This window comes from Streptomyces sp. CNX435 (assembly GCF_059570575.1).
Window position 1 is genome coordinate 1 of sequence record NZ_JCANTA010000009.1, and the last position, 57443, is coordinate 57443.

General features: G+C 71.8%; 53 protein-coding genes and 1 pseudogene (1 of these 54 running past the window's edge). 25 read left to right on the forward strand and 29 right to left on the reverse strand.

What is annotated here, in order from left to right:
* The first annotated feature begins 42 nt into the window (after nucleotides 1–42).
* The gene (locus tag T328_RS16810; RefSeq protein ID WP_496496366.1) at nucleotides 43–1275 is read left to right on the forward strand and encodes an IS4 family transposase; all 1233 of its coding nucleotides are present in this window, start codon (nucleotides 43–45) and stop codon (nucleotides 1273–1275) included.
* Between the two features lie 342 nt (nucleotides 1276–1617).
* Here T328_RS16810 and T328_RS16815 read toward each other — a convergent pair whose 3' ends face one another.
* Entirely contained in the window at nucleotides 1618–1866 is a 249-nt protein-coding gene (locus T328_RS16815) for an ArsR/SmtB family transcription factor (RefSeq protein ID WP_078559792.1), read from the reverse strand.
* 288 nt (nucleotides 1867–2154) lie between these two features.
* Between T328_RS16815 and T328_RS16820 the strand changes: the two genes are divergently transcribed.
* From T328_RS16820 to T328_RS16835, 4 genes are all read left to right on the forward strand, one after another.
* On the forward strand, nucleotides 2155–3105 hold the full coding sequence (locus T328_RS16820) for an NmrA/HSCARG family protein (RefSeq protein WP_496496875.1): 951 nt from the start codon (nucleotides 2155–2157) through the stop codon (nucleotides 3103–3105).
* A 106-nt stretch (nucleotides 3106–3211) separates the two neighbouring features.
* Nucleotides 3212–4510 (forward strand): ISL3 family transposase, encoded by a 1299-nt coding sequence (locus T328_RS16825; protein ID WP_496496876.1) that lies wholly within the window; start codon nucleotides 3212–3214, stop codon nucleotides 4508–4510.
* A 216-nt stretch (nucleotides 4511–4726) separates the two neighbouring features.
* Nucleotides 4727–5122, forward strand: coding sequence for a hypothetical protein (locus tag T328_RS16830; RefSeq protein WP_496496877.1), 396 nt, complete (start codon nucleotides 4727–4729; stop codon nucleotides 5120–5122).
* Nucleotides 5119–7284, forward strand: coding sequence for a tetratricopeptide repeat protein (locus T328_RS16835; RefSeq protein ID WP_496496878.1), 2166 nt, complete (start codon nucleotides 5119–5121; stop codon nucleotides 7282–7284). Before T328_RS16830 ends, T328_RS16835 begins: the two co-directional genes overlap by 4 nt.
* Nucleotides 7285–7430: 146 nt before the next feature.
* On the opposite strand, the gene T328_RS16840 is transcribed toward T328_RS16835, so the two are convergent.
* The 3 genes from T328_RS16840 to T328_RS16850 all read right to left on the reverse strand — a co-directional run bounded on the left by T328_RS16840 (nucleotide 7431) and on the right by T328_RS16850 (nucleotide 9012).
* A complete protein-coding gene (locus T328_RS16840; RefSeq protein WP_496496879.1) occupies nucleotides 7431–7934 on the reverse strand; it encodes a hypothetical protein in 504 nt (167 codons plus the stop codon).
* Between the two features lie 194 nt (nucleotides 7935–8128).
* Entirely contained in the window at nucleotides 8129–8386 is a 258-nt protein-coding gene (locus T328_RS16845; protein WP_496496880.1) for a hypothetical protein, read from the reverse strand.
* Nucleotides 8387–8412: 26 nt separating this feature from the next.
* Nucleotides 8413–9012, reverse strand: coding sequence for an ATP-binding protein (locus T328_RS16850; RefSeq protein WP_496496881.1), 600 nt, complete (start codon nucleotides 9010–9012; stop codon nucleotides 8413–8415).
* 374 nt (nucleotides 9013–9386) lie between these two features.
* On the opposite strand from T328_RS16850, the gene T328_RS16855 reads away from it, so the two are divergent.
* From T328_RS16855 to T328_RS16875, 5 genes are all read left to right on the forward strand, one after another.
* Nucleotides 9387–10238, forward strand: a complete 852-nt coding sequence (locus T328_RS16855) for a helix-turn-helix domain-containing protein (RefSeq protein WP_496496882.1) — start codon at nucleotides 9387–9389, stop codon at nucleotides 10236–10238.
* Nucleotides 10235–10483, forward strand: a complete 249-nt coding sequence (locus tag T328_RS16860) for a DUF397 domain-containing protein (protein ID WP_496496883.1) — start codon at nucleotides 10235–10237, stop codon at nucleotides 10481–10483. The genes T328_RS16855 and T328_RS16860 overlap by 4 nt, the downstream gene beginning before the upstream one ends.
* A 244-nt stretch (nucleotides 10484–10727) precedes the next feature.
* Complete coding sequence (locus T328_RS16865) at nucleotides 10728–12389, forward strand: IS1182 family transposase (protein ID WP_496496884.1); 1662 nt, start codon at nucleotides 10728–10730, stop codon at nucleotides 12387–12389.
* Between the two features lie 150 nt (nucleotides 12390–12539).
* Nucleotides 12540–14300: a hypothetical protein gene (locus tag T328_RS16870; protein WP_496497067.1), complete on the forward strand. Its 1761-nt coding sequence runs from the start codon at nucleotides 12540–12542 to the stop codon at nucleotides 14298–14300.
* Between the two features lie 536 nt (nucleotides 14301–14836).
* A complete protein-coding gene (locus tag T328_RS16875; RefSeq protein WP_496496885.1) occupies nucleotides 14837–15631 on the forward strand; it encodes an IS5 family transposase in 795 nt (264 codons plus the stop codon).
* Here the strand turns inward: T328_RS16875 and T328_RS16880 are convergent.
* The 5 genes and pseudogenes from T328_RS16880 to T328_RS16900 all read right to left on the reverse strand — a co-directional run bounded on the left by T328_RS16880 (nucleotide 15579) and on the right by T328_RS16900 (nucleotide 19264).
* Complete coding sequence (locus T328_RS16880; protein ID WP_496496886.1) at nucleotides 15579–16130, reverse strand: hypothetical protein; 552 nt, start codon at nucleotides 16128–16130, stop codon at nucleotides 15579–15581. The genes T328_RS16875 and T328_RS16880 overlap by 53 nt on opposite strands.
* 109 nt (nucleotides 16131–16239) lie before the next feature.
* A pseudogene (locus T328_RS16885) lies at nucleotides 16240–16790 on the reverse strand (HAD domain-containing protein).
* A gap of 36 nt (nucleotides 16791–16826) precedes the next feature.
* Nucleotides 16827–17519 carry a class I SAM-dependent methyltransferase gene (locus tag T328_RS16890; RefSeq protein WP_496496887.1) on the reverse strand — a complete coding sequence of 231 codons (693 nt, stop codon included), beginning with the start codon at nucleotides 17517–17519 and terminating at the stop codon, nucleotides 16827–16829.
* Between the two features lies 1 nt (nucleotide 17520).
* On the reverse strand, nucleotides 17521–18432 hold the full coding sequence (locus T328_RS16895; RefSeq protein ID WP_496496888.1) for an aminoglycoside phosphotransferase family protein: 912 nt from the start codon (nucleotides 18430–18432) through the stop codon (nucleotides 17521–17523).
* 82 nt (nucleotides 18433–18514) lie between these two features.
* Nucleotides 18515–19264 (reverse strand): hypothetical protein, encoded by a 750-nt coding sequence (locus tag T328_RS16900; RefSeq protein WP_496496889.1) that lies wholly within the window; start codon nucleotides 19262–19264, stop codon nucleotides 18515–18517.
* Between the two features lie 233 nt (nucleotides 19265–19497).
* On the opposite strand from T328_RS16900, the gene T328_RS16905 reads away from it, so the two are divergent.
* From T328_RS16905 to T328_RS16930, 6 genes are all read left to right on the forward strand, one after another.
* On the forward strand, nucleotides 19498–20856 hold the full coding sequence (locus tag T328_RS16905; RefSeq protein WP_496496890.1) for an NsdA family TPR-like regulatory protein: 1359 nt from the start codon (nucleotides 19498–19500) through the stop codon (nucleotides 20854–20856).
* 1 nt (nucleotide 20857) lies between these two features.
* Nucleotides 20858–21391 carry an NUDIX domain-containing protein gene (locus tag T328_RS16910; RefSeq protein WP_496496891.1) on the forward strand — a complete coding sequence of 178 codons (534 nt, stop codon included), beginning with the start codon at nucleotides 20858–20860 and terminating at the stop codon, nucleotides 21389–21391.
* Between the two features lie 157 nt (nucleotides 21392–21548).
* Nucleotides 21549–23402 carry an asparagine synthase-related protein gene (locus tag T328_RS16915; RefSeq protein WP_496496892.1) on the forward strand — a complete coding sequence of 618 codons (1854 nt, stop codon included), beginning with the start codon at nucleotides 21549–21551 and terminating at the stop codon, nucleotides 23400–23402.
* Nucleotides 23396–23659 (forward strand): PqqD family peptide modification chaperone, encoded by a 264-nt coding sequence (locus tag T328_RS16920; protein ID WP_496496893.1) that lies wholly within the window; start codon nucleotides 23396–23398, stop codon nucleotides 23657–23659. The genes T328_RS16915 and T328_RS16920 overlap by 7 nt, the downstream gene beginning before the upstream one ends.
* On the forward strand, nucleotides 23656–24090 hold the full coding sequence (locus tag T328_RS16925) for a lasso peptide biosynthesis B2 protein (RefSeq protein ID WP_496496894.1): 435 nt from the start codon (nucleotides 23656–23658) through the stop codon (nucleotides 24088–24090). Before T328_RS16920 ends, T328_RS16925 begins: the two co-directional genes overlap by 4 nt.
* Nucleotides 24087–25226, forward strand: a complete 1140-nt coding sequence (locus tag T328_RS16930; protein WP_496496895.1) for a protein-L-isoaspartate O-methyltransferase family protein — start codon at nucleotides 24087–24089, stop codon at nucleotides 25224–25226. Before T328_RS16925 ends, T328_RS16930 begins: the two co-directional genes overlap by 4 nt.
* A gap of 67 nt (nucleotides 25227–25293) precedes the next feature.
* Here the strand turns inward: T328_RS16930 and T328_RS16935 are convergent, their stop codons facing one another.
* The gene (locus T328_RS16935) at nucleotides 25294–25500 is read right to left on the reverse strand and encodes a hypothetical protein (protein ID WP_496496896.1); all 207 of its coding nucleotides are present in this window, start codon (nucleotides 25498–25500) and stop codon (nucleotides 25294–25296) included.
* A gap of 508 nt (nucleotides 25501–26008) precedes the next feature.
* On the opposite strand from T328_RS16935, the gene T328_RS16940 reads away from it, so the two are divergent.
* Nucleotides 26009–26833, forward strand: a complete 825-nt coding sequence (locus tag T328_RS16940) for a methionyl-tRNA formyltransferase (protein ID WP_496497068.1) — start codon at nucleotides 26009–26011, stop codon at nucleotides 26831–26833.
* Between the two features lie 2 nt (nucleotides 26834–26835).
* Here T328_RS16940 and T328_RS16945 read toward each other — a convergent pair whose 3' ends face one another.
* From T328_RS16945 to T328_RS16995, 11 genes are all read right to left on the reverse strand, one after another.
* On the reverse strand, nucleotides 26836–27264 hold the full coding sequence (locus T328_RS16945; RefSeq protein WP_496496897.1) for a tetratricopeptide repeat protein: 429 nt from the start codon (nucleotides 27262–27264) through the stop codon (nucleotides 26836–26838).
* Nucleotides 27162–28910 carry an ATP-binding protein gene (locus tag T328_RS16950; RefSeq protein WP_496496898.1) on the reverse strand — a complete coding sequence of 583 codons (1749 nt, stop codon included), beginning with the start codon at nucleotides 28908–28910 and terminating at the stop codon, nucleotides 27162–27164. Before T328_RS16950 ends, T328_RS16945 begins: the two co-directional genes overlap by 103 nt.
* Nucleotides 28903–29514, reverse strand: coding sequence for a DUF6879 family protein (locus T328_RS16955; protein WP_496496899.1), 612 nt, complete (start codon nucleotides 29512–29514; stop codon nucleotides 28903–28905). Before T328_RS16955 ends, T328_RS16950 begins: the two co-directional genes overlap by 8 nt.
* Nucleotides 29507–29776, reverse strand: a complete 270-nt coding sequence (locus tag T328_RS16960) for a hypothetical protein (RefSeq protein WP_496496900.1) — start codon at nucleotides 29774–29776, stop codon at nucleotides 29507–29509. The genes T328_RS16955 and T328_RS16960 overlap by 8 nt, the downstream gene beginning before the upstream one ends.
* A gap of 138 nt (nucleotides 29777–29914) precedes the next feature.
* Nucleotides 29915–30982, reverse strand: a complete 1068-nt coding sequence (locus T328_RS16965; protein ID WP_496496901.1) for an ABC transporter permease — start codon at nucleotides 30980–30982, stop codon at nucleotides 29915–29917.
* A complete protein-coding gene (locus tag T328_RS16970; RefSeq protein ID WP_496496902.1) occupies nucleotides 30979–31704 on the reverse strand; it encodes an ABC transporter ATP-binding protein in 726 nt (241 codons plus the stop codon). The genes T328_RS16965 and T328_RS16970 overlap by 4 nt, the downstream gene beginning before the upstream one ends.
* Before the next feature lie 105 nt (nucleotides 31705–31809).
* A complete protein-coding gene (locus tag T328_RS16975) occupies nucleotides 31810–33078 on the reverse strand; it encodes an extracellular solute-binding protein (protein WP_496496903.1) in 1269 nt (422 codons plus the stop codon).
* Between the two features lie 2 nt (nucleotides 33079–33080).
* Nucleotides 33081–34067, reverse strand: coding sequence for a GlnX family signal transduction membrane protein (locus T328_RS16980; RefSeq protein WP_496496904.1), 987 nt, complete (start codon nucleotides 34065–34067; stop codon nucleotides 33081–33083).
* Nucleotides 34064–35554, reverse strand: coding sequence for a vWA domain-containing protein (locus T328_RS16985; RefSeq protein ID WP_496496905.1), 1491 nt, complete (start codon nucleotides 35552–35554; stop codon nucleotides 34064–34066). The genes T328_RS16980 and T328_RS16985 overlap by 4 nt, the downstream gene beginning before the upstream one ends.
* Nucleotides 35555–35627: 73 nt before the next feature.
* Nucleotides 35628–38165, reverse strand: a complete 2538-nt coding sequence (locus T328_RS16990) for a tetratricopeptide repeat protein (RefSeq protein WP_496496906.1) — start codon at nucleotides 38163–38165, stop codon at nucleotides 35628–35630.
* On the reverse strand, nucleotides 38162–39514 hold the full coding sequence (locus T328_RS16995) for a S1 family peptidase (RefSeq protein ID WP_496496907.1): 1353 nt from the start codon (nucleotides 39512–39514) through the stop codon (nucleotides 38162–38164). The genes T328_RS16990 and T328_RS16995 overlap by 4 nt, the downstream gene beginning before the upstream one ends.
* A gap of 88 nt (nucleotides 39515–39602) precedes the next feature.
* On the opposite strand from T328_RS16995, the gene T328_RS17000 reads away from it, so the two are divergent.
* Entirely contained in the window at nucleotides 39603–39911 is a 309-nt protein-coding gene (locus tag T328_RS17000) for a trypco2 family protein (RefSeq protein ID WP_496496908.1), read from the forward strand.
* A gap of 233 nt (nucleotides 39912–40144) precedes the next feature.
* Here the strand turns inward: T328_RS17000 and T328_RS17005 are convergent, their stop codons facing one another.
* From T328_RS17005 to T328_RS17020, 4 genes are all read right to left on the reverse strand, one after another.
* Nucleotides 40145–41158, reverse strand: coding sequence for an FHA domain-containing protein (locus tag T328_RS17005; RefSeq protein ID WP_496496909.1), 1014 nt, complete (start codon nucleotides 41156–41158; stop codon nucleotides 40145–40147).
* Nucleotides 41159–41186: 28 nt separating this feature from the next.
* Nucleotides 41187–42542, reverse strand: a complete 1356-nt coding sequence (locus T328_RS17010; RefSeq protein WP_496496910.1) for a vWA domain-containing protein — start codon at nucleotides 42540–42542, stop codon at nucleotides 41187–41189.
* A gap of 122 nt (nucleotides 42543–42664) precedes the next feature.
* Nucleotides 42665–44068 (reverse strand): protein phosphatase 2C domain-containing protein, encoded by a 1404-nt coding sequence (locus T328_RS17015; protein ID WP_496496911.1) that lies wholly within the window; start codon nucleotides 44066–44068, stop codon nucleotides 42665–42667.
* A gap of 11 nt (nucleotides 44069–44079) precedes the next feature.
* On the reverse strand, nucleotides 44080–46278 hold the full coding sequence (locus T328_RS17020; RefSeq protein WP_496496912.1) for a serine/threonine-protein kinase: 2199 nt from the start codon (nucleotides 46276–46278) through the stop codon (nucleotides 44080–44082).
* A gap of 67 nt (nucleotides 46279–46345) precedes the next feature.
* Between T328_RS17020 and T328_RS17025 the strand changes: the two genes are divergently transcribed.
* On the forward strand, nucleotides 46346–46636 hold the full coding sequence (locus T328_RS17025) for a hypothetical protein (protein ID WP_496496913.1): 291 nt from the start codon (nucleotides 46346–46348) through the stop codon (nucleotides 46634–46636).
* Between the two features lie 48 nt (nucleotides 46637–46684).
* On the opposite strand, the gene T328_RS17030 is transcribed toward T328_RS17025, so the two are convergent.
* The 4 genes from T328_RS17030 to T328_RS17045 form a co-directional block, all read right to left on the reverse strand.
* The gene (locus T328_RS17030; RefSeq protein WP_496497069.1) at nucleotides 46685–47986 is read right to left on the reverse strand and encodes a hypothetical protein; all 1302 of its coding nucleotides are present in this window, start codon (nucleotides 47984–47986) and stop codon (nucleotides 46685–46687) included.
* A gap of 84 nt (nucleotides 47987–48070) precedes the next feature.
* Nucleotides 48071–49027 carry a glutamate ABC transporter substrate-binding protein gene (locus T328_RS17035; RefSeq protein ID WP_496497070.1) on the reverse strand — a complete coding sequence of 319 codons (957 nt, stop codon included), beginning with the start codon at nucleotides 49025–49027 and terminating at the stop codon, nucleotides 48071–48073.
* 65 nt (nucleotides 49028–49092) lie between these two features.
* Complete coding sequence (locus T328_RS17040) at nucleotides 49093–50598, reverse strand: GlnX family signal transduction membrane protein (RefSeq protein WP_496496914.1); 1506 nt, start codon at nucleotides 50596–50598, stop codon at nucleotides 49093–49095.
* A gap of 377 nt (nucleotides 50599–50975) precedes the next feature.
* Nucleotides 50976–51512 carry an HNH endonuclease gene (locus T328_RS17045; protein ID WP_027770178.1) on the reverse strand — a complete coding sequence of 179 codons (537 nt, stop codon included), beginning with the start codon at nucleotides 51510–51512 and terminating at the stop codon, nucleotides 50976–50978.
* A 322-nt stretch (nucleotides 51513–51834) separates the two neighbouring features.
* Between T328_RS17045 and T328_RS17050 the strand changes: the two genes are divergently transcribed.
* The 6 genes from T328_RS17050 to T328_RS17075 all read left to right on the forward strand — a co-directional run.
* Complete coding sequence (locus T328_RS17050) at nucleotides 51835–52839, forward strand: mechanosensitive ion channel family protein (protein ID WP_496496915.1); 1005 nt, start codon at nucleotides 51835–51837, stop codon at nucleotides 52837–52839.
* Between the two features lie 128 nt (nucleotides 52840–52967).
* Nucleotides 52968–54188, forward strand: a complete 1221-nt coding sequence (locus tag T328_RS17055; RefSeq protein WP_496496916.1) for an ROK family transcriptional regulator — start codon at nucleotides 52968–52970, stop codon at nucleotides 54186–54188.
* A gap of 263 nt (nucleotides 54189–54451) precedes the next feature.
* Complete coding sequence (locus tag T328_RS17060) at nucleotides 54452–55108, forward strand: DUF6232 family protein (protein WP_496496917.1); 657 nt, start codon at nucleotides 54452–54454, stop codon at nucleotides 55106–55108.
* Nucleotides 55105–55461: a hypothetical protein gene (locus tag T328_RS17065; RefSeq protein ID WP_496496918.1), complete on the forward strand. Its 357-nt coding sequence runs from the start codon at nucleotides 55105–55107 to the stop codon at nucleotides 55459–55461. The genes T328_RS17060 and T328_RS17065 overlap by 4 nt, the downstream gene beginning before the upstream one ends.
* Before the next feature lie 115 nt (nucleotides 55462–55576).
* Nucleotides 55577–55945 (forward strand): RidA family protein, encoded by a 369-nt coding sequence (locus tag T328_RS17070; RefSeq protein WP_496497071.1) that lies wholly within the window; start codon nucleotides 55577–55579, stop codon nucleotides 55943–55945.
* A gap of 299 nt (nucleotides 55946–56244) precedes the next feature.
* Nucleotides 56245–57443, forward strand: partial view of a helix-turn-helix domain-containing protein gene (locus T328_RS17075; RefSeq protein WP_496496919.1) — the 5' portion only. The gene runs 19 nt beyond the window's last position; only the first 1199 of its 1218 coding nucleotides appear in the window; its start codon is at nucleotides 56245–56247; its stop codon lies beyond the right edge, outside the window.

A 57443-nucleotide genomic window follows, 5' to 3' on the forward strand; every position in this document is an offset into this window, starting at 1 on the left:
CAATACCGGTAACTTTGGGGGGGTTCAGTCGTTGTTGGTGGTGTGCCGAGAGCTGGTCAACTGAAGTCATCTGGTGAGCGGTTGTCCGACCGAGTCGCGGTCGGGGTGCTGACCCAGGCGTTTCCTCAGTCTCTTGTGGACGAGGTGTTGGCGGAGACGGGTCGGGTGCAGCAGCGGAACCGGCTGTTGCCGGCCCGGTTGGTGGTCTACTTCGTGTTGGCGATGTGCCTGTTTTCCGGGCAGAGCTATGAGGAGGTCGCCCGGCTGCTGACCGCGGGTTTGCAGGGTGCGCGGCGTTGGCGTACATCGTGGGTGGTGCCGAGTACGGCGGCGATCTGGAAGGCCAGGTCCCGGCTGGGGGTAGCGCCGTTGCGGCAGTTGTTCGCGCGGGTGTGTCGTCCGGTTGCCACACCGGACACTCAGGGCGCCTTCTACCGCGACTGGCGGCTGACCGCGATCGACGGCACCACTTTCGACCTGCCCGACACGAAAGCGAACGTGGAGGCGTTCGGCCGTCCGCCCCGCTCCGGGCGCGGTGAAAAGGACGTCGGTTACCCGCAGTTGCGCATGGTCGGTCTGGTGGAGTGCGGCACTCACGCCGTCTTCGACGCCGCGCTCGCAGCTCTTCGCACCGGAGAGCAGACTCTGGCCCGGGCGGTCCTGGGGTCCCTGCGGCCGGGGATGCTGCTGCTGGCCGACCGCGGCTTCTACAGCGTGGACCTGTGGCGCAAGGCCGCGGCCAGGGGGGCGGACCTGCTGTGGCGAGTCCGCAAAGACCTCGTACTGCCGGTGGTCGAGCAACTGCCGGACGGCTCGTATCTCACTGAGATCTTCGACCGCACCGACATCCACCACACCCGTCGCGGGGTACCGGTACGCGCGGTGGAATACACCATCGCCGGCCGTGAGGGCACCTACCGGCTCATCACCACGATCCTCGACCCGGACAAAGCCCCTGCCGCGGAACTGGCCGCCCTCTACGCCCAGCGGTGGGAGTTCGAATCCACCCTCGACGAGATCAAAACCCACCTGGGCGGATCGCACCTGGTACTGCGTTCGCAGCACCCTGACGGGGCCGAGCAGGAACTCTACGGCTTCCTGCTCGTCCACCACGCCATCCGGCACCTGATGCACCAGGCCGCACGACAAGCCGACCGGGACCCCGACCGGATCTCCTTCACCCGCTCACTGCGCGTCGTGCGCCGCCAGGTCACAGACCAGGCGGCGTTTTCCCCCCGGCCGCCTCGCCCACGCGGTCAAAGCCACCCACGCTGAACTCCTCGAACGCCTCCTGCCACCACGACGCCGCCGGAGCAACCCCCGCGTCATCAAACGCAAAGTCGCCAACTGGCCCCTCAAACGCGCTGCCCACCGCGTCGCAGACCGCCCACGTGTGCCGGCCGTCACCATCATCGACGCCACCAAACCCAAACGGGTCAGACGCACACCAAAGCCGTAAGTTACCGGTATTGCGGCTAGCGTGGAAAGCGAGGCTTCGAGGATCGCGGAGGCAGGGATTGGTTCCTGCCTCAGTCACGCCCGCGATGTCGCGAGGAGTCTGGTGTGCCGTGTGCCGTGCGCCGTTGGTCGCCTCGTGGCGCCCTTTCGTGATCGTCGCTATGTGCCGCGGAGCATCTCCGCGAGTCGCGACAGCGTGCCCTCGTTGCGTTTGTAGTGGATCCACTTGCCGACCCGTGTGGCCTGTACCAGGCCTGCCCGCTCGAGGGTTGCCATGTACGAGGAGACTGTCGATTGCGCCAGCCCCGACTTGGCCTGCAGATGGCTGACGCAGACTCCGACCTCGTCCCGGTCGGCTATTGGCTCCCACTGAGCGAACTCGCAGTGAGGGTCCCGCAGCCAGTCCATGATTTGCAGCCGTGCAGGGTTCGCCAGCGCCTTCAAGGCCTCGACCGCAGCCAGAGGGGGCTCGTTCTCCGCGTCGCCTCCTGAGTTCGTTGCCTGTGACGTCGCCACGGTCGCCTCCTCGCCTCTCACACACCATCGTATCTCGATGTGACGAACCGAGTTCGCCCCCAGCCACACATTGACACATCGCGATATCATGATATGATCGTTGCGTTCACGCCCCTCCGGTATCTGCCGCGCAACTGCCGTCCGCCGCGAACACCGGGGATACACAAGAGGAAGTACACGATGTCTGAGAGCAGCAAGCCGTTGATCGTCGTCGCGGGTGCCACTAGCAAGCAGGGAAGGAGCGTCGCCACCTCCTTGCTTGAGAGCGGCAGGTTCCGAGTGCGAGCCCTGACCCGAGACGCCGGCTCTGCCCAGGCCCGGAGCCTGGCAGGACTGGGAGCGGAGATCGCCGAGGTTCCTCTCGCGCCGGGTCACCAGCGCGAGCTCGTCGACGCGTTCAGATCGGCCGAGGGGGCCTTCCTGATGACCCCGCCCCTCGCGCCGCCCTCCGAGGAGTTCCCTCTCGGGCGCCAACTTGCCGATGCAGCGGTCGAGGCCGGAGTGACACACGTCGTCTTCAGTGCTCTCGAGAACGTCGACGAGCGGTCCTCGGGCACCAAGTACGCCCCGCACTTCACCGACAAGGCGCTCATCGCGGAGTACATCCGGACTCTGCCGATCGCGCACACCTTCATCATGCTCTCGTTCTTCTACACCAACGTGCTGGAGTACTACCCCCCGCGCATCGATGGTGACACGGTGCTCATGCCTTTCTACCTCCCCGAAGACTTCCGTGCCCCGTTCGTGGACCCACTCACCGCGACCGGGCCGGCCGCCCTCGAGGTGTTCTCCAACCCCGACACCTACCACGGCGCCTGTCTGCCGGTCGTGGGGGACGTCATCTCCCCAGCCGAGATGGTCGAGGAGTTCTCCCGCGTCACCGGACTCAAAGCCGAATACCGCAGCGCCTACTCTCGCGAAGACCTGCTGACCTACTTCCCCGCGCTGGGAGAGAACCCTCTGCTGGTCGACGAGACCCTCGGCATGGTCCAGTACGCGGTCGAGCTCGGATACTTCCGAGACGACCGCGACACGACGTGGAGCCGGCGCATCGATCCCAACACGCTGAGCTGGGAACAGTTCCTCCGCAAGACCGACTGGCACGGCCAGCCGGTCACCTTTGGTCACTAGACCCATCGCCGACGAGATCAGACACGCGCCATTCGGGAAGGCCTCGACGTTGTCTGAGCCCGTGGCGCGTGCCGCTGCGCGCTGCCATCACACCAACACCTACTGCGTGAACTGCGACCTGCTCGTCGGTCTCGACGATCTCCACGTGATTGACGTCGACCGGGGTGATGGCGACCGATTGACTGTTCGGGTCGAGTCGGCGCGGATGGTGATGGGCTGCCGGACCTGCGGCGCGATCGCTCACTCCCACAGTCGACGCGAGGTGGTCCTCATCGACGCACCTTGCTTCGACCGGCCCGTGAAGATCGTGTGGCGCAAGCGGACCTGGCGCTATGTCGAACCGGCCTGCCCGGTCGGCACGTTCACCGAGCAGAACCATACGGTGGCCGAGCCGCGGGCGCTGCTCACCGTGCGGGCGTGCTGGTGGGCGATCCGACAATTGCGGCGTGAGCACGCCTCCGTGCGCGGGATCGCCCGCCAGCTCGGCACGACATGGAACACGGTGTGGACCTCGATCCGTCCCCTGCTCAAGGCGATGGCCGATGACGACACGCGGTTCGACGGGGTCACCCGGCTCGGGGTCGATGAGCATGTCTGGCACCATGTCAGCGAACGACCCATCGACCAAGGGGGTCGCGGGCCGAAGATGCTGACCGGGATGGTCAACCTGACCACCGACGCGAAGGGAAGGACACGAGCCCGGCTGCTCGACCTCGTCCCGGGCCGGTCCGGGCAGGCCTACGCCGACTGGCTCGAAGAACGCGGACCGGGCTTCCGTGACGGGATCAAGGAAGCGACCTTGGACCCGTTCCGCGGCTACAAGAACGCCATCGATGACAAGCTCGAGGATGCGACTGCGGTCCTGGATGCGTTCCACGTCGTCAAGCTCGGTTCCGCGGCCGTCGACGAGGTCCGTCGTCGCGTCCAGCAACAGATCCATGGCCACCGGGGCAGGAAGGGCGACCTGCTCTACGGCATCCGCACCATCTTGCGCTGCGGGGTCGAGAAACTCACCGACCGACAACGAGCGCGACTCGACCTCGCGATCGCCGCTGACGAACGCCACGACGAGGTTCTCGTCGCCTGGCTCTGCGCCCAGCAACTGCGAGCCGCCTACCAGGCCGACAGTCCCGCCGAGGGACACAAGATCGCCGAGAAGGTCCTCGCTACCTTCCCGACGTGCCCGATCAAGGAGATCAAGCGACTCGGCAAGACGCTGCAGCAATGGCGCGAAGCCTTCCTCGCCTACTTCGACACCGGCCGCGCCAACAACGGCGGCACAGAGGCCATCAACGGACTCATCGAACTCCAACGCCGCATCGCACGAGGCTTCCGCAACCGCGATCACTACCGACTACGCATGCTGCTCATCGGAGGCGGACTCACCAGCCCCCACCTGAAGTAGGAAGAGCCCGTTATCTACGATGAGGAGTGCAAGGGTGCAGGCGCGCGCCGTTTTATCGATCCTGAGCAGATCGCGACAACCCTCAGTGAATTCGATTCCCTGTACCGCAAAGGCGAGGATTTCTCGGCGTTCTTCCAGCGGGAGATCGCCCCGCTCGGACCGCCCACCGTTAGCTGATACACCAACCAGTGCGCGGCAGAGTGAGGAGCGTGCGCCGTGGATCCGGAGCTGACCACGCTCGCGCAGAACGCGAGCCTGACCCTCGTCGCTCTGATGGCGACCGACGCCTGGGAGCGCACCAGGGACGGAGTCGTGGCCCTCTGGCGGCGGGCCTGGCCCGAGCGGGCCGACGCGGTGGCCGCCGAGTTGGACGGCGCTCAGGATGATCTGGCAGCGGACCTCGTCACCGAGGACGAACTGGCAGCCGAGTGGCAGGGTCGGCTCAGGCGGCTGCTGATCGGCCGGCCCGAGGCAGCGGTGCAGCTACGGAGCCTGCTGAACGAACTCGCACCCGACGCGGCACACGTCCCGTCCGTCGCACAGCGCGCCACCGCCTCTGGCGACTCCAGGATCTATCAGGCGGGACGCGACCTGCGCATCAGCGAGCGATGACTGGGCCGACCGAGGGCCACGCGGAGGACAATGGGCGGGTCTTCCAGTCAGGTGGGGACCAGCACATCACCGAGCACCACCACCACGGCGATGGCTGGACCGCCGGTGCAGGGACGGCACCGGACTCCGTACGGCGACCGGCCGTTGGGCGCCCTCCGGTGGTCTTGCGTGACCGGGTGGAATTGCTCGGGCGGCTCCAGGCCGCCCTCCAAGACGGCGGGGTCAACCAGGTCTACGTGCTGTACGGCCTGGGCGGCTGCGGCAAGACCGCCGTTGCCTCCGAGGTCTTCCGTTTCGCAACCACCGAAGGCGACCGGATCGGACTGTGGGTCAACGCCTCCGACCTGATCTCACTACGCGCTGGAATGCTCGCCGTCGCCGCGGACCGAGGCGCGAGCGAAGGCGAGCTCACCGCGGCGCGCAGCGGGCTGCGGGCCGCCGCGGATCTGGTGTGGGAGCGGCTGGATCGGTCCGGCCAGCCGTGGCTACTGGTAATCGACAACGCTGACGACCCGGCCATCCTGCGCGACGGCGGCTGGCTACGCACCAGCCCGCGTGGCACCACGGTGGTGACCACCCGTCACGTGGCCGCGCACTGGTGGCCCGGTGCTGAGCTGCATCACGTGGGCGTACTGCCGCGGGAGGACGCGGCACGAGTGCTGTGCGATCTGGCCCCGGAGAGCGGGCCGGTGGAGGAGGCGGCCGCGGTCGCGGACAGACTCGGCCGGCTGCCGCTGGCGCTCACCCTCGCGGGCGGCTACCTGGCGCACCAGGTGATCGCCCCGTGGAGTATGGCGGAGTACGGGCGGGCCCTCGACCGGGGTACCGCGGTGGATGCCATCGAGCTGCTGGACCAAGGGGCCGAGTACGGCAGCGGCCATGATTCGCGTCATCTTGCCAGCAGCACGTGGGAGCTGTCCCTGGACGCACTGCGCACCCACGGGCTGTCCGAGGCCACGAACCTGATCCGGCTGCTCGCCTGCTGGTCCCACGACCCGCTGCCACTCAACCTGCTGGCCGGTGAAGCCATCGATGCGGTACTGCCCCGCGCCCGGGTGGAGATGGCGCTGCGCGGACTGCTCGACCATTCACTCACCCGACTCGTACCCGGCCCGCCCCGCTGTGTGCGCACCCACGGCGTACTGCTCGACAGCATCGCCAGGAGCACCCCGGCAGACCAACGTGACCCGCTTGTCCGCGCCGCCGCCGAGCTGATCGGCACGGTGCTGCCCGACGTGACGCAGGCGTGGGCACGCGAGGACCCGCCGCTCGCCCAGTTCGCACCGCACACCCGGGCGTTGCTGCGCCGGGCGGGTCAGTGGACCGAGGCCGGGCCGACGACCGTGGCACGCGTCATGGGCTGCGCGTTACGGCTCGTGGTGGCCCTGCACCGGGCCGGCGACTACACGTCCGCGCTGTCGGTGGCGCAGGATGCGATCGAGTGCGGGACGCGGTTGCTGGGAGCGAACCACCCTGCGGTGATCGTGGTCCGACAACGGGTGGGGCGGGCCCTCTACCGGCTCGGACGGTATGAGGAAGCAGAGGCGGCCCACCGCCTCGTCCTCGCTGACTGCGCCGCCGCGTTCGGCGCAGATGACGTCGAAACACTGGAGAGCTGCATGGGGTTGTCCGCTGTGCTGTTCTGGGCGCTCGACCAGAAGGAGGAGGCAGTAACGCTGGTGCAGCGGGCAGTCGAGGGCCGGACCGCCACCCTGGGCGGGGCCCACCCGTCGACACTCCTTGCGCGGGCCAACCTGCTGGAGTACACGGTCGCCCAAGAGCTGGACCCGACTGCCGGCCCCGAACTGCTGGCTGACTGCCGCAGCGCGGTCGGCCCCGGACACCCGATCACCTTGGCCGTCGAACTCAACTACGCCTTCGCCCTCATCGTCAGCGGTCATCAGCGCCAGGCCCTGCCCCTCCTCCGCGACGCGGTCCCGGCCTTCGAGCGCGCCTACGGACCAGACCACCCCAAGACCCTCGCGGCCCACTCCTTGCTGAGCCGAGCCCTCGGCGAGCTTGGTCTGCACGAAGAAGCGGTGGCGCAGGCCGAGTTGGTGGCTGACGCGCGTGCGCGTGTTCTTGGACCTGAACACCCATGGACAGCCTGGTCCCTGAAGCGGCTCGCGGAGCGGCGGCGAGAGGGCCGGACAGAGCCTTGACCGCTCCACAACTGCGGCCACGCCCTGCACCGGCACGCCCTGCACCGGACCGCCTGGCGCCGCCGTCACCAAGCAGCCGTGGCAGCCTGGCACCAGCAGCGACACCGCCGGCGGGACCTGCTGTGACCGGAACTGTGGCTGCCGCATCATCCCCCCGGCTCGGTGCGGACGGGCTTGGGCGGCGTGGGCTTGAGGTGTTCCAGCGTCATACGGGCCCGGCGGCGGTCCATCCGCCGATGCATCGCGGTCGCGACGGTCGCGGCGAGATGGCCGTCCGCGTCTCCCACGGCCACGGTGACGAGTCCGTCGCCCGGCCCGCTACGGAACGCACGTACCACGGGGACGATGCCCTCGATCAACTCCGGGAGACCATCCGCTCCCGGCGGCAGGGGGGAGCACGTGTCACAGAGGGGGATGCTGGTGAGGTCATCAGGTTCCAGCTCCAAGGAGTCGCCGAACTGACGCAGGTCGAGCGTGATGTCCGCGGCGGGGATCGGACCGTGCTCGTAGGTGAAGCTTGTGAAGTGGACCGCCGCGAGCAGTTCCTCGGCCAGGTCGCCCGCTGCCGGGTGGCGGTCCGGATGCTCGGGGTTCACCGCTAACGTCACCTGCCGCTGCCGGGCGGTGCTCTTGACGTTGTGATTGGTCATCGCTCTTCCCTCGTCTCTTCGTGTGGAGCGGGGTGGTCTCCGGGACGCGTACGCGGCGTGCCCGGTGTGTGCCGGCCGCGGGCCCGGAGCGGGCAGGCCGTTGCGGGGTCCCGCGGTTCGCGGCCCGCTGCCGGGAGGGCGGGCCGTCCGCCCTCGGGGAGAGGGCGGAGTCCGTGAGGCGGTCGGCGCCGGTGTCAGAAGCCCGGCTCGTCGCCGGGACGCCGGCCCGCGATCCGGCGCAGGGCCCGGTACAGGGCCTCGCGGAATTCGCGGTCCGCCCGCTCAGGAGGAAAGAGCAGGTGGGCCTCCAGTCGGTGAGCGACCCGGTTGGCGATGCGCTCCTCTTCCTCGGGGGTCAGCTCGCGCGGCGGCGACAGGTGCACGGCGTGGGGATGCAGGTACAGCGCGGGGCACTCGCGGCAGGCCCGCGCCGCTTTCAGAACCCACCGCACCCTCGCGAGTACGTCACGGAAGCGATTCATCGCCCACCGCCCGATGCCGTGTCGGCGGAATGCCCGTACGACGACGATGCTTTGGCAGCGGGGATAGCCAGCTGCGCCCACACGCTGGTGCCCGCGAGCCTTCGGACCGCGCCCCACCGATCCGCCAGTTCTCCGACCAGGAACAACCCGCGGCCGGAGAGGGCGAGCGCGTCGCCTCCGGCGGCCCCGTGGGTCTGGCGGTCGATCCAGCCCTGCCGGGACGGTCCCTGGTCGATCACTCTGATCGTCAGCCGCCGCGACTCGCGGCCGGTGATCTGGACGGCCACGATGATCTGCGAACTGTCTGTGTGCACGCAGGCGTTCGTCGTCAGCTCGCTGGCGATCAACACAGTGTCGTGGCCCGGGTCAGGCGGGATCCGCCAGGCGGCCAGCCAGGATCGGACGATGTTCCGAGCACACGCGGGCGTCGCAGTGGAGCCGCCGGGCAGGACAACGCACGCTCGTTGACGGCCGAGTCGACCGGCCGCCCGAACCACGAGGAGATAGTGGGTGACGTCGGCGACGCTCACGGCCCGTTGCCGGATCACGAGCACACCCGCCCTTCGGGTGCTGACGCCTCCGGAACGCGGGCCCACCCCGGGCGAGCCGGCACGTCACGTCGTAAGGCCCTGGTCGTGCGTCGAACGGCAATGCAAGGCGCATCACGGTAGGTCCTTCGGGGGCTGCTCTGACTCGGCATCAGCGGCCTCGGCTTCGGTCGGAGGGGCGGAGGCCAGTCCCCACAGGGGGGCGGGAGTGCGGGCCTCCGCCGGGCCAGCGATCCGGCCCGTACAGCGGCGGGCGTAACTGTGCGTCACAAACGATCATTGCCTGATGGGCAGTCACGTCCGCCGCGACCCATCATGCTCCTTTTTCGCTTGGACGTGCAACACTTTCAGAGAAGAGCCAAAAAGGGCGGGAACGTGTGTGTGCATGGCCAACAGTGACGCGGGCGTGTCAGACTGCGACTATGACGCAGAAGAGAGCGACCCCGTCAATCAAGAGGCGGCGTGTCGGTGCCCAACTCCGCCAGTGGCGCGAGGCAGTTGACATGCCGTCCGGCGACGTTGCTCGGGCGATGGGGTGGAGCCAGGCACGCTTCTCGCGCGTCGAGCGCGGCTATTACCGCATCTCGCGCAACGAGGTGTTCGACGTGTGCGCGAAGATCGGTGTTGATGACCTGGAAGGCGTGGAAGAGGTCGCCCGCGTCGCCGAGGAGCCGACCGGCAAGGGCTGGTGGGCCTCGTACGCCAACAAGGCGGGTGTCAGCGAGCAGTACCTCGATTTCGTCGAGCTGGAGGCTGAGTCTGAAACCATTCGCATCGCTCACCCGAACGTCATCCCGGGACTCGTCCAGTCCCCCGGCTACGTCAGGGAGATGCATTCGAGTGCTCGGTCGAAAGATCCGGAGTCACTGATCGCTATTCGCTTGGCCCGACAGGAAGTCCTCAGTCGCGCCAAGTTCCATGGGCTCGTCCCTGAATCCGCCTTCCATGCCCGGTTCGAGTCCAGCCCTGGACTTATGAAGGACCAGCTCCGCAAGCTGATCGACGCCTCCAACATGGAGAACGTCACCCTCCAGATCCTGCCACTGGCCGCGCATCCGTCCTATGGGTCAAACGGGGCGATGACGATCCTCTCGTTCCGTCACCCGTGGACGCCCGTCGCCTCCGTCGACAACCCGATGGGCGGGTTGCACACAGTCGACGCGGATCAGGTCGCCTATCTGGAAGCCGAGTTCGAGGACATCGCTTCCGCAGCACTCACCGTGGACGAATCACGGGATCTCCTCAACGAGCACCTGGAAGGACTGCACCAGTGACCACCAGCAACGGACGCTCCATCACTGCGCCACAGCTTGAAGGGGCCGTCTGGAAGAAGTCGTCCTACAGCGGAAACTCCAACGGGCAGTGCGTCGAGGTCGCTGCCCTGACCGCTACGCCGTTCGTCGGCAAGCGGGGCGTTCGTGACTCGAAGGACCCTGAAGGTCCTGCCTTGCTGTTCACGCCCGAGGCGTTCAACGGATTCATCGCGGCCGTGAAGAGGAACGAGTTCGACGCGCCCTGACCTGACTCATCCGATGAGGAGTGGCCCGCCTCCCCGCCCGTGGCAGGGGAGACGGGCCACTTGGGCGATGCGTCCGATGCGGTTGGGGCCGAGGCTCAGCTTGACTCTGTCGGGGATCTTGGAGTTTCGCGACGCGGCAGCATGATCAACGGGCATGCTCGGTTGGTTCCGATGACCGATGCAGCCGTCGAGGTGCCCGTTGTCCCTGCGTCCCCGTTCCGGTGAGCAAGTCCCGCCTCTGACCGTGCAGATCGCGCGGGCGAGCAACCCGAACGGCACGACGGCGATATGGGTGCGCGACCGGCTGGACGGGCTGTGGCGCGATGAGGACTTTGCCGACTGGTACCCGCGCGACGGGCGCCCCGGCCTCTCGCCCGCCCAACTGGCCACCGTCTGCGTGCTGCAGTTTCTGCTCGGTTTGTCGGACCGGCAGGCCGCCGAGGCGGTCCGCTGCCGGATCGAGTTCAAGTACGCGATGGCCATGGAGCTGGACGACCCCGGCTTCCATCACAGCGTGCTGGCCGACTTCCGTGAACGCCTCGCCGAGGGTGATCGCGCTGACCGCCTCCTCGACCTCACACTGGCCCGCCTCAAGGAGGCCGGCCTGGTACGCGAGCGCACCACACAGCGCACCGACTCCACTCACGTCCTGGCCGCGGTCCGCAATCTAACCCGTCTGGAGCTGATCACCGAGGCGGTCCGCGCCGCGCTGGAAGAAGTCGCCGACACCGCCGGTCATCTGCTGGACGAGCTGGTCGACGAGGACTGGGGACGTCGCTACGGCCGTCCGGTCCGCCTGGGCAAGAACCCCACGAAGCCCAAGACCAGGATCATGGCCACCGGGAACGACGCCGTCCGGCTCCTGGAACACCTCTACCGGCACGGAGTGGACCGAGCGTCCGGCCCCCGTGTCCAGGCTCTGCGCCAGATCATGGTGCAGAACTATCACCGCGACGCCGCAGGCCGCCTGCGCTGGCGCACCGCCGAGACCGAGGACGGACCCGGGCTGCCGCCCTCGTCCCGGGTGATCGTCTCTCCCTCCGACACCTCGGCCCGCTATGCCCGTCACGGGCACATCATCAGCTGGAAGGGGTTCTCCGCCCATCTGACGGAGACCTGTGCTCCTGACGGACCCAACGTGATCACGGACGTGGCCACCACCGCGTCCACCACCCACGACAGCAAGGTCCTGCCCGGCATCCACGCCCGCCTGCACCGCCGCGGCCTGCTGCCCGCCGAGCACCTGGTCGACAGCGGCTACACCTCCCTGCCACACCTGGAACAAGCCGCACGCGACCACCAGGTCACCGTCTCCGGGCCGCTGCGGGGCAACCCCACCCGGCAACACCGCCGAGGCGAGGGCTTCGCCCGCGACGACTTCCACATCGACTACGACCGCCGGCAGGTCACCTGCCCCCAGGGGCAGGTCAGCCAGGGCTGGCACGGCCCCTACCCGACCTCCTCGCCCACCGCGGCCCCACTGATCGTGGCACGATTCACCAAGAGCCAGTGCCACCCATGCCCGGCCCGCGCCCAGTGCACCACCTCCCGCGAGAGCACCCGCACCGTCGGCTTTCCCCCGCGAGAACTCCGCGACCTGCAACTCCGTGTCCGTGCCGAGCAACAGACTCCCGAGTGGAAGACCCGCTACGCGGTCCGCTCCGGAGTGGAGGGAACGGTCAACGAGTTCGCTCACGGTCACGGCATGCGCCGCTGCCGCTACCGAGGACAGAGCAAGGCCCACGTCCAGCACGTCCTGACCGCGATCGCCATCAACATCGAGCGCCTCAGCGGTCTCCCACCGACTGACGAAGCACCCCCTCCCCGCCGACCGACCGCCTTCCAGAACTACCTCGATCAGCACCAAATCCCCCGGCCGAAGTCCTGGCGCACCCTGGGCACCTGACCTCGGCAACTCCAAGATCCCCGACAGAGTCAAGCTAAGGGTGACGTGCCGACGTGCGCGTCGGGTCATGGGCATCGCTCCCGGGCATCGTGCCTTCCGGCGGACGACTCGGGCGCCCTCACGGCGGCGGAGGTGGGCGGGCGCCTGCACGTGAGTCCGGCGGCAGTCTCGCGTGCGGTGCGCTACCTCGCGGCGGTCGGCCTCATCACCGTTGAACGCGAACCGGGCTCGCGGCGCGAGCGGTACCGGATGGGGAGCGGCCGCTGGAGAGCGCTGGTGGGACTACGTCAAACGCCGCGACGAGGCACAAGCGGCGGGGGAGTGACGGGCCCGGCCGATCTTGCGCGGTACGGCGCCCGGCGGCCGGGTGGGGGAGTCCACGGGGCGGGGGCGTCGGGCATGGCGGCTGAGGTGATCCTTTCTGCTGGCCGGAGAGATGATCTCGGCCGGCCTGTCGTGCCAGGGTTGCAGGTCGGTCGGCGGCCGGGGTCCGTCAGGAGCCCATCTCGCCGGGAAGGCCCTGCGGGAGGTGTGGGGTGCCGGGGTGGTGAACCATCGGGCGGGTGGATCCGTGTTGATGGTGCGCCCTCCGCGCCGATGCGGGAGGCGGTGGTGATGGTTGGGTATGGAGAGGAGACTGCTGTGCCGGCTGAGGAAACAGTGGCGCGGACCGACGATGAATTTGTGGCTGCGTTGCAGGCACACGACAATGAGCAGGCCGAGAGGGGCGTGCCGGCCGAGAACCGCACATTGCCACCTCAGAAAACCCCCGTGGGAAGGCTTCTGAACCGTGCGGCGCCCCGGAAGGGCGCCTCTCTGCCACCGCGTACGGCGCAGTGGCTGAGGGAGCACGGACATGAAGCCCGGGTGGTGCCAGCGGACGACGACTCCGAGAGGATCCATTTCCTCCCTTCCAGGAGCAGGCTGCCGCCGCTGACTGATGCTGAGTGCGTGGCTGCGTTGCAGGCACACGACGATGAGCAGGCTGCGATGGGCGTGGCGGCCGAGGACCGCACATTGCCACCTCAGAGCAACCGCGTGGGAAAGCGTCTGCACGACGCGAGGCCTCAAGGGACTTCCACTCTGCAGCCGGATACGGCGCAGTGGCTGAGGGAGCACGGACATAAAGATCGGCTGGTGGACGCGCCTAGCAGGCACGAGAGGAGGTTCAAATTTCGTCCCAACAAGAGCAATCAGCCGCCGCTGACTGATGCTGAGTGCGTGGCTGCGTTGCAGGCACACGACAATGAGCAGGCCGAGAGGGGCGTGCCGGCCGAGAACCGCACATTGCCACCTCAGAAAACCCCCGTGGGAAAGCGTCTGAACAACGCGGCGCCCGGGAAGAGCTCCTCTCTGCCGTCGGGTACGGCGGAGTGGCTGAGGGAGCACGGACATGGAGACCGGCTGGAGGTCGTGCGCGCCAGGCCCTGGATGTTCAAGTTCCGGGGCAAACCCGAGGCTGAGGCGCAGAGCGATCCCGGGCATGCGTCGCATCGGGGGCCGGCGGAGTCTTCCCGTGGCGTGGCGTCAGGCGCGGCAGAGTACGGCGGTGACTACGGGGCCGGTGCCCCGCAGCGCCACCCGTTGCCGGAGGCTGTGGCTCCGGGTCTCCAGTGGCCCGGGTACGGTCTGCAGCACGGTGCGCCTGCAGGGTACGGCGCCGCCCCCGGGCCCGGTGGCCCCCAGGGCGCCCCGCACGATGGACGGCTCTTTCCGCCGATGCGGCTCCTTCCGCCGGTGCGGCACATTTTGGACGGCACGCTTGACCAGGGAGATCCCATGCATCTCCCTCCGCTGCGCGGCGGTCCCTCCGCCGCCCGCCCGTCTGGGGAACAGGCTCCCGGAGACTACCGCCGCTACTCCCCGCCGCCCCCGAACGCCGGTCCGCAACGTGGTGCTCCAGCGCGCTGACGTGCCGGACGCCGCACAGCGCTCCGCAGGCCGGCATCCCACCGTGAAGCCGGGGCCGCACAGGCCAGACCTACCGAAACGGTGCCGCAGCCACGACCGCCTCCTCCGCGGCCTGCGCGCCATCGGTGAACACGCCGCCGCCACCCCCAAACAACGCTGGCGCGCCCTTCAACACGTCACACTCAGCCCCAGCCGCATCGGCACCATCGCCCAAGCCGCCCTCGTCCTCAACAACACATGAGACCAAACTCGTTGAGAAAACCTGAGAAGCCGTATCTCAACCGATCTTGGAACGTGTGGATCGAACGGAGTTCCTGGTCGGGTGATCTTCCGGCGGTTCGCGCATGAAGGCAGGGCCTCCTGGTAGCTCGGGGGTGCGACCCCATTCCGAGCGGTTCCCGGAGGCCCTGTTGTCGTTGTTGTACGCGCCCGAGCCCGTTGACTTCAACTCGCCCGCTGTGTCGTGCGATTGCCTCGCGCATGTGTACGGCAACGCGGCCGATCATCCCGATCGGGTGCGCCGGTATCCGTCGGACATGACGGACGCGGAGTGGGCGGCCATCCGGCCGTTGTTGCCGGTGCCGGCCTGGCTTCAAGGGCGGGGCGGACGGCCCGAGGGCTACTGCCACCGGCAGTTGCTGGACGCGATCCGCTATCTGGTCGCGGGCGGGATCTCGTGGCGGGCGCTGCCCGCGGACTTCCCCGATTGGGGCCGGGTTTACGCCTTCTTCCGCCGCTGGCGCGAGCACGGGCTGATCGCCGAGTTCCACGACCGGCTGCGCGGGAAGGTCCGTGAACGCGAAGGCCGCGAGGCCGAGCCCACGGCCGGTGTCATCGACGCGCAGTCGGTGCGGGCCGCCGCGACGGTGCCAGCCGCCTCACGCGGCTACGACGGCGGGAAGAAGGTACCGGGCCGCAAACGGCACATCGTGACCGACACCCTCGGTCTGCTCCTGGTCGTCTGCGTCACCGCCGCGAACATCGGCGACCGCGACGCCGCGGCGGGACTGCTGACCCGGCTGCGCCGCCTGCACCGCGACATCACCCTCCTCTGGGCAGACGGCGGCTACACCGGCGGCCTCGTCGGCTGGTGCCGGGACAAACTCGCTCTGACCTTGGAGATCGTCAAGCGCACCGACGACATGACAGGGTTCGTGGTGCTGCCGAGGCGGTGGGTGGCAGAGCGCACGTTCGCGTGGCTGATGAACTCCCGCCGTCTGGCCCGGGACTACGAGACCCTGCCCGCCACCAGCGAGGCAATGATCCGGTGGTCGATGGTCACGCGGATGAGCCGGCGTCTGGCACGGCCACGGGCCGCCGGCCGGCACTGAACGCCCCCGACGCCTCCAGGAGAAGCCACCCGCGCTCCGCCAGGCGCCGGGCTTTCGACCGCAGCCCCTCAACCTTCGCCGGCGTCGCCCCAAGGCCCAGCTCCACCGCGATCTCCTTGGCTCGAAGCGGCCCCTGCCCCGTGGATCGCTGCTGTTCCAGCACCCCCAGAATCCGCTGATAGTCCGGCGCCAGAACCGTCACCGGCAGTCCTTCCCGCCAGGGCGGCACCGTCGAGCCCGCCACCGGCGCGAGCGACGGCGCCGCTTCCTCCTTTGCCTCGGTCGTGGTCACGGCAGTGGACTCGGCCGCAGCAACTGCCAGGGCCTCGAGCAGTTCCTCCCGCGCGATCACCTGCCGGTCCAGCTCGATCTCCGCGGCCTCCAACACCTCAGCCAACCGCGCGACTTCCTCCCGCAAGCCCTCCACCCGCACCCGGGCAGCCGCCTCTCGCTCCTCCAGCATTCCCAGCACCGACGCCACCGCGCACCCCTCGACCATGAAGCGGACACAAGACGTCGCGATGCCTCCCTCAACCCGAGCGAAACCATGCCTCACCAGCAGGAATCAAGGGATCACGTTCGGTTGAGATACGGCTTCTCACGCCAGGTCATGCAGCCCTACGGTCCCCGGATTGCGGCCGGTCGGCCCACTGCTCGATCGCTCGCACGTGAGCTGGGTGCAGCCCTTGTCGGGGATTTGGCTGGACGAGCAGAGTCGGCATTCCTGCTGCGGTGCGGCGGGCCGCCCATTCGTGGTCGAGGGCGGTGAAGTCGTCGTCGATCCAGGCGGCCGGGGCGTCTCTGAGCCACTGTCGACGTAGTCGCGCTTCCACAGGTATCCGTTGGGGTGGCTGGTGGTGATCGGCAGCCGGGGGAGGTCGAGATGTGGGAAGGCAGGCAGACCGAGGAGGGGCCCGATGAGGCGGGGAGCGTCCTGGCGCCAGCTCGTGCACCAGGCCGGGGCGGCCAGCCCGGTCTCCAGTAGGCCACGGATCAGCGGACCGTGCGCGGGGTTGAGCCAGACCGTGACGGGGTCGTCGGTAGCTCGTCCGGCCGGGAGGACGTCGTGGCAACGGTGCGTGTGCGGGGTGCTGCCGTCGGCAGCGGGGAAGGGTATGAGGACGCCGTCGATATCGAGCAACAGGTGCGGCAGGGGCATTACTACCTCCACGGCTCGTGGGTGAGGGTGTGAAGCTCACTGCTTGCGCGCGGCGATCAGAAGGGTGGTGGGCCAGCGGCCGGGACGCGGGTCGTTGAACTCCTGGGTGGAGGTCACGGCGAGGCCGGCGTCGGCAAGGCGGGCCGCCCAGCGTTTCGCGTCGAATTCCCAGCGGGTCAGTGGCAGGCGGGTGTGGTCGGGCAGGGTCACGAAGTCCGGGCGGGGGTGGTCGTCTGCGGCCGGTTGGCGGCCTCGGCGCGCGGGATGTGGCACTGAGAAGGCGAGGGTCCGGCCGGGTTTGAGGTGTGCGGCGATGGCCGGGAGGAGAAGGTTCGGCATGACGAGGCCGATGGCTCCGAACACCGAGTAGATCGCTTCATATTGCTGCTGGGACGCCTGCAGAAAGTGCAGGGCGTGGCCGGCGGCGAAGGTGGCGCCGCTGATGTGTCCGTAGTGTGAGCGGGCTCGGCGGATTTGCAGGCCGATCAGGTCGACGCCGGTGGCGTGGGCGCCGCGGTGGGCGGCCAGGTATGCGACGTTGTGGCCGGGGCCGCAGCCGAGTTCCAGCACCCGGCGCCGGTACAGGTTCGGGCCGAGGATTTCGGCGCCGGGGCCTTGGCCGGGGCGGGTGGTCCACTCCATGCGTGCAGGGGCAGGCAGCGGCTCGGCGGGACCGGCGGCGGTGCGCTGCGCGGCGTGGGCGAACCAGGGGGAGGCGTGGGCGGGCATGTCAGGGTTCCAGCAGTCGTACGGCGTCGTTCAGGTGGCGGCGTACGACGTTGAGGTAGGCGGGGTCGGTGGTCGGGTCGTTGACCCAGCGCACGGCCTGTTCCAGGAACCACTCGATGACCCAGACGCGGTGCCAGCCCAACGCCCACGCTGCCGCCGTCAGGCCCCCACGGTCGGCCAGCGCATCCTGGTGCCCGCCTTGGGCTACGTAGGTCTCCAGGAATACACGGGTGCGGCCCGGGTCGGGGGCGTCGAGGGTGCCGTGCCAACTGGCCAGGTCCAGCAGGCCGGGACCGGTGAAGGCACGGGCGAAGTCCAGCAGCCGCCAGCCGGTCGCGCCGATGTGCAGGCTGGTGGGGTGAAACTCCGAGTGCACCCAGCCGAACGGCTCCAGTGTGGCCTCGGAAGCGCGCGCCTTGGCGGCGCCGGTGAGGGCGCTGAGGGCATCGGCGACGTCGTCGGTGTCGCCCCAGCGGCCCGCCTCACGCAGTCGCAGCAGGTGGTCGGTGGCGCGGGCGGGCAGCGCCTGAAGGCCCGCCTCGTCAAGCACCGGCAAGGCGCCGGCGCGGGGCGCGGCATGCAGGGCCGCCGCGGCGGCGGCGCCGTCGAGGTCGTCGGCCTCGCGTGTGGCGGGACCGAGATCTTCGAGGAACATCCCCAGCCACTCCTTGCGGGTGGCGGAGGTGAGAACCTGTGGAACGGGGATGTCGCAGGCGAGGGCCTGACGCAGGGCCCGGTCCTCGGTCTCGAAGGGACGGGTGGCGTACTTGAAGATGGCGGTGGTGCCGTCGGGGAAGGTCAGGCGCTCCACCCCCGACATCGACCACACGCGCACGTCCTCCCGTTTGGCTGCGGGCTGCCCGACAGCGGCGCACAGGTCGGTGTAGAGCTTGGTGATCAGCGTCTCGTCCATGGTTGGTCTCCGGATTGTGGGGTGGAGGGCTTCGGGGCAGGCGAGCGTGCCGACCGGCCCCGAAGCCCGTACTGCGGGCGGCCTATGCGGCCGGGGTGACGCGGTGGGCGTGGACCTGTTCGATCCAGCCGGTCTTGAAGCGTGCCAGGTCGTCGCGGAAGGCGGTCATGGAGGCGCCGTACGGCGCGACGACGCCACCGGACTGGTCGGGCACGGACTGGCAGCCGTGCACCAGTCGGCCACCGAGCGCGGCGTGGGCCTTGATGGACTCGATGCGGCGGTGCTCGTTGAACCAGCCGCCGTGGTAGACCTCGTCCAGCAGCCCGCCCATCTCGTCGTCCAGGTCGAAGACCACGGAGGTCGCGGCGGGAAAGAACCAGCACGGGCCGACGTTGGAGATGTGCCCGTCCAGCTCCACCTTGTTCAGCGCCATCAGCGTGGCGGCCTCGCGCAGCATCCGCAGATGGGTGGCGGTGATCTGCGCCAGCCCGAGGCCGCCCAGGTGCTCGTCCCTGAAAAGGTAGGCATATACCTCGTACGCCGTTCGCAGCACCAGGGCTGCGTCGGGGGTCGGGGCAGCGTGTTCCTTGATGAACTGCAGCGCCATCTGCTCGACCGCGCTCTCCGTGGTTTCCTGCGCGCCGAGCAACTGATCGGTGACCAGCTGCCAGTCGGCGACGAGCCAGGTGTTCGACTCGAAGCGGAAGAAGTACTCCGCCGGGTCGATGGTCAACCGGGTGCCGTCGACCTGAATGCCGGGCAGTCGGCTCCAGCGCTCATCGAACGCTTGCGGTAAGTCGACCGAAATGGCCGTGGTGTCGATGGTCGTCACTGTGGTGTCTCCGTCTCTCCTCGGGCGGGACCTGCGCACTGTGGCGTCGCTCGGGCCGGCGCCTTGCGGATGGTGGGAAGCCGCCCGGCCCAAGCGTGGGACCTGGTCTGCGATGGGTGAGTGTCGCACCGGGCGGCCTGCCAATCAGTGAACCGGCCGCTACGCACAGTGGGTACGGTGGAGGGTGGGTAAGGCGGTATACGCGGTTTACAGCCTCGCGATCGGGGAGGGTCGTGAACGCTCCGAAGCAGCCCAACGCCCGGCTCCAGGCAGCCATCGCCGAGGCCGGCTGCACGCTGGAGGCCCTTGCCCGCGATGTGCGCCGTGTCGCCGCCGAGAACGGCGAGATCATCCAGACCAACAAGTCCGCGATCTCCCACTGGGTCAACAGCACCCGCCGCCCTACCGGTCAGACGGACCGTTACCTCGCCGAGGCTTTGTCCCGTCGCCTCGGGCGCGTCGTCACCCCGGCAGAGTTCGGCTTCGCGGGCGGCGGTGAAGCGGGACCGGGACACGATGCCGATCCGGTCATCGCTGTTGCCGGTCTCGGCCGGGCCGACGTCGAGCGCAGCCGCCCTCTGGCCGTGGCCGCCTTCAGCGTCGCCGGCGTCGCGATGCCCCTGGGCTACGACCACGAAGCCACCTCCCGCCTGCTGCGCGCCCGCACCGGTCGCACCTTGGTCGGTACACAGGACGTCGAGGTCGTCCGCCAGATCACCGCCGCCTTCAGCGCCGCCGACGAACGCCTGGGCGGTGGCCACGGTCTGACCACGGTCGCCGCCTATCTCGCCGACACGGCCGCCCCCATGCTCCGAGGCCGCTTCCCCACCGACGCCTTACGCCGAGCCGCTTTCGGCGCCGTTGCCGAACTCGCCTACCTGGCCGGCTGGAAGCACCACGATCTCGGCCACGAGGGCGCCGCCCAGCGTTACTACGAAGCCGGTTACCGCCTGGCCTGCGAAGCCGACCCGCACGCCCATGCCGCCTGGATGATGCGCGCTCTGGCCCACCAGGCCCTCAGTCTCAAACAGCCCCACCACTGCGTGGACCTCGCCGAAGCCGCCCTCGCCACCGGCCTGGGCCACATCGACGGCCAGACCGAAGCCCTGCTGCATATCACCCACGCCCGCGCCTTCGCCGCCACCAGGGAAAAGACCGCCGCCGCGCGCGCCCTCCTGGCCGCCGAAGACGCCCTGCTCCGCGAGGACGGACCACAGCCCAGCTACTCCCTCGTCTGCGGCCCCGCCGCAGGCACCGTCGCCAGCCACACCGCCCGCACCCTCACCGACCTCGCCGACCACATAGGCACCGAACAGCAGCACCGCGACGCGCTGATCCGCTGGGACCCCGAGAAGTACAAACGCGTCCACGCCCTCACACACGCCGACCTCGGCGACAGCCTCGCCGCCCAAGCCCGCGCCGACGAAGCAATCGCTGCCTGGGGCACCACCCTGGACCTGATGGACGGCATGACCTCCGACCGCACTCGCAAAGCCATCGCCTCGATCCGCCCCACCCTGGCGATCTACCAACGCCGAAAAGTCCCCGGCGCCGCCGATCTCGCCCGCCGCGCCCGCGAGGCACTGCTCTAGCATGCTCACCAGCTCGCCCGACGAAGGGATCACCGTGGCTCAGCCCGATACAGGCACCCATTCCCGAGCCCTCAAGCCCGCCACCGAGTCCATGACCCTGCTCGTCGCCGCCGTCATCCTCCACGACAAGACCACCGACCACGTCCTGCTCCTCCAGCGCGGCCCCAACGCCAAGTTCGCCCAAGGCATGTGGGACCTTCCCGTCGGCAAGTCAGATCCCGGCGAGCCCGTCACCGACACCGCCGTACGCGAGCTATATGAAGAGACCGGTATCACGGTGAAGCCAGAGCAGCTCAGTGTCGCCCACATCATTCACGGCGCCTGGGGGGTCGAAGCCCCCAACGGCTTCCTCACCGTAGTCTTCACCGCGCACGAGTGGACCGGCGAGCCGGAGAACCGCGAGCCGCAGAAGCACGCCCAGGTGCGCTGGATCCACGCCAGAGCCATCCCCGAGGAGTTCGTCCAGACCACCGCCAGCGCGCTCCACCGATACCTGGAGAACGGCCCACAGGTCTCTCTCCACGGCTGGGAGTAAGAGGCGATTCGTCACCGGCCCTCAGGGTCGCGGTCGCGCCGTACGAGCCGCCGGCCGCGGTGCGAGCCGGGACGGTGGTCTCGCTGGCGGCTGGCACGTACTCCGAGGGCCAGCAGGACGACGGCGACTACCACACCACGAAGTGGCAGTGAACGGCATGACGCTCGCTGAGTGGTTCGCTGTGCTGCCGGGGTTCTCCCCGGCAGCACGGCGGGCCGTGGCCCGGCTTCAGGCGGCCGATCCCGGAGCCCGGGTCCTGGCCCGCTGCGACGGGCGGCCCTGGATCATCGGCCGCTCCACGCGCCCGCTGACCGTCGCGCACACCGCCGGGGGTTCGGCGGCGCTGGTAGGGACGCATGACCTCGGTGTGCACCGACTCGCCCAGGCGTTGCCTCGGGCTGCGGCGGACGGCACCGTCGCGGCGCTGATGGGCGGGGCGGGTAGCTATCACGCCGTGCTGGCCGCCGGCGGCCGGACCTGGGTGTGCGGGGACGTGGCCGGAATGCGGCCGGTGTTCTACGCCCGGGTCGAGGGCGTGGTGGTGCTCGGGGACCACGCGCGTCCGTTGGCCCGGGCCGCCGGAGTCGTACGCGCTGACACCGCGCACCTTGCGCTGCACCTGCTGGGGCCGGTACCGCCCTTGGTGCTGGCGGAGTCCGGCTCCTCCCTATACGGGGGCGTACGGTCAGTGCCGCCCGGCAGCTCGGTGCGCGTGGAGGACCGCGGGCGCGGGCGGGTGGTGGTGCGGCGGTGGTGGTCGGTCCCCGACGATGAGCGGGTGCTGTCCGAGGCCGCGCCGGCGCTGCGGGACGCGCTGCGTCGTGCGGTGGCGGTGCGTACCGGCGGTGAACCTGTGGTGGGCTGTGAGCTGTCCGGTGGGTCCGACAGCGCCGCCCTGTCCGCCCTGGCTCACGGGCAAGTCGGCGGCGGGCGCCTGGTCAACCTCACCCGGGTGCCGGCCGATCCGGGCAATGACGACACCGAATGGGCACGTCTGGCCGCCCAGGCGCAGCCCGGCGCGCGGCACGATGTCCTCGGCGCCGACACCCTTCCCGCCCAGTTCGACGGCATGGATACCCCGTTCGTGCTGGACGCGCCATCGCCGTCGGCGTCCAGCCCTCGGCGGTCGGTGTTCTGGTGGCGCCACGCGGCCGGGACGGGGGCGCGGGTGCTGCTGTCCGGCAAGGGCGGCGACGAGTTGACGCTGACTACGCTGCCCTACCTGGCGCACGCCCGCCGCCGTGACCGGCGTACCGCCCGGCGTCACATGAAAGGCTGGGCAGCCCTGTGGGGTGCGCCCGCGCGGCAGATCCGGAACCAGGCGGCGGCGCCGCGGCCGTACCCGGAATGGCTCGCCAACTGTCTCGCCCGCGGCCACGGCCGCGACGAGGCATCCGGGTGGGAAGCCGGACCCTTCCTGCCACCATGGCTCACCTCGTCGGCATGCACGCTGCTGGCAGACTCGCTGCGTACGGCAGCAGTCGGCGCCCAGCCGCTGCACGAGCGGGCGCATCAGCACACCGCGATGGCGGCCATCCGGGCGTTGGCCCGATGGAACCGGCTCCAGGCCGACGCTGCGGGCCCGTTCGGTATCCGGCTCGGGTACCCGTATGCCGACCGGCAGGTCATCGAGGCCGCGCTGTCCGCCCGCGCCGAGGTCCGCACCAGTCCGTACCGGAACAAGCCGCTGCTGACGGCCGCGATGCGGGGCATCGTTCCCGACGCCCACCTCGCCCGCCGTACCAAGGGCGGTTACAACGCCGACACCGCGGCCGCGGTCGCCCTCATGCACCAGTCGTTCGAAGACCTGCTGGACCAGGGCTGCCAGCTCGCCGCGCACGGACTTGTCGACGTCGGCCGCCTGCGCACGGCGCTGGCCGCGTGGGACCGTACGGACGAGCGCACCGACCTGCTGCTGCACCTGACCGTCATGTGCGAGATCTGGGCCCGCACCACCGCCGACCGGCCGATGCCGCCGGCCCTCGGTTCCCCTGCGGAGACACGATGCTGACCCTGGCCACCGGAGCACGGGTACTGACCGACCCTGCCACGGGCCGCGGCACCGTGATCACGCCCGATTCCGGCGTGTGGACGCTCAACCCCACCGCAGCCGTGGTGCTCACCGCGCTTGCGGACGGCGGCACGGTCGCCGGCGCCGAGGAGGAACTGGCCCGCCGCTGGCCCGCCGTTCCGATCCACACTCTGCGCGCTGATCTCGACCGGCTCCTTGGCGAACTCCGGGACACCGGGGTGGTGAGGCACCGGTGAGCTTCCCCGTCGCGATGCCGCACCGCGTCGCTCTCAGCCCGCGGCAGTACGTGCTCGCCCGCGTGGCCGGGATCCTCGCGCCCTGGATCAGCGCGAGCACGCCCCGCCTCGAACGCGCCCTGGCCAGGATCCAGCGCGGAACCCGACGCCCCTCCACCGCGGCGGAAACCGAGCACGCCGTGCTGGCGGTCTGCACCGCGCATCTCCGCCTCGGCGGCACCCGCGCCTGCCTGCCGCGCTCGATGGCCGCGCTGCTGTACTGCCGCGCCCACGGGCACACTCCCGCCCTGGTTCTCGGCGTCAAACCCGGCACCGCTCAGGTACACGCCTGGCTGGAGGCCGAAGGCCGGCCGGCCGGGGAACCGAGCGACCCGACCCGCACCTACACACCCCTGACCCGCTACAGCCCGCAGGAGTCGAAGCCGCGATGACCACCACCCTCGACTGGGCACCCATGGCCCAGGCCCTGGCCGCCGACCTGCGGGCCACGGGCGCCGTCCGCTCCGACGCGGTGGCCGCGGCCATCGAGGAAGTGCCCCGGCACCTGTTCCTCACCGGGCACTACGCCGCCGGCCGACAGCACACGGCCGTCGACCCCGACCAGCCCACCGACGAACTCCTGCACCTCGCCTACGCAGACCGCGGCATCATGACCCACATCCCCGCCGACGAAGCCGGCGGATACTCCAGCACCTCGCAGCCCTCCATCGTCGCCAAGATGCTCGAAGCCGCCAGACTGCGCCCCGGCATGCGGGTCCTGGAGGTCGGCGCCGGGACCGGCTGGAACGCGGCCCTGATCGCCCACATCACCCGCACAGACGTCCACACCATCGACGCGTCCCCCCTCATCGCCACCGAGGCGCGCGCCGCCACCGCCCGCGCCGGTGCCACCCACGTCACCGTCCACGCCGGTGACGGATACCTCGGGCACCCCGGCGGCGGCCCGTACGACCTGATCATCGCCACCTGCGGCATCGCCGGGATTGCCCCCGCCTGGCTCGAACAACTCACCCCCGACGGCACGGTCCTGGCCCCCGTCGCCCACGGCGGCCTCCACCCCCTCCTCCGCGTGAGCCACACCGGCAGCCCGACAGGGCGCCTGGTGGCCAACGCCGACTTCATGACCGCCACCGGCCCTCTCTACGCCGGAGCCACCCCGGTACCGGCCAGCAGCGGCCAGCTCCTCCCCGCCCCGGACCCCGCCGCCGCCCGCCCTCGCGCCGCCGGCGACATTCTGGACCCGCGCGGCTCGTACATCGACGTGTGGATGTACCTGGCAGCCCACGACACACGCACCACCTGCGCCGGCGCCGACGGCACCACCGACTACACCGGCTGCGCGCTCGTCGACGCCGCCGCCGCGGTGTTCGTCCAGCCAGGCGGACTACACCTCACTCCCGGCCCCGGTGCCCGGTCGATGGCCGATCAGATCGAGCAGCATGTCGCGGGGTGGGACCGCAACGGGCGCCCCGAACTCACCGGCTGGTCATGCTCTCTGGTCCCAGCAGGGAACTCGGAACAGCCCCTCCTCGCCCCGGCCGACTGGCAGCTCCGGACGAGCATCTGAACCACATGGCGTCATAGGAGGGCAAGCGTTGCCGGCCGCCGCTCGATTGGATTCCTCCAGGGCAGGCTCACGACGTGGGGAGCTGCCCTTGCTGGGTGATCACCCACATCCACCGTTCCAGGGTGGTGACGAACTCATCGAGGTTGGGAGTGGTGCAGGAGGCCCGCTCATGGTCCCAGTCGGGGTCGAGGACGACGACGCGGAACCCGTAGCCGGCGTACCAGCCAGCGTCTGTGTTGATCTCCCGAGCCTGCAGCCCGCCCCTCTCCGCCACCTCCTCCGCGGTCAGCCACGGCGGTGGTGCCGTACGCGCCCAGTACAGATCCTCCGGAGTCGTTGGCCTCGACCCTTCCATCCGGCAGGCGCCGGGCCGACAACTGGTTGCAGATGACGCTCCAACCGGCCGGAACACGCAACGGGAGCAGGCCCCAGTCCTCGGAAACAGCCGTACCCAGCGGGGAATTGGGCGGAAGCCGGAAGATCGGGTTCATGTGCCGACAGCGTAGTCGGAGGTGGTTCCTACGCCTCAGCGCGGGCCCACTCGCCCCCGTCCCGCTCATGTCCGCGTCAGCCACTGGAGATTGACAGGACGGGGCGAACGTTGCCTGATGGGCACTAGGGTCAGGCGCTCGGCCAGAACGGCGGCGAGGTATCCGGCCGGCCTGGTCATCGCCCACGCCCGCGGCCTGGTCGTGGGCCGTGTCCAGTCGTCGGTGAGAATCGCCGTGACGAGGAACCGGGGCGCCGGGTGAGGGAAGGGCTGGCGGATGCGCGTAGTGCTGATGGCGTACGGGGCTGAGGGCTTCGAGGACTTGGCTGCGGCGTGCGAGACAGCCGGTCACACGCCGGTCGCGTACGTGTGTGCCGCATCGCAGGGCGGGGCTGCCGTGGACCGGGTGCTGGCGGCGATGCCGCCCGGAGCCGATCTGCTGGTCCCTCGCAGCCCTCAGGGCCTCGCGCTCGCGCTCGCCGGATACGAGCCCGACCTTGCCGTGTGCTACGGGACTCCGTGGCGGCTGCCCGGGTCTGTTTTGCGCGTACCGCGGCTCGGTGTGCTGAACGTCCACCCGTCGCTCCTTCCTCGGCACCGGGGGCCGATGCCGGTGCACTGGGCCGTGCGGCACGGCGACGAGGAGACCGGGGTGACGGTCCACTGGATGGACGAGGCGTTCGACAGCGGCCCGGTCGTGGCCCAGCGCGGCGGTATCCCCTTGCCGGACGATCTGGCAGGCGATGTGGTCTTCAGACAGGTCCGGACCACGATCCGGGCATTGGTGCCGGAGGCACTGGCACTGGCGGAGGAGGGTTTCGCGGGAACACCGCAGGACGAGTCGCGGGCGTCGTACGAGGGGTTCATGGGCCCGGAGAGTGCGGTCATCGACTGGAGTCGGCCGGCCCGGGAGGTCCACAACCTGGTGCGGGCTTACCGGTTCGGCCTGTTCGCCGTGCCGGGGCCGCTGGCGGTGGTTCGGGGCGAGTGGGTCAGTGTGCTGCGGACCAGTACCAGGCAGGAGCGCGGTGTGAGGAAGCGGTGTGGGGACGGGCCGCTGTGGGTCACCGAATCGGTGCCCGTTCCGGCTCGTGATCGCTGGCTTGCCTCGTCGTGAAGTCACCGGGCGACGATGTTTTCCCGTAGCCGCACAGCGCGCGGATCGGTGAAGGCCGTGAGCAGTTCGCATGCGCCGGCTCGCGTGTCAGCGGCCTCCTGCGGCGCGCCGGCACGGTCCAGGGCATCCGCCAGGTGCGCCAGCGTTCTTGCTGTCTCCCATCTCTGCCCGAGGTCGCGGTAGGCGGCCCCTGCCCGGCGGTGGTGTTCGGCGGCTTCCTGAGTGCGGCCGAGCTGCAGATACGTCTGCCCGAGGCCGTCCCAGGCAGCGGCCTGACGGGCGCGGTCGCCAAGTTGATCTTGGAGTGCGGCGGCGCGTCGGTAGGAGGTCAGTGCCCGGGTGGGATGCCCGGTGGCGCGTTGGGCGTCGCCCAGGGCCAGGAGCCAGTAGCCTTCGGCGGCTGCGCTGCGGATTTCGGTGGCGATGGCCACGGCCTGCTCGGCGTAGGCCAGCGCGGCATCCGCGTTTCCGCTGTCCAGTTCCGCTGCGGCGAGGAGCCGGAGGCCGTTGCCTTCGGCGTGGCGATCATTGTGGGTTGGGACTGGGCGTACGCTATGCCGAGGCTCTCCTGCAGTTCGGCTTCGGCGCCTCGATCGCCGTCGTGTCGGGCGGCCTCCAGACCGATCTGAGAGGTGGCGAGCCAATCCTGGAACGGGTTGGTGGTCATGTAGACGGCGCGCAGGACCACCGCCAGTTGCCAGGCGATCCGGTCCAGCCCGCCACCCGCTGCCGCGCGTACGGCAGCCACCAGGTTGTCGCGTTCCGCCTCGTACCACCGCATGGCCTGCGCCTCGTCGGCGAATCGCAACCCCGGCAGCCCTCCGTCGGCAGGCACCAGCTCAAGGCGCTGCTCCTGCGGCGCGACGCGGGCCTGGACCGCGTCCGCGGTGTGCAGGTACCAGGTCAGCGCCCTGCGCAGGGCTTCTTGGCACTCCAGCGGGGTCTGTTCCCGCCGTGCCTGGTCGGCGGCGTAGGCACGCAGCAGGTCATGCAGACGGAAGCGATCGGACGCGGTCTGCTCGGCCATGTGCACGGCGGCGACGACATCGAGCAGCCGCCGGGCGGTGCGGACGTCGACTCCCGCGAGAGCCGCGGCAGCCGTGTCGCTGAAGTCCGGCCCGGGGTGCAGCCCGAGCAGTCGGAAGAGCCGGGCGGCATCTGAAGGCAACGCGCGATAGGACCATGTGAACACGGGACGCACCGCCTCAGACTCCTCGTCGCCGTCTGCCGACAGGACTTCCCACCGGCCGGACTCGTCACGCAGCTCGCCGATCAGCTCCGCCAGGTGCATCAACGGCCGGCCCGCCGCGCGCTCCGCAGCGATCCTGAGTGCCAGCGGCAGGCGCGCGCACAGCGAGGCGAGTTCCGCCACCTGAGCGGGATCGTCCCCGTCCCGGTAGCCCGAGGTGACGCTGCGCAGCAGGGCGACGGAGTCGTCCTGGTCGAGCACGTCAAGCGTGAGGCGGCGCGCTCCCTCCCGGATTGTCAGACCGGTCAGACGGCGCCTGCTCGTTACGATGACCAGACATCCCGGCGTCGCCGGCAACAGGGGCCTGACCTGCGCCGCGCTGGCGGCGTTGTCGAGCACGACCAGCAGCCTGCGGCCGGCGAGACATGAGCGGAAAGCCGCGGCCATGTGCTCGCCGTCAGCATGTACCGCGTCCGCAGGGGCACCGAGTACCCGCAGGAAGCGCTCAAGGACCCGCTCGTACCTGACCGGGGCCTGCGGGTCGTAGCCGTGCAGGTCGGCGTACAACTGCCCGTCCGGGAACCGGTCGCGGACCGCGTGCGACCAGTGCAGCACCAGCGACGTCTTACCCACTCCGGCAGTGCCGGTGACCAGCAGCACCCGCGCACCGGCTGGATCGTCATCGAGCAGACGATCAAGTGCGTCACGCTCAGCGCACCGGTCGACGTAGCCCTGCCCGGCCAAGGGGAGTTGGTACGGAACCGGTAGCCGCGCGCGGTCAGCCGCCGGAGCGTGGAAATGTATCCCGCCCCGCACATCTCGGGCCTGCACGACGTCGCGAGCCGTACCGGAGAGCGAGGAGTTGACCTCCTCACGCGGCTCAGTCACCCGTCGGAGCCTTGAGGTGGGCCACCTCCCGGCCGAAGAACGTGCCGATGTCCTCACCCAGGACGTACAGCTCCTCAACCCGCGCCGCCACGCGATCCCGCGTTCCCCTGTCGAGATGGCGCACGGCCCCTTCCAGGGCACCCTCCGCGTCGTAGAGGATCTCGTACACGGTGTCATCGTTCAGCGTGACCAGCTCCGGGACCGGGCCCTCGCGTTCGAACGCCGCGATGTGCTCCGGGCCGATGACGCGGATCAGCTCACCGCACTCGGCGCGCACGCGCAGCAGATGCAGCTCCCACTGCAGATACGGCGTGAGCGGCGTCTCCACCACCCGGACACGCAGCAGACGGCAACGGTGACGCGCGGCCAGACGGGACACGTCGAGAAGCCCGGCGCGCTGCGCCTCGATCAGCCTCAGCGCCTCCTCCCAGTCCCCCTGGGCAAAGGCTTCCCAGCTCGCGTCACCCGGCTCGCGGAAGTGCTGGCGGCGCTCCAGCTTCCAGGAATCACAACCGTCCACGGTGAAATCCCTGCCGCGGAAGTCCTCGCGGTAAGCGTCCAGTCCCAACCGCTCGCCGGGCGAGGCGCCAAGGAGGTCACGCATCCGGAATGTGCGCCTTGGCGGCCAGCAGGGTGACGCGCGGGATGACCACGAGGCGTTCGCCACCGCCGATCACCGCATCGTCGGGCAGGTCCTCGGAATACACCGACGTCAGGTCACGGCCGATGACCGCGAAGTCGCCGTTGTCGAGCTCCCAGATGTCCGGGCAGCCGTCCCGCCCCCCGGTCGCGCCCAGCTCCGACGGCGCGACACCGATGCGCCGGGCCAGCCGCGCCTGCGGATCCGCGTCCCACGTACCGGCCATACATCGCCCCTGAGTCATCTGCCCAACCCGCCTACTCAGGGTACGGAAACGGCAACAGGCCGTCCATGGACGCTCGCGGGAATCAGCCATCTACTCACGGTGGCCAGGTCCCCCGGACGCGCCTGGAAGGCGCCTCCGCTACGTCGCGTCCCAGCGGAACAGCCGGTGCGCCAGGGCCGTGAACACCGCCGCCGTCAGCAGCAGCACGCCCATCGCCGGCAGCGCCTCCGACCAGCTGCCGCCGCGGCTGAGCACGTCCTGCGTCGCCTGCACCAGGTGCTTGAGCGGCAGCGCCTCGGAGATCGTCCGCACCCACGGCGGCGCCTCGTCGAGCGGGAAGAACGACCCGGACAGGAAGGCCATCGGCAGCACGATGAGCTGTGCGAGCCCGTTGGCGGAGTCCTCGGTCTTCGCCCACGCGCCGATCGCGAAGCCGATCGACATGAACGCCACGCTGCCGCAGGCCACCAGCGGGATCACCAGCCACCAGTCGCCGGTCAGCCGCAGCCCGTAGTACGGCAGGGTGGCCACCAGCAGGAAGACGGCGGTCTGGCCGAAGGCCAGCAGCATGTTGACGCCGAGGCGGGCGGAGATCACCGGTCCGGCGCGCACCGGCGCCAGCCACAGCCGCCGCAGGATGCGCTTCTTGCGCCAGTTGACCAGCCCGAGCGCGGCGCCGAACACCCCGCCCATCGCCACCGCCCAGCCCAGCAGCCCGGGGGTGAAGTACTGGATGGCCTGGAGCGACTCGTCCTCGACCTGACCGCCGGTGAGCGTGTACGCGGGCGGCTGCCCGGTCGCCGCGATGCTGGCCTGGTCCACGACGGACCGCAGGACCCCGCCCACGCTGCCCGCCTGCACCGGATCGGCGGCCGAGACGCGCATCTGCACCCTGCCGCCGGGCTCCTCCCACACGGCGGCGTCGGCGTCGCCGTCGCGTACCTTCTCCAGCGCCTCCGCCCGGTCCGCCGACTTCTCGATCTCCAGGACGTCGTCGAGGCCCGCGCGCTGCTTCGCCGGCATCTCGTCGAAGACCTCGACGGCGCCGACCTGCACCACCGTGGCGCGGGAGACGCCTGCGTCCTTGAAGAGCACGCCGAACAGGGCCAGGAACATCAGCGGGAAGACCAGGATGAAGAACACGGAGGCGCGGTCGCGCAGCAGCCCCAGCGCCATGGCCTTCGACAGGCTGACGAACGGCTTCACTCGCGGTACTCCCGCCCGGTCAGCTGCAGGAACACGTCCTCCAGGGAGTCCACTTCCAGCTCCGCGGCCAGCTCGGCGGGCGGCCCGACGCGCAGGATGCGGCCCGCGTCCATGACGGCCACGCGGTCGCACAGGGCCTCGGCCTCGTCCATGTAGTGCGTGGTGAGGACGACCGTGCGGCCCGCGGCGTTGATGCCGCGCAGCAGGTCCCACAGGTTGCGCCGGGCCTGCGGGTCGAGGCCGGTGGTCGGCTCGTCGAGGAAGACCAGCTCGGGGTCGTGCACCAGCGCGCAGGCGATCGACAGCCGCTGCGCCTGGCCGCCGGAGAGCTTGTCCTCGCGGGTGCCGGCCTTCTCGGTGAGGCCGACCTCGGCGAGCATCGCGTCGGCCCGCTCGCCGGTCACGCCGTAGAGGGAGGCGAAGGTGCGGATCTGCTCGCGGGCGGTCAGCTTCTCGAAGAACGCCGACGCCTGCAGCTGCACGCCCATGCGCCGCAGCAGCCGCGGGTTGCGCGGCCAGGACGGCTCGCCGAGCAGCAGCGCGCGGCCCCCGTCGGGGCGGCGCAGGCCCTCGACCATCTCCAGGGTAGTGGTCTTGCCGGCGCCGTTCGGCCCCAGCAGCCCGAAGAACTCGCCGGTGCGGACCTCGAAGCTGACGCCGTCGACCGCGTGGACGTCGCCGTAGCGCTTGCGCAGGTCCCGGGCGGAGATCGCGGCGGTCATGGGGCCGACCCTAGCCCCGGAACCGGGGCTTCGGGAGAGGGCGGGGGCCGCCGTATCCGCAGTTGGGCGGTGGTACGGCGGGGCGGCACGCGCCCGGGCCCGGGCTCAGCCGCAGATGCCCGTCATCCACGGGCGCCGCTTCTCGTGGTCCTGCACCCGCTGGATGTCGCGCAGCCACGGCAGCGGGTCGAGGCCGTCGGCGGCGAGGTACTGCAGCGCGGCGTTGTAGAAGGCGTCGCGCACCGCCGACGGCATCACATCGGAGGCGTCCAGGCAGCGCGGCAGGGCGGTGTCCTCCAGGTCGCGGGCGATCCGCGTCGTCACCGGGTCCACCGGATGCGGCATGCCCCGCTCGGAGTTGGCGCTGAAAACCGGCGACCCCGACGCCGCGGCCCAGGACCACTGCCCCTCCCGGGAGGCGAGGAACCGGAACATCTCCCGCGCCTTGTCCCGGTCGTCGAAGAGGGCCGCGAAGTCACCGCTGACCTCCCGCCCGCGCGGCACCGTCGTGCCCGGGAGGTACGGGGTCGAAGCCGCGTAGTCCGCCCGGTCGGCGGCCTCCCCGTACAGGTCGTGGGCGAACGAGCCCTGGTGCTCCGCCACACACCGCTCGTCGGTCCCCACCCGACCGCCGAACAGCAGCCCCCGCTCGCCGGCGGCCCCCCGGTGGTCGTTGAGCAGCGCCCAGCGCGCCGGCCCGGCGCCGTCCGACTTCATCAGCGTGCCCCACGCCGTCCACGCCTGGACGACGGGGCCCTTCGTCCACCCCAGTTCGCCGCGTGCCCAGCGCGCGTACGTCCGCGGCCCCGCGGTCTGCAGCAGCAGGTCCTCGATCCAGTCGGTGGCCGGCCAGCCGGCGGCGGCGTCGTCGCCCATGCCCACGCACCACTCCCGCGCGCCGACGAACTCCGGTCTGCCGTTGGCCGTCCGGTACCAGACGATGCTCTTCAGCGCCGCCCGCACCGGCACCCAGTACACGCGCCTGCCGGACTCCCCGGTGGCCCGCGGCGTCCACGGGGCGGCGTAGTGCGCGGGCTCGTACAGCCCCCGGCCGTCGACCGGCTCCAGCAGGCCCTCCGCGGCGTACTCCGCCAGCTCGCCCGTGCCCGGCATGATCACGATGTCGGGCGGGGTGCCGGCCTGCACCTGGGAGAGCAGCACCTCGCGCTGGGCGGCGGTGCCCTGGTAGACGTAGTCGAAGCCCCTGCTCTCCAGCAGTGCCTCGAAGGTGTCCTCCTGCGCGCCGGTCCACGGCCCGAGCACGGTGACGGGGCGGTCCGCCGCCTCGTCGACCGGTGGCTGGCCGCCGACGCAGCCGGCGAGCACGGCCGCGAGGACGGTCGGCACAAGGGCCCGGCGCGGTGTCCGGAGCATGGCTAGTCCTTTCCGTAGTCGGCGTACAGCCGCCAGAGCAGCCCGCCGGCGGCGCAGACGACGGCCAGCCCGCAGCCCGCCGCCAGCCACGGCATCGCGCGGGTGGCCGACGAGGTGGCCGCGATGGCGTCGCGGACGGTCGCGGCACCGACCTCGGTACGGTCCTGGTCGTCGGTGCGGTCGAGGCGCACCAGGGCGGTGTGGACCTCGTCCAGCCGGTCCTGGGTGTCGTCGGCCGCCGCGAGCGGCACCGCGGCGAGTACGCCGGCGAGCACCAGGGCCGCGGCCAGCCAGCCGCTGAACAGCCGCCCGCACTGCCGCCACAGCACCCGCCAGGCCAGCGCCACCACGAGCGCCAGCACCAGCAGCGCCGCCACGGCGACGATCCAGCCCCCCTTCTCGGCGGCGCTCACGTCCGTCTGGTCCCGGATGTGCGCGAGCTGGTCCTGCTGGAGTTCGGCGAGCCGGGGGAGGATGCCCGTGACGTCGCGCTTCAGCACCGTCTCGGCCTCGTACAGGTTCTGCTCCCGCATCAGCCGGTTCTCCGGGCCCTTGTAGTAGGCGGCCTCGGTGACGGCCTCCTGGTACGAGTCGTGGAGCACGTTCATGACCTCGACGGCCCGCCGGCCGCGGTCGCCGTCGATCTGCCGGTCGGACAGCCGCGACAGCGCCTGGCGCGCGGCGCCGCTCTGCTGCTTGTACCGCTCGCCCGGCCCCACGGTGTCCATGAGGCCGTCCTCGTACGAGCGCCGCACCTGCGCATCCGCGTCCCGCAGCGCCTTGCGGAGCGCCACCGCGTCCTGCACCGCGAGCACCGAGCGCGCCTGCAGCTCCGCGGGCACCCGGTGCACCCTGTCGTACGACACCAGCAGCGCGGCGCTGCCGACGGCCCCGAGCACGAGCACCGCGGTCAGGTGCCGCAGCAGCCGGTACTTGACGGTCTTCGGGAGCAGCAGCGCGCCGACGAACCGCCGCAGCCGCGCTCTCACCGCGGGCTCCCGGCGGTCGCCAGGCGGGTGCCGCAGGCGACGCAGAAGCGGGCCGCGGTGGTGGCGGGCCGGCCGCAGGCCGGGTCGGGGCAGGGGACGCCGGCCGGCGCCGCCGGGGGCACGTCCAGCGGCCGGTGCTGCCCGCGCGACAGCCGGGCGCGCAGCACCGCCATCGGGTCGACCGTGTCGCCGGTCCGTACCCGTACGACGCCCTTGCGCGCGTCCAGCACCTCGGCGACGCGGTTCAGGTCGCGGTCGAGGAAGTCCTGGTCCTCCAACTCGTATGCGAGCTTCGCCGCCTCGCCCAGCTTCGCTTTCGCCTCGCGCATGTCGCCGCGGGAATAGGCGGTGCAGCCCGCGTTGAAGGCGTCGGCGAGCCGGTCGCGCAGCCGGTACGTCGCGCTGGCGCCGCGGGTCCGTACGCCGCTGGGAGCCGCGCCGTACGACCAGCGCACCAGCACCGTCTTCGCCGTCGCCTGGCCCGGCAGGGCCGCGAGCCCCGGCCCCAGCGCGACCTGGGCCAGCAGCAGGTCGGTGTCCAGCAGGTCGGCGTCCCGCCCGGCCGCCGGGTCGCCGTCCGGGCGGACGTTGACCGACAGGATGTAGCGGCGGACGCCGGCGTCCCACAGCCGGGTGGTGAAGACGTGCCGCCACGGGTCGGCGCCCGCCGGCGCCGGGTCCGGCCGCAGCTCCCGGCTGACCGGGGCCGCCTCGCGGAACGACAGCAGCGTGACGCCGGTCCGCACCCGCACCTCGACCGGCACCGCCGGTACCCGGGTGGACCGCAGCCGGCCGGCGATCTCCGCGAGCCGGGCGGCGAGCGGCCCGGCACCCTTAGCAAGCTCAGCCAGCTCGGCCCTGCCGTGCAGCCGGGTCGCGACGCGGGTCGGCAGCGCCGGGTCCCAGTCGCCGCCGACGCCGATGACGTCGCACGTCAACTCGCCGGCGCAGGCGTCGATCGCGGCGTCGAGGCGGCCGTCGTCGTGGCCGTGGCCGTCGGTGATCATGATCAGGTGCGCGATCCGCCGCGGCTCGCGGGCGATGTGCGCGCGGGCCGCGTCGAGCCAGTCGGCGTAGCCGCCGGGCCCGCCGCCCGCGGGGCCGGCGCCGCCGGCGGGCAGCAGCCGCTCCGCCTCGAACCGCGCCATGTTCCGGTTCATGTCGTCCGCGCGCGCCCACACGTCGCTCGCGCCGTACGGGTAGTGGATCCGCGGCGTGCCGCCGCCGTGCAGCACGGCGAACGACGTGTTGTCGGGCAGCGCCGTGATCGCGGCGGCGACCGCCTGCCGGGTCTCCTGAATCCGGTGCGGCGCGAAGTCGAGGGCGACGATGACGCCGGTGTCGGCGGGCGCCGGGACCGGCCCTCCCGCGGCCTCGGCGGTGACCTCCACGGTGGTGTCGACGGTGTGTGCGGCCACGTCGGCACGCAGTCGGTGCCGCGCCTCCGCGGCGTCCGCGAGCGTGAGGCCGAACCGCAGCGTGTCCATCGGTCTCTCGCCTTCAGTCGGGGGAGTCGGGGGAGTCGGGGGAGTCGGGGGAGTCGGGGGAGACGGGGAGGTGTCAGGCGACGGTCGGTGGGCGGACCGCGTTGTGCAGCTCGATGAGCTTCGCGCGGTCGTCGTCCCGGCAGTGCCGGGACAGCTTGCGGTAGCAGGCCGCGAGCAGCAGCCGGATGTTCCGCTCGGGGGTGTCGCGTGCGGTGGGCGGTCGGGCCGGCAGGACGCGGGGCAGCGGGCGTTCGCTGCCGCGCGGCCGGTACTCCTCGCCGAACAACTCGCGGTACGGAAAGCGGTCGCCCCCCGCGCCGTCGCCCGTACCGCCCGTACTGCCCGTGCCGCCCGTGGCACCGGTGCCGCCCGTGTCTTCCGTGCCCGGCCCCGTGACCAGGTCCAGCGCCCACTCCAGCAACTCCGCCTCCAGCAGCAGCCCGTGCTCCTGCGCCAGATGGAGCGGCGCCTTACTCCCGGTGTCCGCGGCGAGGGCCAGCTCCTCCCGGGCCGCGCCGATCTCCCGCAGCGGCGGCAGCGCCCGGCCGCCCGGCGCCAGCCGCGCGGCCGAGACCCGCACGGTCGCGATCCACGCGGCGGCGCGGTCGGGCGAGTCCTTCGGCACGTTGCCCAGCACCTGCACCGCGTCCCGCCGGCTGCCGCGGGCGAGGGCGAGCCGGGCCAGGCCGAAGGCGCCGTTGCCCTGCATGCGGTTGCGCGACCAGACGGCGAGGTAGTGGTCGGTGGCGATCCGGTGCCACTCCTCCGGCGTGCGCCCGGCCGCCGCGGCGGGCGGTTCGGCGGCGGCCAGCCGCTCGGCGCAGTAGCCGAGCGCCATCTTGGGTGCGTACTCGCCGGGCAGCCGCCGGTAGACCGCCTCGAAGTGGTCGTACGCCCGGCTCAGCGCCGCCACTTCGGGTGACACCTCGTCGGCCGCGCCCGCCTCACCCGCCGGGGTGGCGGCCCCTCCGTCACCGTCTCCGATCGGTGTCCCAGGCCTGACCGCGGCGGCCTGCGCGCGCACCAGGCCGAGCAGCCCCTCGTACCACTCCACCTGCCACGCCCGGTGCGGGAAGTCCTTGAGGATCCGCCGCGCCTCCGCCAGCTCTGCCGCCGCCCCCGCAATCGCGGGCGCCGCCGCATCCCGCAGATACAGCCGCAGGTTGTGGAAGCAGATCTCGGCGGACGGCTTGCCCGGCTGCTGCAGCTTCCGGTCCGGGTCGTACGTGGACAGCCGGAACAGGTTGCGCTGCTCGTCCTCCGGGTGCGGCCGCGGCACCGGCAGCGCCAGCGCCACGTCGCCCGCCTTCGGCGGCCCCGTGTCCAGCGGCTCCGACACCGGCCGCGCGCCCCGCCGCGGCACCGCGCGCTTCAGCCAGCGGCCGAGCGGCGGCAGCGTGCCCAGCCCGGCGTCGAGCAGCCGCCGCGTCGGCTCGAACAGGTCGGACGGCTCCGGCCGGTCGGGCTTGTTGCGCAGCGCACGGATCTCCCGCAGCACGCCGCGCAGTTGCTCGCTCATCTCGGCGGCGGAGGCGAACCGTTTGCCCGGTTTCGGCGCCGTGGCGCACTGCACCGCGTACCGGAAGGAGGTGATGCCGGTGCCGGGGATGTCGTGGGTGGCGGCGAAGCGGGCCAGTTCCTGAAGCGTGCGGCCGACGGTGTGGAGATCGTGCGCGACGGTCGGTCCGGTGTCGTCGATCTCGGGGGCGGCGTAGCCCTCGGTGAGCGCGGGCGCGGTGCGCTCGCCGATGCGGCGTACGCCGCCGAGGTCGATGACCTTGAGGCCGTCGCGGCAGTGGATGACGTTGGAGGGCTTCATGTCGCAGTACGCCAGCGGCCCGATCGGTTCTTTGCGCTGGTGCAGGTGGTCCAGTGCGCCGAGGATCCGGCAGCCGTAGGTGATGACCTCCTCGATGTCGAGCCCGCGCCGGCCGCGGCGCACCTCCGTGACGATCTTCTCCAGGGTGTTGCTGCCGACGTACTCCATGACGATGTGGTTCACCGGCTTCCCGGCGCTGCCCGGCTCGTCGCGCAGATAGTCGAGGATCCGCACGATGTCCGGGTGGTCGAGCGCGATGAGGTAGCGGCGCTCGCTCTCGGCCAGCTCGGCCAGCTGCTCGTCGTGCCGGTTCAGCAGCTCCTTGACCGCCACGGGGGTGTCGTCGAGCCGGGTGTTGGCGGCGAGGTGGACCCAGCCCTGGCCGCCGTGGGCCAGGCAGCCGCGCACCCGGTACTGGCCGAGCATGTCGCCCTCGCGCAGCCGCGGCACGAACGAGTACGGGTGCCCGCAGGCCGGGCAGTGGCCCTCGTTCGGCACCGGCGGCTCCACCAGCGGCGGCGCGAACAGGGCGCCGCACGCCTTGTTGCCACAGCGCTTGCCGTACGCCAGCGGCGCGTTCTCCGGGATCACGGAGGCGTCCTCCGCGGGCAGCTCCGGCAGCACCAGCGGCTTCGCCGGGCCGCCGTCCGGCTCGGGCAGCGGCGGGTCGTCACGGCGCCGGCCGCAGGCCGTGCAGTAGCCGGCGGGCAGCAGCTCGCCGGCGCAGTCGGCGCCGGAGTACCGGCGGTGGGGGCAGCGCTCCGACGCGCCGGCCTTGTCCGCGTCGGTCATGAGGGGCCCTCCAGGCGGGCGATGTCCGCGTGCAGCAGGTCGGTCATGGCGCGTAGCTCCTGGACCGGGTCGCGGGCGCAGTCGTGCGCGGTGAGCGCGGCGTTGCGGCGGTTGGCCACCCGCGGGTCCGGCCGGCCGCGCTCCAGCGCGATCACCCGGCGGACCAGGCCGCGGGCGTAACGGTGCAGCGCCGGGCACTCCACCCGCCCCTCCGCCGCCTGGCGCACCCGGCCGTCGGGCTCGCGCAGGACGATCAGCAGCCGGACACCCAGCGCCGTCAGCCGCTCCAGCACGTCCACGGCCGCCGCCGGCTCGGCCGACTTGTCGACCCCGGCCACGGCGACGGCGATGGACAGGTCGAGCTGCCGGCCGGAGTCGCGGCGGGCAGGCCGCGGGCCGGTGCCGCGCAGCCAGTCGGTGACGTCGCTGCAGTACGGCTCCGGCAGCCGCAGCCGCTCACCGAGCGCGTCCGCCAGGCCGTGGGCGGTGCCCCCGGCGGCGTCCAGCGAGACGCCGGTGAAGCGGCGCAGCCCGGCGGCGAAGGCGAGGTCGTGCGGGGAGCCGGAGGCGGCGTCGGCGAGCAGCACCGGCGGCCCGGAGCCCGCGGCCCACTCGGCGATCCGCGCGGCGAAGGCGGCGTCGGCCCCGGTGCCCGGGCGCGCGGGCACGACGGCGGACAGCGCGGCGTCGCGCGGCGCCGGCCCCTCGATGAGCCGGGCCACCTCCGGCAGCAGCTCCGCGATCCGGTCCAGCGGGATCATGTACGCGTGCCGCTTCTCGAACGCGGGCACCCGCTGGGCGTCGTAGAACCTGCTGACGACCATGCCCAGCACCTCCGGCGGCGGCTCCGCCGAGACCTGCTCCAACTGCGCGCCCGCGACGGCCGTGCCGCTGAAGCCCTCGGTGACGACGAACCGCGGGTCCTCCGGGGTGAGCTGCCACCAGGTGCCGTACGGGCCCTCCACCCGGGCCCGTACCCATAACCCCTCGTCATCGTCCTTGGGGAAGCCGCCCATGCGCACGGGCAGGCCGGCGTACCGGGGGATGCGGCGCAGCGGTGCCGGGCGAACTCCCGGACGGGGCGGGTAGACGGACAGCAGCGCGACGTCCCCGTCGGTGGGGCCCTTGCTGCGGGGCTTGACGCAGCCGGGCAGCGGGCGGGCGAAGCTGGGCTTGACGCCGGGATTGTCGGCGTAGTCGACGGTCAACTCGGCGCCGGCGGACGGCAGGACGTGCGCGCAGGTCAGGGCCCGGTCCGGGGCGATGAGGATCCCCGCGCCCTTGATGTGGCCGCCTTCGCGCAGCCGCAGCCGCCAGCCCTTCGCGTCCGCCTCAGCCCGGTCCCCCATAACCGGTGACGATAACGCGGTCGGCGGCTTCCGCTCTACACTCTGGCACGAGACGACGACGCAGGGTCATCTGAGCGAGGGGGTTTCGGTGGGACATGAGGCGCGGAACGACGACTTGGTGGGGCTGGCGGACGCGATCGCCGAGGTGCGGCGGGAGTTGGCGGAGGCGGAGGCGGAAGGGGAGCGGAGCAACAGCGACTGGCGGTTCCGGGTGGACCGGGTGAGCCTGGAGTTCGCCGTCGAGCTGCACCGCACGGGGGAGGGGCGGCTCTCGCTGCGGCTGGGGGTGGTGGAGGCGGGCGCGGGCGGGTCCGCGACCCGGGTGGGTACGCACCGGATGCAGCTGGAGCTGGTGCCGCACGGCGAGTCCGGCGAGCGGCCGGTGAGCCGCTTCTGATGCCGCTGACGTGCCGGCGGCGCTCGGGTCCCGGTGGTACGGGCCCGGGGCCGGCCTCGGCGGCGGGGCGGCGATGGCGGCGGGGCGGCGATGGCGAGGGGGCCGTACGGGATGGGGTCCGTACGACATCGCCTGGTCGGCCGGCTCCGGAACGATTCAGCACCGGGTCGGCCGGGTGGTGCGGGTCGAGCAGATGGTGCGGGTGGTGCGGGGTCGTGCGGGTGAGGGGGCGGCTAGCCCCGTTCGATGCGGATCGTCGTCCACGCCCCGACGTGCACCCGGTCGCCCTCCTTGAGCGGCACCGGGACGAAGGGCTGGATCGGGTCGGCCGCGCCGTTGACCGTCGTGCCGTTGGTGCTGTTCTGGTCGACGACCGCCCAGTTGCCGTCCGGCTGCTCGACGAGCATCGCGTGCTTGTGCGAGACGCCCGGGTCCTCCGGCGGGCGGGCGAGGTCGATGTCCGGCACCTCACCCGTCGACTGCCGCTTGCGGCCGATCGCGATCTGCTGGCCGACCAGCGGCACCTTCTGCTCCGGCGAGTACGCCGGCAGGTTCAGCCCCTGCGCCTCGGGACCGCTGCGGGACATCATCGCGGCGAAGTACTCCCGGTCCGGCCCCACGACCGCCACCCAGCCCACCGGCTGCGGCGGCGGCCCCTGGCCGGGGAAGTGCTGCCCCTGTTGCTGTTGCTGCTGCGGCGGCGGCTGCGCCGAGCTGGGCGGTGTGATCACGAAGTCGCCGCCGCCCACCCGCGGGTCCTGCTGCGCCGGCGGGGCCGGCGCGGGCACGCCCGGCCCCGGCGCCATGCCCGGACCCGGTGGCGGCGGGGGCGGAGGCGGCGGGACCTGCCCCGCGCCGGTGTCCGGGCCCAGCGGCTCCGGGCCCCGGTGGACCTGCGAGGGGCCCGACGGCTGATACGTCAGCCCCTGCGGGTGCTGCGGGTGGAAGCCCTGTGACAAGCCGGACGCCATCGTCGGCGGCACGTACGGCTGGGCGCTGTGGGTGACGAAGTTGTACCGGCACTCCTCGCAGAACTGCGCCTGCCCCTCGCGGGGTGTGCCGCACGACGGGCAGGGCTCGGCGGCCTGGGTCGGCTCGCCGACCGGGGGACCGGGGTAGCCGTAGCCCCCCGGGCCCGGCGGCGGGACCTGGGCGGCCGGCGGCGGGACGGCGCCGGGCATGCGGATGCCGCACACCTCGCACCAGTCCTCGGCTCCTGACGGGTGACCGTTCGGGCAGGTCGCCATCTCGGTGGATCCCCCTGTCTCGCTCTCGTCACTTCTTGACGCGGACCGTCTTCGTCGACCGCGTCTCCAGTGTCATCTCGTCGGCCTCCGCGACCTTGGCCTTCAGACGCACAGTACCGCTCGCGGCGTCGACCACGTCCACCACCTTCGACAGTAGTTTTGCGGTGTCCTCGTTGCCGGAGGCGCTCGCCAGCTGGACGGCGCGGCCCAGTTTGGCCGTGGCGCCGTCCATGTCACCGGCCTTGCGGTCCTCCAGTCCCTCCTGGATGACGTGGGCGAGTTCGGCCTGCCCGGTGTAGTGCGCGACCTGCGCGTTGATCCGGGTGGAGGCCGCCATGTCGTCCGTCCACACCGCCCGGATCAGCCCCTGGGAGAGCGTCTGCGCGCTGCCGTCCGGCTGCGGCAGGATCAGCGAGACCCGGGCCGCGAGCATCTCCTGGCCGACGGAGGCCGCGGGTACCTCGACGCAGACGTGGTAGTCGCGGGACTCGTCGCCCCACGAGCCGGTCGGGTAGTCGCCGGCCCGCGGGCCGGCCTCCGTACGCCGTTCGGTCAGCTCCTCGACCGTGGGCGCGACCTGCTTGACGAACTTGATCGCCGAACCTTGCGGGGTCCACAGCCGCAGCGCGACGTCCGCGACCTCCTTGCCCATCGCGGTCTCCATCATCTGCGTGAAGTCCGTGGCAAGACCGGCCGGGTCGGCGACGATGTCGGCGGTGCCGAGCAGCGCCGAGGCGATGCCGGTGACCTCCTTGACCTCCCAGTCCGTGCCGACGCCGCGGGCGTCGCAGGTGAAGCGGCCGGCGCAGGCGTCGAGGGAGGCTCGCAGGTCCTCCGGCGACTCGTGCTCGTTGCGGCCGTCGGTGAGCAGGATCCCGTGCCGGATCGCCACGTCGGCGGAGCCGAGCAGCTTGTCCGCGAGCCGCAGCCAGGTGCCGATCGCGGTGCCGCCGCCGGCGCTCAGCTTGCGCAGCGCTTCCTTGGCCTCGGTACGGGTCGTGGCGTCGGCGACCGCGAGCTGGCCGCCGCCGGGGTAGACCTCGCGGGCCACGTGGGTGCCGGCGACGACGGCGAACGCGACGCCGTCGCGTACCGTCTCGATCGCGGCGGCCGTGGCGTCCCGGGCGTTGCGCATCTTGGTGGGGGGATAGTCCATCGAGCCCGAGCAGTCGACCATGATCACCACGCCCGCGTCCGGGCCCCCGGAGCCGGGCTGGGCGCGCGACCGGTCGGCGGCGGGCAACGGCATGCCGCCCGTCGTGCCGCCGCCCGTGGAGGCGACGGTCACGATCGCGTTCACTTCACGGCCGCCCTCGGGCAGGTACTCGTTCTGGTAGACCTCGACCGAGAACTCCGGCGCGTTCGATTTCGAGAAATTGGCCATCTCGTCCCCTCCCACTGATGGTATTTAGATCTATGTAGACAATTCACCGGGCAAGAGAGGCTGAACACGTACCTGTGCGCCGCCCCCCGTGGCGGATCAGGCCACCCCGCGTCCCCCTTTCATCAGGAAGGGCCTGCCCCGCCCGCCGGGCCGGGGAACGGGAGTACCGCCACTGTTACGTTGTCGTGGCCGCCGCCGTCCAGCGCGTGGCCGACGAGCACCTGGGCCGCGTGCAGCGGCCGGGTCCCGGCGTCGGGCGGCACCGCGGCGGCCAGCTCGGCCGCCGCCTCGGCGTAGTTCCACAGGCCGTCGGTGCACACGACCACCACACCCGGTCCGTCCGGCTTGAAGGAAGCCGTGTGCGGATCGAGTTCGTGCGCGTCCGCGCCCAGCCAGCCGGTGATCGCGTGCGCGCGCTCGTCGGCGTACGCGTCGGCCTCGCTCATCAGCCCGGCGGCGACCATCTGCGCCGCCCACGAGTCGTCCTCGGTGAGCCGGGCGGAGGGCGCGGCGCGGTCGTCCGGCACCCAGTACGCGCGCGAGTCGCCGATCCAGCCGACGGTCAGGATGCCGCCGGCGATCACCGCGCTGACGATCGTGCAGGCCGGGGCGTTCTGGTGGCTGAGCGGCGAGTGCTGCGCGGCCAGTTCGTTCACCGCGCCGGCGGCGGCGAGCAGCGCCTCGTGCATCGCCTGCTGCGGGTGCAGCCCGCGGCCCAGCGTGGCCCGCAGCGACGTGCCCGCGGAAGCGCTGGCGGCGGCGGACGCCTCATCCGGGCGGCTCGCGGAGGACACGCCGTCGCAGACGACGGCGACGGTCGCGGGGGCGCCGTTGGGCAGGGCGGTCTCGGCGATGGCGAAGAAGTCCTCGTTGCGGTGGTGGCGCAGGCCCCGGTCGCTGACCGCGGCGACGCCCTCCACCTCCTGCTCCATGTGGTCCCGCTCGCGCGGCTGCGCGTGGCCGCAGCGCTCGCAGTAACCGTCGGTGTCGATCGCCCCCGTACGGCACGCGATGCAGCGCCGCCCCGGCGGCACCGGCCCGGCGGCGGCCGGCCCCTCCGCCTCGGCCGCATCCCCCGCCCCGGCGCCGGGGGCGGCGGTACCCAGCACCGCCCGCGGGTCGGCGCCCTGCGGCGCCACCGGCTCGGCGATGCGGTAGTGCTCGGGGTCCTCCTCGGGCGCGTCGAGCAGGAACTCGCCGGTGTCTCCGGCGTTCTGCGGTACGTCTCCGGGGCTCGCGATGCGGTAGCTGCCGGTGCGCTGCGCCGCCGAGCGGCCGTCCGGCGCCGCCGGACCGGCCCCGGCCGCCTCGCCGGCGCCCGCCGGCGGTGCCGCGGGCGCGGGCGGCGTACCCGGCGGGGCCACCGCGGGACCGACGCCGTTCGCGCCGGCCGCGGGCTCCGCCGGCGCGGGCGCCGGCGCGGCGAGGTCCGCGCCGCACGCCCCGCAGAACAGGTCACCCGCCTCCAGCGGCTCCTCGCAGGAGGGGCACGCACTCAGCTGGGATACGGGAGGTGTGTTCGCCATGGGCTTTCCTCTCATACCCAGGTCTTCGGCCGGTAGCGGTTGGCCCGTTCGACCATGTCGATCCGCTCGTGACCGTGCTGCGCGAGCCGGGCCAGTACCCGGAAGGAGTTTTCCAGACCGAGCCGCAGTCCGTTCTCGTCCAGCGCGCAGCCCAGCAGCGGCTGCGGCGGGCCCACGAGGGCCGGGCCCGCACCGGCCCCGGTGCGGCCTGTCAGCACCCAGTCCAGCGCACTGCCCAGTACCTCGGTGGACAGCCTCGCCCTGCGGCCCGCGTCCAGGCCCACGTCCTGCAGCCGCTCCACCTGCGTACCGGCCGCCTGCAGATCGGTCAGCAGCGGCTCCTGGGGGGCGCGCTGGCGCAACCGGGCTCTGACCGCGGCGACGCGCGCCGCGGTGTAGTGGATGGACGCCTCCGGTACGGACTCCAGCGCCCGTACCGCACCGGACCGGTCGGCGGCGGCGAGCCGCACCCGGGCCAGGCCGAACGCGGCGCTGACGTAGGCCGGGTCGGTCGTCCACACCAGCCGGTAGTACTCGGTGGCGTTGTCCAACTGGCCCAGCACCTCGGCGCAGATGCCCAGCGCCAGCTTCGGCGCGGGCTCGCCGGGGAAGGCGTCGTAGATCGCGTCGAAGGACAACGCGGCGGTCTCGAAGTCGCGGGTGGTCAGGGCGTGCAGCCCGCGGTACCAGACGACCCGCCAGTCGTCGGGGTGCTCCGTGTTCAGCTCGTCCAGCGCCGTCCACACCAGGCTTAGGTAGTCGAGCTCCAGCCGGGCGCGTGCCTGGGACAGCTTCACCTCGATCGAGTCGGTGGGCGCGTTGTTCAGCGCCGCGAGCAGCTCGGTCGGCGCGGACGTCATCAGACCTGCGAGGAAGCCGGCGTTGGGGTCGTTCGGGTTCACCCGCGGCACCGGCAGCGCCAGCGCCGCCGCGGGGGAGTCCAGCGGCAGCGTGTCGGCGATCTGCGCGGGCAGCGCCACCTGCGTGCCCATCGGCTGCCCGCCGCCCGGCAGTTGCGCTACGCCCTGCGCGGCCGGCAGCGCCGGGGCGCCGTTCCCGGCGGCCCGCGCCGCGCGCTCGCGCTTGCCGACCGCCCGGGCGCCGAGCTGCGAGGTCTCGCCGGTCGCCGGCGGGAACAGCTCGGTGTCCACCACCCGCAGCTCCGGGCCGAAGAGCGTGGACAGCGCCGGCTGCGGCTTGCCCGTCTGCAGCGCGACGACCTCCCGCAGCACGCCCGTCAGCTGCTCGGACATCTCCGCGGCCGAGGCGAACCGGCGGGCCGGGTCGGGGTCGGTGGCGCGGACGAGCAGGCGGTAGAAGGACTCGTACCGGTTGAAGACGTCGATCGAGTCGGGGTCGGGCAGGCTGTCGACGAAGACGTTGGTGTAGCCCTGGAAGTCGAAGGTCAGCACGGCCAGCGTGCGGGCCACCGTGTACAGGTCGGAGGCGATCGACGGGCCGACCTCGGCGACCTCCGGCGCCTGGTAGCCGACGGTGCCGAAGATCGCGGACTCGTCGTCGTCCATGCGGCGCACCGCGCCCATGTCGATCAGCTTGAGCTGGTCGCCCTGCTGGATGGCGTTGTCGACCTTGAAGTCGCAGTACAGCAGGTTGCGGCTGTGCAGGTGCCCGAGCGCCTCCAGCGCCTCGATCCCGTACGCGCACGCCACCTCGACCGGCAGCGGGTCGCGCTTGCCGTCCGGCGTACGCCGCTCGTTGGCGATCTCCTTCATCGACTTGCCGCCGACGTACTCCATGACGATGTAGCCGTCGAGGCTGCCGGTGCGCTGGTCGAGGTGCTCGACGAAGTTGTAGATGCGGACGATGCCCGCGTGCTCGATCTCCGCGAGGAAGCGGCGCTCGGAGACGGCGGCGGCGATGGCGTCCTCGTCGCCGGTGTTCAGCAGGCCCTTCAGGACCACCCAGCGGTCGGCGACCGCGCGGTCGATCGCCAGGTAGATCCAGCCCAGACCGCCGTGCGCGAGGCAGCCCGCGACCTGGTACTGCCCGTGGACGATGTCGCCCTCCTGCAGCTTCGGCACGAACGAGTACGGCTGCCCGCACTTGGTGCAGAAGCCCTCCGTACGCCCCGCCCGCCCGCCGCGCGAACGCCCCACCGGCGCCCCGCAGTCGCTGCGGCTGCAGTACCGCTTGCGCTCGGGCACCTCGGGGTTCTCCAGCACGGCGGTGCGCGGGTCGGGCCGGGGCACCTCCGGCACCGTCACCAGGCCCGCGCCCAGCTTGCCGCGGGAGGCGACCGCCGACGTACGGGAGCTCTTGACCGAGACCGAACGGCCCGTCGCCTCCCCGGCCAGCGCGCGCGACAGCCGCCCGGAGACCGACCGGCGCGACGCCCGCGAACTGCTCCGGGACGTGCTGCTCGACCGGCTCGACGCACTGGAGCTGCTCGACGAGCTGCCCCGGCTGGCGCGCCCGCGGCCGGTTACCCCGGTGGGCGCCGAGCCGACGATGCCGTCCGGCGAGACGACGGGGGCGAGACCGCAGGTGTCGCAGTACAGCTCGCCGCCGCCGACGTCCTCGTACGTGCCCCCGCAGCCCGGCCGCTGACATGCCTGCGCGTTGCTCATGACTCCCCCAACTCCGTTCCGTCCAGCCTCACGCCATGCCCCCGGGTCGGTCTACCGGGCCCGCAAGCACCTCGGCCGTGGCCCGCTGGTAGCGCCGCACCGCCTGCTCCGCCGCGATCAGATCGCAGGGCGCCGACCACAGCAGCCGGCGCGCCGCGTCGTACCGCTCCACCAGGATGCGGTCCTCGGCGAAGCCGTGCCGCGCCACCTTCGCCTTGTACGCGTCCAGCCGGCCGCGCAGCTCCGCGCGGACGGCCAGCGGCGCGGTCACCGCGGTCAGCGACTCCCGCGCCCGCAGCAGCTCCTCCTCGGCCCGCTGCTCCAGGCTCTCCAGCAGCGGCGACAGCCGGTGCCACTGGGCGCGCCTGCGGAACTCGACCGCGTTGGCCAACTGCTCGTTCAACGCGGTCGGCGGGCCGCTGACCGCCGGTACCTCGGACGCCGCGATCTTCGCCAGCACCTCGCCGCGCGCCCGGCGCGCCTCGCCCAGCGTACGGTCCGCGCGTGACAGCACGTCACGCACCTGGATCAGCCGCTCCTCCGCGTCCTGCCGGACGTGCAGCACGGCGTCGATCTCCCGGCGCACGTCCTCCAGGCCGCGCGCCGCCGCGTCGTAGCGCGCCGTGTCCGGCGTGCCGCCGCCCGGCGCCGCGCCGCGGCTGTGCCCCGCCGGCCGGGACCAGAACGCCAGCGGGTCGCGTACCACCTCGTCGCGCAGCGAGGACAGCTCCGCGGTGATCCGCTCCAGGTCGTCGCCCGCCGGGTGCTCTCCGGGGCGTACGCCGACGGACTGGGCCAGCGACCGGGTGCGCTGCAGCTCGGCGGCGAGCAGGTCGATGCGCGCGGGCAGCGCCGACCACACGGAGTCCGCCGCCGCGACGACGTCGATCACCTCCGCGTACCACCGGTTCATCCGCTCCACCAGCTCGTCCAGCTTCAGCGACTCCGACAGCCGGGCCGGGCCCGTCAGCGACGCCGGATAGCCGCCGGCGACCGTACGGGGCAGCGGGGCGGCGCCCGGCGCGATGGTCACGCCGTGGTCGCGCAGCAGCGCCGTCAGCTCGGCCAGCTCCGCGGCGCCGGGCGAGCGGCGGCGGGCGCGGATCTCGCGGGCCGAGCCCAGCGCGCCGGTGTACGCGTCGAAGTGCGCCCACAGCAGCGAGATCGCCTGCTCGGCGGCGGCCCAGCGCTCCTTCGTCGTACCGGACAACTCGGCGCCCTCCAGCAGCCGGCGTCCCGCGTGGTCCTGGAGCGCGAGCAGCGAGGTCTCGATCGCCTCGTGCTCGGCTCCCAGCCGCGCAAGCGCACGATCGACCTCCTCGCGGTCCATCGAACCCCGTGGCGGGAGCGGCATCTGTTTCCCTCCGTGCTGCCGTGCTCTGCCCGTTGACGTGTCGTTACTGCCTGCGCCTGCTCAGTCCTTGTACTTCGGGGCCGGCGGACCGTCGATCCCCGGCATGTCGTCGGCCAGCCACTCCTGGTAGGCATCCTCCCAGCGGCCGTCCTTGCGGTAGTCGTCGAGGAGGCTGTTGACCCGGCGCACCAGGTCGTCGTCGTCGATGTTCATCGCGACGCCGTAGGGCTCGGGGCTGTTCAGGGTGCCGAACAGCTTCATCGACGGGTCCTGCGCGGCCTGGCCGGCCGCCAGCGCGTTGTCCGTGACGACCGCGTCGGCCTCGCCGAGCTGCAGCCGCACCAGGCAGTCGAGCTGGTTCGGCACCAGCTTGACCTCCGCGCCGTACGACTCCTCGTCCAGGGCACTCTGGCCCGTGGAGCCCTCGGCGGTGCAGACGCGCTTGCCGTCCAGGCTCTCGTCGAAGCCGGTGATGTCCGAGTCGGCGGGCGCCAGCACCGCCTGGTCGCCGGTGAAGTACTCGGTGGAGAACGCCACTTCCTTGATGCGCTCGCAGTTGATCGTCATCGTGCGCACCACCACGTCCACCCGCTTCTCCTGCAGCGCCGGGATGCGCTCGCTGGTGGGGATGGAGCGGAAGACGACCTTGCTCTCGTCGCCGAGGATCTCTCCGGCGATGGCCCGGGCCAGGTCGATGTCGAAGCCCTCCAAGTCGCCGCTGAGCGGGTTGCGGTAGCCCCACCGATAGCTGTTCTGGTCGATGCCCGCGATCAGATAGCCGCGGTCGATGATCCGCTCGACGCCGTCGCCCGAGGCGGTCGCGGACGGCCGCAGGCTCGCCTCCGGCGTCTCGCAGTCCTCCTGGCTCGACTTCGCCGGCTGCGCCGAGACCGCGCCGCCCGCGGCGCGGTCGTCCGCCGGGCGGTCCTGCCGTCCGTCGCCCGCGAGGACGGGCAGCAGCGCGGCGGTCAGGGCGACGGCCGCCGCCGTCCCGGCCACGCCGCCCCAGCCGCGCAGGTTCCGCCGTGTCCTCGGCGCCTTCGGTGCCTTCGCTGTCCGCACAGCTGCCTCCCCCTCCGCCGTCACCGGTACTCCGAGAGCCTGCGCCCGATGCCGAACACCGCGCCGGCGGCGCCCAGCACGGCCAGCACCGCGGCGCCGATCCACAGGCCGGAGAACGCCCCGCGGCCGTCCTCGGCCGCCTGGGTGAACTCCCGCTGCTCGTGCTCCAGGGCCTCGACGAGGCTCTTGTCGACCTGGTCGAAGAACTCGCTGGTCGACTTCTCCCCGTCGCCGCCGATGACCATCTCCTTCGCGGCCTCGTAGTCGCCCGCGACGTTCTTCTTCTGCGCCTCGCCGTGCATCTCGCGCCATTCGCGTACGTTCTTCATCGCCTCGGCGACGGGCTCGCGGCCCTGGTCGTCGTCGGCCAGCTCCATGGCGCTGCCGAGCATGCTGTCCGCCGGCGCCTCCTCGGCGTCGGCCTTCTTGCCGGCCAGCTCGCTCATGCCTTTGAGGTAGCTGGCCTCGTACGTGTCGACGCCATCCTCATTGGCGACGGAACCCCGGTTGACGTACGTCAGGTTCTCGTCGGCCCGCGCCCGGAGGGTGTTGATCCGCGCCTCGTTGAGCGCGTGCAGCGACTGTGCGCCGTGCCGGTCGGAGTCGCCGAGGCCGGAGCGGGCGAAGGTGTGCCCGACGGCCAGCCAGAGCAGCACGACCACGGTGGCCGCGGAGGCCGCCAGCAAGCCGTGGTTGAACACCCGGTTCGTACGGCGGAAGTGGCGGCGCTGCGCCCAGAACAGCACCCCGAGCGCGAGCAGCCCGCTGACCAGCGCGGCCCACGGCCACGCCTTGGCGTCGGAGTAGTCCTGCTCCAACTGGGCGGTCTCGGAGCGGTACAGCTTCTGGGCGCCGGGCAGCAGCGTCTCGCGCATCTGCTCGTCGGCGTAGCGCAGGTACGCGCCGCCCAGCGGCAGGCCCTGGCGGTTGTTCGCGCGGGCGGTCTCGACGAGCGAGGTGTAGACGGGCAGCGCCCGGTTCAGCCTCTCGATCTCCTTCTCCGAGGCCCCCGCGCCGTGGGAGTCGGCCGCGGCCCGCACCAGCAGCTCCGAGGCCCGCTTGATGTCCGCGTCGTACCGCTCGCGCACCTCGCGCGGCTCCTGCCCGCCCTCCAGGAAGCCGGTGGCCGCCGTGGTGTTGGCGTCGGCGAGGGAGCGGTAGATCTCGGCGGCGGCGGCGCTCAGCGGCTGGCTGCGGTTGACGACGTCGTCGGCCGCCGCCGACCGGTCGGACACCTGCCACGCGGTGAGCGCGCCGAAGAGCACGACCAGCGCCGCCAGCACGGCCCCGATGATCCGCAGCCGGCCCGGCTCGGTGGTCGCGGCGCCACGCAGCCGGTCGAAGCCCTCGGCGAACGCGGAGCGCCGCTCCGGCGGTGCGGCGGGCGGCGGCGGTGCGGCGGCGCCGCCCGCGGGGGAGCCCGCCTGCGGTACGGGTGAGCCGTCCGGCGCGGCCTGCGCTGGAAACGCAGGCGCGGTCTGGTGCTCCGGCGGCGCGGCGCTGCCGGCCGGCGGCGGGTACGTCACGTGACCTCCCCCTGGGTCGCTGGCGGTCGCCCGGTTGCGTGGGCGGGTCCAGTCCACCCCGGGCACCGCCGGCAAGTATGGCGGCCTGTGCCGCCCGTCACACCGCGATTCCCGGGATCTTGTTCGGATCGGTACCGTAGCGCGCCGCCCGAGCGGGCGTCAGGCTCCCATCCTGCCCTTCTTCACGCGCGGTGCACCCGTTCGGTTCCTGTTCCGAACGGCTTGCCCGCCCCGGGGGAGAGCCGGGGCGGAGGCGCCGCGAGGGGCGTCACCGCGGGCACGGCGGCGGGCGGTGCCGCGGCACGGCGGCGGGCGTGGCAGCGGGCATGGCGGCGGCATGGCGGCGGCATGGCGGCGGGCATAACAAAGGCCCGGTTCTAGGCAGAGATGCCGTCGATCCGGGCCAGGGCCTCATCCGCGCCGTATGGCTGCAGGTAGGGCAACCAGCGCGGGTCCCTATGCCCCGTTCCGATGATCCGCCACGCCAGCCCGGACGGCGGGGCGGGCTGGTGGCGCAACCGCCAGCCCAGCTCGTGGATCGGCCGGTCGGCCTTCACGTGGTTGCAGCGGCGGCAGGCCGCCACGACGTTGTCCCAGCGGTGCTGTCCGCCGCGGCTGCGCGGGATGACGTGGTCGACGCTCGTGGCCACCCCGCCGCAGTACGCGCAGCGCCCCCCGTCGCGGGCGAAGAGCGCCCGGCGCGTGAGCGGAACGGGCCCCCGGACGGGGACCCGTACGAATCTCTGCAGCCGTACGACGCTCGGCGCCGCTATCACCCGTGTGGCGCTGTGCAGGAAGGCACCGGACTCCTCCAGGCTGACAGCCTTGCCGTTCAGCACCAGGACGAGCGCGCGGCGCAGCGGCACGACGCCGAGCGGCTCGTACGAAGCATTGAGGACGAGGACGTGCGGCACGGGGCCTCCTTGTACGCCGGCGGCGCGTGGCTTGCGCCGGGACGATCCGGTCAACAGTGTGTCCTGCACTCCCGCCTCCGCGCCAGCCACGATCAGGTAAACGGGCCAACCGCCCGGCAAGGTTCCACGGCCGCGCCCGAGAAGTTGATCCCCCCTTCGGCCCCGCCCTACGCCTGGCCGCCGGGGGCGGTAACCGGACCGCAACACGGGCCCCGTCCGGCCCCCGCGCGGGCCGGCCGAGCGCCGCCGCGGCGGAAAAGGGGCAGGCCGGAGCGCCGGGTAGGGTGAGGAGGCCCACCCCTGAACGGAAGGTTCCACGCCCGTGTCCGTGACCCGCCTCCCGGCCGCCGAGAGCCCCGCTCCGTCGCTCGAAGACTCGCGCGAGAGCGCGGAGGAGACGGCCGGGTGGATCCAGGAGAACTGGACGTCGTGGCTCGGCGTGGGCCTGCGCATCCTGCTCGTCCTCGTCATCGCGTACGTGCTGCGCCGCGTGGTGCAGCGCATGATCACCAAGCTGATAGCGCGGATGACGCGCACCGCCGACGCCGTGGACGGCACCGCCCTCGGCGGGCTGCTCGTCAACCACGAAAGACGCCGGCAGCGCTCCCAGGCGCTCGGCTCGATCCTGCGCAGCAGCGCCTCTTTTGTGATCCTCGGCACAGCCTTCCTGACCATCCTCTCCGCGCTGGAGATCGACCTGGCGCCGCTGCTCGCCAGCGCCGGCGTCGCGGGCGTCGCGCTCGGCTTCGGCGCCCGCAACCTGGTGACGGACTTCCTCTCCGGGGTCTTCATGCTCATCGAGGACCAGTACGGGGTCGGGGACACCATCGACGTCGGCGAGGTCACCGGCGAGGTGATCGAGGTCGGACTGCGGGTGACCAAGCTGCGCGGCGACAACGGGGCGATCTGGTACATGCGCAACGGCGAGGTCAAGCGGATCGGCAACCTCAGCCAGGGCTGGGCGACGGCCGTGGTCGACGTGCCCGTGCCGGCCGTCGAGGACCTGGACCGGGTGCGCGCCGCGATCGTCGCGGCCGGCGAGGAGCTGGGTGCCACCGAGCCGTGGAGCGAGCAGCTGTGGGGCGAGGCCGAGGTGCTGGGCCTGACCGCCGTCGCGCAGGGCACGGCGACGCTCCAGGTGCAGGTCAAAACGATGCCGGGGAAGTCCTTCGGAGTGGAGCGCGAGCTGCGCTGGCGGATCCGGGAGGCGCTGCTGGCGGCCGGGATCGTGATGTCGGACATACCGCCGGGCGCGCTGGTGCCGCCGCGGACGGCGGAGGTCGCGGTGCCGCGGCAGGCGGCCTCGGACGGCGGCGGCGGGGAGTAGCCGGGCCCGGGCGTACCCGCCTTTGGCACACCTCTTGACGTGCTTCGTCCGCGGGATTAACGTCGCCGGACTCCAATAGGAAAGTTTCCTAACTACTTCCGCGGCCGGATCGGTGAGAGGTGACGTCCATGGCCGGTGGCCCGGGGACGCTGCGCGCGATGAACGACCGCGCCGCGCTGGACCTGCTGCTGGCGCACGGCACGCTCTCGCGCACCAGGCTCGGCAAGCTCACCGGCCTGTCCAAGCCGACCGCCTCGCAACTGCTCGCCCGGCTGGAGGCGGCCGGCCTGGTGATCGCGACCGGCACCAGCGAGGGCAGCCCGGGCCCCGGCGCCCAGTTGTACGCCCTCAACCCCGCCGTGGCGCACGTCGTCGGGCTCGACGTCACCGCCGCCCGGATCCGCGCGGCCGTCGCCGACGTCACCGGCCGCACGGTCGGCTCGTACGAACTGGCCACCGCCAAACGCACCGGCGGCGGCTCCGGCACCGGCTCCGCGGCGGAGGGGACCGTGCGCCGCGTCGTCCGCGCCGTCGACGGCGCCGCCAAGGACGCCGGGCTCACCCGCGCCGGGCTGCACCGCGCCGTCATCGGCACCCCCGGCGCCTTCGACCCCGGCACCGGCCGCCTGCGCTACGCCTCCCACCTGCCCGGCTGGCACTCCCCGACGCTGCTGGAGGAGCTGGCCGCCGCCCTGCCCATGCCGCTGGCGTACGACAACGACGTGAACCTCGCCGCCGTCGCCGAGCAGCGCCGCGGCGCCGCCCGCGGCCACGACGACTTCGTCCTGCTGTGGAACGAGGAGCGCCTCGGCGCCGCCGTCGTCCTCGGCGGCCGGCTGCACCGCGGCACCACCGGCGGCGCCGGCGAGGTCGGCTTCCTGCCGGTGCCCGGCGCCACCCTCGTACGCCGGGTCACCCGCGCCGACAGCGGCGGCTTCCAGGAGCTGGCCGGCGCCCAGGCGCTCGCCCCGCTCGCCCGCGAGCTGGGCCTCGTCCCCGGGCGCGGGCACCACGCCGAGGTCGCCGCCGAACTCGTCGCCCGCGCCGCCGCCGACCCCGAAGTACCCCGCCACGCCGAACTCCTGGACCGCTTCGCGCAGCGCCTGGCCGTCGGCCTCGCCTCCGTCGTCGCCGTCCTCGACCCGCAGCTGATCGTGCTCTCCGGCGCCGTGCTCGCCGCCGGCGGCGAGCGGCTGCGCACGCTCGTCCAGTCCGAACTCGAAGAGCTGGCCGCGCCCCGGCCGCGCCTGGTCACCGGCGCGGTCGGGGAACACCCCGTCCTCACCGGCGCGCTGGAGAGCGCGCTGGCCACCACCCGCGACGAGGTCTTCGACACCACCGCCCGCTGAAGCCCGGCCGCCCCCGCCGGAGAGCCACGGCCCCTGCTCCGCGGCGAGCCGACCGCCCTGGCGACGGCGCTGCCCGCGCACCCAGCGGCTCGCGCCGCTGCGCGGGGACCCCGCGCTCACGAACTGCCGTGGGGGGAGCCGAGGCGAGCCCGCGGAGATGTGGTGGAGTTACTCTCCTCCATGGCCGGAACTCTCCTTGTGCGGCAGACGGTTCGGACGCGTAATAAGTGCCACGCCACAGCGGTTCCATCTCTGGGGGAGGCATGGGAACGCCCGCAACGCCGCCACCGAGACCGCCAGTTCCACCGAAACCGCCTCGCGCGTACGCGGCCGCGGGCTCGCCCGAGCCGGCCCTCCCGCCGAGCGGTGAGCTGGTCATCAGTGATCGACTGCTCTGGGTGAACAGGGCGGCCTACCCGCTGGAGAACATCACTCGCGTCTACACGTTCGTCCTCACCCCGCGCCGCGGAGCGGCGTTCGTGCGGTTCCTCAAGCGCGGCGCGACCATGGTGGTCGTGATCCTCGTTCTGATGATCCTTTCGGGCGGGTCGGGCGGGTCGAGCGACTACTACGATGACGACGACTTCGACTCCTCCTCGTGGTCCGACGTGCTTGGGTTTCTGCTCGTCCTCGCCGTGCTCGTCCTGATCTACTTCTTCGTCGAGATGGTGGGCGTGGTCTTCGCGTCGAGTCACTACACGCTGGCCATCGAGACGAACGGTCAGTCCACGGCATTGGTGTCGGGAGATCCCCGTCATCTCGACGAGCTCGTGGTCAAGATCGCCATGACGATCGACAAACCGAACGCCGTACTCAGGGCCACGGTCGAGTCCCTGTCGATCACCAATTACGGCAACTACCAGTTCGGCGACTCCGTGAACATCTACGGGGGCTCGGGCCACACGGGGGTACTGAAATGACGGGCAAGGGAATCGAGTCACAGGGCCTCCACGTGGGCGACAACGTCACCATCGTGGGCGGCCAGAACCACCACGGCATCGTCCATCACAACTACGCCCCACAGCGCACCCTGGAGGAGCAGTTGACGGAGGTCGTCCGGCTGGCGCAGGTGCTGCGCGGCGACGTATCCGACGCGGCAGACCGCGCCGCCCTGGACGGCGCCCTACCGGCCCTCGCAGCCGACGCCGCAACGGAGCCCGCGACCCGTCGCCGGTCATTGATGGCACTCGCGGCCATCGCCGCGACGATCGGGACGGTCGGCGAGCCTCTCCTGAACTCCGTCAAGGCTGCGCTCGAACTCCTGGGCAGCTAGGCCCTGTCCGGGCGATCAAGAAGGCAGTTGATGTGCTGCGGATGCCGGGTTGGCTATCTCGGTTGCTGTGGATCTGCGGCGCTGTAACGATCCGTGCATGATTACTCCTGGCCCGATGGTTCCCGATGGTGGCGGTTACCGTCACTCGTACGAGATCACCCCTCCTGCACGCGTGGTCCACGTCTCCGGGCAGATTCCGGTGGCTCCGGACGGCACTCTCCCAAAGGGATTCGCCGCACAGTGCCGTCAGGCATGGGCCAACCTGGCGGCAGCCCTGGCTCATCACGGGATGGGGCTGTCTGACCTGGTCAAGGTGACCACCTTCCTGTCGGACAGGGCGTACCGGGAGGAGAACTCCGCCATCCGGCGTGAGGTCCTCGGAGACCACGCTCCGGCTTTGACGGTCATCATCACGGGCATCTACCACGAGGCGTGGCTGCTGGAGATCGAGGCCGTCGCCGCGCGGTGCCCTGGCCGGTCATGAGCGGAGCTAGACGATGACGGTCGCGACGTGACGGTGGTCTCGCCAGCGGCCACAACGCCCATTACTCACCGGCAAACGGCACAACCATCGCCGACGGGCCAGACACCTGGTTCGCGCAGGCCGTGCTCGACCAGGGCGGGCGCGTTACGGTGGTCATCCCGGCGGCGGCCTACCGCGCCCGTGCGGGACGGTTGAGGCGGGCGCCGCAGCCGAGATCGAAGGTGGGGGTCTCGTGGCTGCCACAGAAGAAATCCCCCTATCCTGGGCGTTGACGACACGCAGCACAGGGACGGGGTGCCATGGCCGACTCTAGCCTCCCCGGTGACCGACTTCGAGAACTCCGCCGGGCCCGAGGGCTCACCCAGGAGGCTCTCGCCGACCGTGCCGAGCTGAGCTTGGCCGTGGTCAAGAAGATCGAACGCGGCGGAGACGCCCGACTGTCCACCTACCACGCGATCGCGCGCGCCCTGAGGGTGACGACATCGACCCTCTTCGAGCCCGCCGGCCCCCACCAGCGCCGCCGCGGCGACGAGGACAACATCGACCTCATGCCGCTGCGGCAGGCCCTCGCACCGCCAGCGACGTTCACCGGCCGCATGGAGCCACCGGCGGGCGGGGAGCCGGACCTTGAAGACCTGCGCGCGGCCGAACACCGCCTCGCACTGGCCTACCACGGCGACGACTACGACGAGGTCGCCGGGCTGCTGCCCGCCATGGTCCGCGCCGCGCACGCCGCGGTCCGCCATTTCGACAACGGTCCCGAGCACACCGCCGCGCTGCGGTTGCGCGCGAACGTGCTCCAGATGGCCGGCCGCTACCTCACCCAGGTCCGCGCGTACGACCTGGCCCACCTGGCGTTGCGTGACGCGGTCGACGACGCTCGTGCCGCCGGTACCCGCGACGTGGCCGCGGGGGCCGTGTACGCGCAGGGCTGGCTGCTGATGCGGCAGGGCCGTTTCGACGAGGCCGAACAGGTCAGCGTCAGCACCGCCGAGGAGATCGAACCGCGGCTCTCGCGCGCGACACCGGCCAGGCTCGGTGCCTGGGGCAAACTGCTGGTGCATTCCAGCGCCGCCGCGTCGCGCAACAACCGGCCCCGCGAGGCCCGCGACATGCTGCGGATGGCCCGTACGGCCAGCGCCGCGCTCGGCGGCACGACCGCGGTGGAGATGTCGAGCTGGGGGCGCTTCGACTGGCGGACCGTGGCCTACCAGGGCATCGAGAACCAACTCGTCGGCGGGCACCCGCGCCGCGTGCTGAGCTTGTCGGAGCGGATGCCGACGCCGCGGGACCGGTCGTTCGAGCGTCGGCATCTCCTCGACGTCGCCCAGGCGCACGCCACGCTCAAGCAACCGGGCGAGGCGACGGCCATCCTCGGCACGCTGCTGACCGACACCCCCGAGTGGCTTCGGCACCAGCGCATGGCGGCCGAGACGTTCCGTGACGTGCTCAAGACCGGCGGGCGTCGGTTGACCCGACAGCAGCGGGACTTGGCGGA

Coding starts and splice junctions, on each gene's coding strand:
- T328_RS17030 (WP_496497069.1), bottom strand. CDS start 47,986: ATGGACCGCGAGGAGGTCGATCGTGCGCTTGCGCGGCTGGGAGCCGAG.
- T328_RS16835 (WP_496496878.1), top strand. CDS start 5,119: ATGACTGGGCCGACCGAGGGCCACGCGGAGGACAATGGGCGGGTCTTC.
- T328_RS16995 (WP_496496907.1), bottom strand. CDS start 39,514: ATGGGGGACCGGGCTGAGGCGGACGCGAAGGGCTGGCGGCTGCGGCTG.
- T328_RS16815 (WP_078559792.1), bottom strand. CDS start 1,866: ATGGACTGGCTGCGGGACCCTCACTGCGAGTTCGCTCAGTGGGAGCCA.
- T328_RS16990 (WP_496496906.1), bottom strand. CDS start 38,165: ATGACCGACGCGGACAAGGCCGGCGCGTCGGAGCGCTGCCCCCACCGC.
- T328_RS17015 (WP_496496911.1), bottom strand. CDS start 44,068: ATGGCGAACACACCTCCCGTATCCCAGCTGAGTGCGTGCCCCTCCTGC.
- T328_RS16940 (WP_496497068.1), top strand. CDS start 26,009: ATGGCGTACGGGGCTGAGGGCTTCGAGGACTTGGCTGCGGCGTGCGAG.
- T328_RS16955 (WP_496496899.1), bottom strand. CDS start 29,514: ATGCGTGACCTCCTTGGCGCCTCGCCCGGCGAGCGGTTGGGACTGGAC.
- T328_RS17005 (WP_496496909.1), bottom strand. CDS start 41,158: ATGGCGACCTGCCCGAACGGTCACCCGTCAGGAGCCGAGGACTGGTGC.
- T328_RS17065 (WP_496496918.1), top strand. CDS start 55,105: ATGACGGGCAAGGGAATCGAGTCACAGGGCCTCCACGTGGGCGACAAC.
- T328_RS16820 (WP_496496875.1), top strand. CDS start 2,155: ATGTCTGAGAGCAGCAAGCCGTTGATCGTCGTCGCGGGTGCCACTAGC.
- T328_RS16875 (WP_496496885.1), top strand. CDS start 14,837: ATGACGGACGCGGAGTGGGCGGCCATCCGGCCGTTGTTGCCGGTGCCG.
- T328_RS16880 (WP_496496886.1), bottom strand. CDS start 16,130: ATGGTCGAGGGGTGCGCGGTGGCGTCGGTGCTGGGAATGCTGGAGGAG.
- T328_RS16920 (WP_496496893.1), top strand. CDS start 23,396: ATGCTGACCCTGGCCACCGGAGCACGGGTACTGACCGACCCTGCCACG.
- T328_RS16915 (WP_496496892.1), top strand. CDS start 21,549: ATGACGCTCGCTGAGTGGTTCGCTGTGCTGCCGGGGTTCTCCCCGGCA.
- T328_RS16855 (WP_496496882.1), top strand. CDS start 9,387: ATGACGCAGAAGAGAGCGACCCCGTCAATCAAGAGGCGGCGTGTCGGT.
- T328_RS16895 (WP_496496888.1), bottom strand. CDS start 18,432: ATGGACGAGACGCTGATCACCAAGCTCTACACCGACCTGTGCGCCGCT.
- T328_RS16985 (WP_496496905.1), bottom strand. CDS start 35,554: ATGGACACGCTGCGGTTCGGCCTCACGCTCGCGGACGCCGCGGAGGCG.
- T328_RS16930 (WP_496496895.1), top strand. CDS start 24,087: ATGACCACCACCCTCGACTGGGCACCCATGGCCCAGGCCCTGGCCGCC.
- T328_RS17060 (WP_496496917.1), top strand. CDS start 54,452: ATGGGAACGCCCGCAACGCCGCCACCGAGACCGCCAGTTCCACCGAAA.
- T328_RS16840 (WP_496496879.1), bottom strand. CDS start 7,934: ATGACCAATCACAACGTCAAGAGCACCGCCCGGCAGCGGCAGGTGACG.
- T328_RS16960 (WP_496496900.1), bottom strand. CDS start 29,776: ATGGCCGGTACGTGGGACGCGGATCCGCAGGCGCGGCTGGCCCGGCGC.
- T328_RS16910 (WP_496496891.1), top strand. CDS start 20,858: ATGCTCACCAGCTCGCCCGACGAAGGGATCACCGTGGCTCAGCCCGAT.
- T328_RS17010 (WP_496496910.1), bottom strand. CDS start 42,542: ATGGCCAATTTCTCGAAATCGAACGCGCCGGAGTTCTCGGTCGAGGTC.
- T328_RS17070 (WP_496497071.1), top strand. CDS start 55,577: ATGGTTCCCGATGGTGGCGGTTACCGTCACTCGTACGAGATCACCCCT.
- T328_RS16890 (WP_496496887.1), bottom strand. CDS start 17,519: ATGCCCGCCCACGCCTCCCCCTGGTTCGCCCACGCCGCGCAGCGCACC.
- T328_RS16975 (WP_496496903.1), bottom strand. CDS start 33,078: ATGCTCCGGACACCGCGCCGGGCCCTTGTGCCGACCGTCCTCGCGGCC.
- T328_RS17055 (WP_496496916.1), top strand. CDS start 52,968: ATGGCCGGTGGCCCGGGGACGCTGCGCGCGATGAACGACCGCGCCGCG.
- T328_RS16970 (WP_496496902.1), bottom strand. CDS start 31,704: ATGACCGCCGCGATCTCCGCCCGGGACCTGCGCAAGCGCTACGGCGAC.